Below are 57671 nucleotides of genomic sequence, written 5' to 3'. Positions count from 1 at the left end.
GCGTGCGGAGGAAATCGGACTTGAACCTGGACATAACCTTTTTCTTTCTGGGATTAGTCGTGACCTTCACTGCATTTCAGTGAATGGCAGCGGCTTTATCATTGTTTTTTGGAAATTACACCCGTTTCGGCCATGAATGTTCGCTTCGATGGCCGCTTAGTCGCTACGTGGTGGGCGATAGCGGTACGGCAATGGAAAGGTAGGAAAAATGCGCGAGCAAGTCATAGTCGAGACTGAGAGGCTGAAAGTGACAATGTGGGCGCCCGGTGACGTCACGCTTGTCCATCAACTGCATTCAACAATCGAGACGACTCGCTATCTCACAGGATCGGCACCCTAGAGCAACGAGAAATGCGAAGAACGATTGTCGCGTTGGATCGATGATCACCACAGTTATGGCACCACGAAATACAAGCTCCTGTCACGTGACGACGATCGTTTTCTAGGAAGGGCAGGTTTCTCCTTCTTTGGAGGCGAGAGACCCGATTTCGAGTTGGGTTATTCGCTTTGCCAGACGGAGTGGGGCAGGGGCTATGCGACAGAGATCGGCATGGCATTGCGAAACTGGTTCTTCGACCGAAAGATCGCCGACAAGTTCATCGCCTTCACCCACCCGGACAATATCGCCTCTCAGAAAGTGCTGACCAAGATCGGCATGCGACCGTGCCAGCCGATGACTGTCGAGGGGATCGTGTGTCCGACATTTGAATATACTGCTGCCATGCATGACCAGATCGCAGCGCGATTGAGTTGATGTGAGTCCGGGCCGGTCAGAGCATCAGGCTTGAAATCCAGCACTGTTCCAACAAAAAACCGCCGGAGTGACCGGCGGCTCTGAAGGTTCTTTGGATCTTTTAGCGGATGCGCTTGGCCGCGGGCTCCGGCACTAATTCGCCATTCAGGCGGCGATCGAGATAGTCGCCGCATTCGCTCATCAACTCGTCCACCTTGCCGCTGAAGAAGTGGTTTGCGCCAGGCACTGTGCGGTGGGTGATAAGAATACCCTTCTGGGTTTTCAGCTTTTCCACCAGGCCGTTGACATCCTTTTCCGGTGCAACCTTGTCCGCATCGCCATTGATTATCAGGCCGGACGACGGGCAGGGGGCGAGGAATGAGAAGTCGTAGGTGTTGGGCTGCGGTGCAATCGACATAAAGCCTTCGATTTCAGGACGGCGCATCAGGAGCTGCATGCCGATCCATGAACCGAAGGAGTAGCCGGCGACCCAACAGCTCTTGGAATCAGGATGCAGGCTCTGCACCCAGTCGAGCGCGGACGCAGCGTCCGACAATTCGCCAGCGCCGTGGTCGAACTCACCCTGGCTGCGGCCGATGGAGCGGAAGTTGAAACGCAACGTCGTGAAACCGCGCTTCTGGAACATGTAGAAGAGCTGGTAGACGATCTGATTGTTCATCGTGCCGCCAAACTGCGGATGCGGATGAAGAATGATGGCGATCGGTGCGCTTTTTTCCTTGGAGGGCTGGTAGCGGCCTTCGAGACGACCTGCGGGGCCGTTGAAAATAACTTCAGGCATAGGTACTCCGGTCGGTTTTTATGTTTCTGACTCTTTCCCCGCGCAAGAAGACTTGACGTGGATGGTCAGCTTTTCTAAAACCTAGTTTAGAACTGTTCGAAACTTGCGTTCCGTGGCGCTGTTGGTGGTGTCATAAGGCAAGGGTGACGGAAATTTCAAGGAAAATGCGCTCTGAGGCGCGAATGATCGGGATAAAGGCACGATTTGCGCCATGGGCACAGCGGAGCGCACATATCTGGACTGGAATGCGACAGCACCTTTGCTGCCGTCCGTCCGTGACGCGCTTGTTTCTGCTCTCGATCTATCCGGCAATCCCTCGTCTGTTCACAAGGAAGGACGTGCCGTTCGCGCCGCCGTTGAGGCTGCGCGTCGGGATGTGGCTGCGTTGGTCGGCGCTGATGCATCGCACGTCGTTTTCACCAGTGGCGCGACGGAAGCTGCAAATCTTGTGCTGTGCCCGCACTTTAAAATGGGCCGTTCGCCCTTAAATATAAGCCATCTCTATGCATCCGCCATCGAGCATCCGGCAGTTCGCGAGGGCGGACGGTTCAGCAGGTCCGCAGTCACGGAAGTTCCGGTGACGGGGAAGGGGCTGCTCGATATCGAAGCATTGGAAAGCCTGCTTTCGCTACACGACCGGGCATTGGGCCTGCCGATGTTGGCGTTGATGCTGGTCAACAATGAGACAGGCATCATACAGCCAGTGAAAGATGCGGCGCGGCTCGTTCATGCTGCCGGTGGCTTGCTCGTGGTCGATGCCGTCCAGGCGGTAGGGCGCATCCCGGTGGAGATCGAAGCGCTGGACGCAGACTTCCTGATCGTGTCGTCACACAAGATCGGTGGCCCGAAGGGCGTTGGCGCCCTGATCTCCCGCGGTGAAGTGATGATGCCTTTGCCGCTGATCCATGGTGGCGGGCAGGAAAAGGGTCATCGGTCTGGTACCGAGAACACGCACGCTATTCTCGGTTTTGGTGTGGCCGCAAAAGAAGCGGCACGGATGCAAAAGGCGGAAAGCGCGCGTTTGGCCTCGTTAAGGAAGCGGCTGGAAGACGGAATGCGCGTCTCCGCGCCGGATGTCATCATCCACGGTGCGGATGTCACGCGCGTCGGCAACACGACCTTCTTCACGCTTCCCGGCTTGAAGTCGGAAACGGGGCAGATCGCCTTCGATATCGAAGGTGTCGCTCTCTCAGCCGGGTCGGCCTGCTCTTCGGGTAAAGTCGGAGAGAGCCATGTGCTGACGGCCATGGGGCAGGATCCGAAGCTCGGTGCTCTGCGCATTTCACTCGGGCACGCGACAACGGTAGATGATGTAGAGAAGGCGGTCCGCGCCTTTGGCAAGATTGCAGGACGGCGCAAGCTTTCCGGTCAGGCAGCCTGAGGGCTGGGATAAACTGCGAAATGTCAAAATTTCGCTTGCGGTGCGGTGGGAAAAACGCCAACCCGCTCTTAAATAAACGCATGAAAGCGCTGGCCTCAGATGGCTCCCGCATTTATGTGAAGCGCGAATGAAGGCGGGGGTTCCGTCTTGATACGTTGACAAGCCACCGGACCTTGTATCCGGCGAGATTGGAGAACGACAATGGCAGCGGTTCAGGAAACGATCGATCAGGTTCGCCAGATCGATGTGGACCAGTACAAATACGGTTTCGAAACCGAGATCGAAGTCGATAAGGCGCCTAAGGGTCTGTCGGAAGAGGTCATCCGGTTCATTTCCGCCAAGAAGCAGGAGCCGGAGTGGCTGCTCCAATGGCGTCTTGACGCTTATCAGCGCTGGTTGACGATGGAAGAGCCCACCTGGGCGCGCGTCAATTATCCAAAGATCGACTTTAACGACCTTTATTACTACGCTGCGCCAAAGAGCACGCCAGGTCCCAAGTCGCTTGAAGATGTCGATCCTGAGCTGCTGAAGGTCTATGAGAAGCTCGGCATTCCGCTGAAGGAACAGGAAATCCTGGCCGGCGTCGAGAACCGTCGCGTGGCCGTGGATGCCGTGTTCGACTCGGTTTCCGTTGTTACGACCTTCAAGGAAGAGCTGAAGAAGGCGGGCGTGATCTTCATGTCCATCTCGGAAGCTGTTCGCGAGCATCCCGAACTGGTGAAGAAGTATCTCGGCTCCGTCGTGCCGACGACCGACAACTTCTATGCGACGTTGAACTCGGCGGTCTTTACCGACGGTTCCTTTGTGTTCATTCCGAAGGGTGTGCGTTGCCCAATGGAGCTTTCCACCTATTTCCGCATCAATGAGAAGAACACGGGCCAGTTCGAGCGCACGCTGATCATTGCGGAGGAAGGCGCCTACGTTTCCTATCTGGAAGGCTGCACCGCACCGCAGCGCGACGAGAACCAGCTTCACGCCGCTGTGGTCGAACTCGTGGCACTCGACGATGCCGAGATCAAGTACTCCACCGTCCAGAACTGGTATCCGGGCGACAAGGAAGGCAAGGGCGGCATCTACAACTTCGTGACCAAGCGCGGCGATTGCCGCGGTCATCGCTCGAAAATCTCCTGGACGCAGGTCGAAACCGGTTCTGCCATCACCTGGAAGTACCCATCCTGCATTCTGCGCGGTGATGACAGCCGCGGCGAGTTCTACTCGATCGCTGTCTCCAATGGTTACCAGCAGGTCGATTCCGGCACCAAGATGATCCATCTCGGCAAGAACACGTCGAGCCGCATCATTGCTAAGGGCATCGCCGCAGGCTTCTCGGAAAACGTCTATCGCGGGCAGGTCTCGGCTCATCGCAAGGCGACCAATGCGCGCAACTTCACGCAGTGCGACAGCCTTCTGATTGGCGACAAGTGCGGGGCGCATACCGTGCCTTACATCGAAGCAAAGAATGCCTCGGCGCATTTCGAGCATGAAGCAACGACATCCAAGATTTCCGAGGATCAGCTGTTCTACTGCTTGCAGCGTGGCATTCCCGAAGAAGCCGCGATCGCGTTGATCGTCAACGGCTTCGTCAGGGACGTCATTCAGGAGCTGCCGATGGAGTTTGCTGTCGAAGCGCAGAAGCTGATTGGTATCTCGCTGGAAGGTAGCGTCGGCTAATGAACGAGCCCCGCCTGACGACAAGCTCACGCCTCCTGGTGTTGGGTATTTTCGTCTCGATGGTCGGGGTCTTCATTGGACTTGCCGGGCTGATGGCGGGCTATGAGTTCGCCAAGCCAATTTTAATCGCAAGCGCGGTCGGGATGATTGCCGTCCTTTGGCTCTCCGACGTGTTTGGACCATTTGACCGTTTCTCTTCTCGCAAGAGAAAACAAGATTGAGAGATAACAACATGCTTGAAATCATCGACCTGCACGCAAAGATCGCCGATACCGAAACCGAGATCATCAAGGGTCTGAACCTGAAGGTTGCCGCTGGCGAAGTGGCGGCCATCATGGGTCCTAACGGCTCCGGCAAGTCCACGCTGTCCTACATCCTTTCGGGCCGCGAAGACTATGAAGTGACCTCTGGCGACATTCTCTACAATGGCGAGAGCATTCTGGAGCTGGACGCGGCAGAACGCGCTGCCAAGGGTATCTTCCTCGCCTTCCAGTACCCGGTCGAAATACCAGGCGTTGCGACCATGCAGTTCCTGAAGGTTGCGATGAACGAGCAGCGCAAAGCACGTGGCGAAGCTGAACTTACAACGCCTGACTTCATCAAGAAGGTGAAGGAAGCGGCTGGCGATCTGAAGATCAACATGGACATGCTGAAGCGCCCGCTCAATGTCGGCTTCTCCGGCGGTGAGAAGAAGCGCGCGGAAATCCTGCAGATGGCGCTGCTCGAGCCGAAGCTCTGCGTGCTGGACGAGACAGACTCCGGTCTCGACATCGACGCGCTGAAGATCGTTGCCGATGGCGTCAACGCATTGAAGTCGCCGGATCGTGCGACCGTCGTCATCACCCACTATCAGCGCCTTCTCGATTACATCGTGCCGGACAGCGTCCATGTTCTTTATAAGGGCAAGATCATCCGTTCGGGCGACAAGGCACTGGCGCTGGAACTGGAAAACAATGGTTACGCTGACATCATCGGTGAAGCGGCCTAATTAATGGGCCAGGAGACCATGTCCATGAATATTCAGACGACAAACAGGCTGACACCTGCGGAAACCGCACTGGTGGAAGCCTTCACAGCTAAGTTCACCGAACTTCCCGGCAATGGCGATGTCGTTGCTGCGCGCGACGTGCTGTTCGACGACCTGAAGACCGCCGGTCTTCCGACGCGTCGCATCGAGGCCTGGCACTATACCGATATGAAAACCCTGCTGCGCAGCATCCCCGAGGATGCCTCTGCGCCGGTGATCGAGAAGCGTGATTCAGCTGTTGCCGGATCGCAGGTTGCCTATCTACGCCACGGGAAGTCGGCAGATACCGAGATCGTTGATTTCGAAGTCGCAAGCTTTGCCGAAAGCCTGCTGGATGGCACGGCTGCCGGCTCGCTTGTGGCGGCTGACAAGGACGACATGATCGGCCGCCTGAATGGCAGCTTCGTGCGCGATGGTTACTCGGTGACCGTGCCGGATGAGGCCCAGATCGAGCGTCCGCTCGAGCTTCAGGTGATCCATGGCGCCGGGCAGGTTCACACCCGTTCGCCAGTTCGCTTCGGCAAGGGCTCAAAGGCCACGATCATCGAGCGTCATCTGTCGGTTGCGGCGGAAGCAGCACTCGTCACGCATGTCACCGATCTCGAGGTTCAGGACGGGGCGGAAGCCACCTATATCCTTTTGCAGCAGCAGGGTGCAGCCGATACGCATCTGGCTCAATTGCGCATCAAGCTTGGCGCGGACGCCAATCTTCGCCTCTTCATCATCAATGCAGGCGGCAAGCTCGTGCGCCAGGAACTGCGCATTGATGTGGAAGGTGAGGGCACCGATCTCTCCGTGCGCGGCGTCAACCTGCTGGGTGGCGAAACCCATACGGATGTGACGATGGTTCTCGGCCACAACGTGCCGAACACGACCTCGACGGAAATCTTCCGCAACGTCGTGTTCGATCGTGCCAAGGGCATCTTTCAGGGTATGATCCGGGTCGCGCCCGATGCCCAGAAGACAGACGCCAAGATGTCCTGCAACACCCTGCTGATGTCCGACGATGGCGAGTTTTCGGCAAAGCCTGAACTTGAAATCTTCGCAGACGACGTTCAGTGCGGCCATGGCGCAACGGTTGCCGATATTAGCGACGAACACCTTTATTACCTGATGGCGCGTGGCGTGCCGCGGGCGAAGGCGCGTGCCATGCTGGTGAACGCATTCGTCGCGGCAATCGTCGAAGAGTTGGAAGACGACAATCTGGTAGAGGCGCTGGAAGGTATCATCTCCAGCTGGCTGGAAGATCATGCCTGATAACAGCGAACGCGCCGTCAGAGCGGCTCCCTACGATGTCGAGGCCGTGCGCAAGGATTTTCCAATCCTTTCGCGTGAGGTCTATGGCCAGCCGCTTGTCTACCTGGACAATGGCGCGTCCGCGCAGAAGCCGCAGGTGGTCATCGATGCGGTGTCGCATGCCTATTCCAACGAATATGCCAATGTGCATCGCGGCCTGCATTTTCTCTCCAATGCGGCAACAGATGCCTATGAAGCATCGCGCGAAAAGGTGCGGCGCTTTTTGAATGCCGGTTCGGTGGATGAAATCGTCTTCACCAAGTCCTCCACCGAGGCGATCAACACGGTCGCCTATGGCTACGGCATGCCGAAGATCGGCGAGGGCGATGAGATCGTTCTCTCGATCATGGAGCACCATTCCAATATCGTGCCTTGGCATTTAATCCGCGAGCGGCAGGGCGCCAAGCTCGTCTGGGTGCCTGTGGATGACGAAGGCGCGTTTCATATCGAGGCTTTCGAAAAAAGCCTGACGGAGCGCACCAAGCTCGTCGCCATCACCCATATGTCCAACGCGCTCGGCACCATCGTGCCCGTCAAGGAAATTTGCCGCATTGCCCACGAGCGCGGGATTCCCGTGCTGATTGATGGCAGCCAGGGCGCGGTTCACATGCCGGTCGATGTCCGCGATATCGATTGCGACTGGTACGTGATGACGGGCCATAAGCTCTATGGCCCATCGGGTATCGGCGTTCTCTACGGCAAGGCCGACCGGTTGAAAGAGATGCGTCCCTTCCAGGGCGGCGGGGAAATGATCCTCGACGTCTCTGAGGACGAGATCACCTATAACGAGCCGCCGCACCGTTTCGAGGCGGGCACGCCGCCGATCGTTCAGGCGATAGGTCTCGGCTACGCACTGGACTATATGGATAATCTCGGACGCGCGGCGATCGCTGCACATGAGGCGGATCTTGCCGCCTATGCCACCGAACGTCTGCGAGACATCAACTCTCTGCGCATCATCGGCAATGCGCCGGGGAAGGGTGGCATCTTCTCCTTTGAGCTTGAAGGCATCCATGCCCATGATGTCTCGATGGTCATCGACCGCCGCGGCGTCGCCGTGCGCGCTGGTACACATTGCGCCATGCCACTCTTGAAACGCTTCGGCGTGACCTCCACATGCCGAGCATCATTCGGGCTTTACAATACCCGCGCGGAAGTGGATGCGCTGGCCGAAGCACTCGATTACGCCCGCAAATTTTTCGCCTGACATCGGAATTGAGGATCAGGACCATGAGCACCGATACGACCGAACAGCTGCAGGATCTGGCACAATCGCCTGCAGAAGAGGCTGTGCAAGCCCCTGCCAAGACCTCCAGCATCTCCCCGGATGAGCTGGCGCGGCTCAGCGACGACGTCGTCGCCGCGCTGAAGACCGTCTACGATCCGGAAATTCCCGCCGATATTTTCGAACTTGGTCTCATCTACAAGATCGACATCGAAGACGACCGGATGGTCAAGATCGTCATGACGCTGACTGCACCCGGTTGCCCCGTTGCCGGAGAAATGCCGGGCTGGGTGGAAAACGCGGTTGGCGCCGTCGAGGGCGTATCCGGCGTGACGGTTGAAATGACCTTCGATCCGCCCTGGACGCCGGATCGCATGTCGGAAGAAGCGCAGGTTGCGGTGGGTTGGTACTGAGCGCCGTCGATTGCACAATCGACAACACTTGATACGTCTCGACGCAAGACTAGATTTAAGTCCATAAACATCGGGCCTTGAACCCGACTGTCGAAGGAGTGATGAGCCCATGGGCTTTGCAGTGATGACAATGACGGAGGCTGCGGCCGCTCGCGTCAAGGCGATCGTCGATAATTCCGGCGCTGAGGCCAAGGGCGTGCGCGTCGGGATCAAAAAGGGCGGCTGCGCCGGGATGGAATATACGATCGATCTCGTGACCGAGCCTGATGCCAAGGATGACCTGATAGAGCATGATGGTGCAAAGGTCTGGATTCAGCCATCCGCCGTGCTCTACCTGCTCGGCACGCAGATGGATTTCGAAGTCACCAAGATGCGCTCCGGCTTTACCTTCAACAATCCGAACCAGACATCGGCATGCGGCTGCGGCGAGTCCGTCGAACTGAAGGCCGCAGACCTTGCCATGCTCGCCAAGCAGCGTGAGGCTGAGGCTAGCGTCTGAGAAATGCCTGTTGGCATTGCGGTGCTTGTTCCCAAGCACCGCAACACTTCATTTTCCAAAGACGGTACTTAAGCGGATTGCCCCTCTAACAGGGCTTCCTGTGTCGCAATTTCGGCCATCGTCATTGCGGCTTCTCGCGTCTTTGCAGCTGCAATAAAGCGACCATTATGACAGAAGGTTGCCCCTTCAACGCCGCTTGCCTGCTCCAGATCGCCGTTGGTCAAGCCAGCCCAGGAGACCGGCAAATCGGCGCGAAGCTCAAAGCCTTCTTCCGCGCGGCGGATGCCTGTGACGCACCAGTCCTTGTCACGCGGATGAACGACGAAGAGCAGATGATCGGCACCGGCCTTGACGATCGCTGGTCTGAAAGGCATGCCGATCGGCAATTCCAGGATACGGCTTTCGCCGGTGCGCTCTATGGCTTTGAGAACGAGCGTTTCTGCTCGCAGCTTTGCGGCCTTCTTCTCGATGCCGGCTTCGACAAATGCGCGAGCAATCGCAAGCGCGCTCTGGAAGGCTGCGTCGTCAGCACCTGGTTCACGGTTGTCGAATGAAGGTTTCAAGGTTTCCAAAAGAGACGGCAAGGTGAGACCGGCAAGCTCGCCGGCAATCGCCGGGCTCAGCGCCCCGTTGTCGGTAAGGTCGATCGGTAGCACAAAGCTCTTGTCGAAAGACGCGTGGACGTTTTCGATATCGGCGCCAGCAACGCCAAGCGCGGTGAGATAATCACGACCGTAATGTTTCCACACAAGGCCAAATGAGCTGTATGGCTGACCATCGTCACGCAGCGGCGCGCCGCGCTGGTGGTGATCGAAGATCTGCGCCTCGGCATCATAGGCGCCGCCGACATCATAGATGACCCGGTCTTGCGCAGGGGTGATCCACTCCGGCGCGCGGCTGCGAACGATCTTGGCCGTCGGATAAAGCCGGGTGAGAATGACGCTGGAGAGCAATTCATCGGCATGGAAGCCGCCGGAATGAGTGACGAGGAATTCCACCGCCATGGCGCAGTAAACCTTTTGCTGAAAGTCAAGTAATCGGGGAGTTACCCGTTATTTCGACCTGCTGCAACTGGCGGCTTATTGAATGGCCGTAATTTCCAACTCTTGCTCGCCGACAGTGACAATATCACCAACGGCCTTGCCGTTGAGAGCGCGAGCGACGGGGGAAACATAGGAAATGGACCCGGCCTTCGGGTCGGCCTCATCTTCGCCGACGATACGGTAGGATTGCACGCGGCCATCTTCACGCGTGAAAGTGACGGTACTTCCGAAGGAGACACTATCGTTTGCCTCGGGTGCGGGCATAATCTGGGCGGTGCGCAGCCGCTCCGCCAGATAGCGGATATCGCGCAAATGTGGCGCGATCTGGCGCCGGCGTTCGTTCACGTCCTCCACCGCATTGGCAATCTCATGCGCGGCGCGGGCAGCTTTCATCTGTTCTTCAAGGAGCTTGAGACCTGCTTCGGTGACGAGGTTGGGATGTTGCGAGACAGGGCGATCCGGCAGCTGGGTTTCTGCTGCAGTTTCCGCACTCTCTTCTTTTACAAACGCAACGCTCACGGTCCAACTCCCTCAATTCTCGCTCGTTTTCATATGGGGAGCGCAGGGCGCTTCAGCAAGCTCGACTGACCCGTTACTCGTGGCGCAATGCCTCGATAGGGCTGAGGCTTGCGGCACGGCGAGCCGGAAAATAGCCGAACACCACGCCAATGGCGGCCGAGAAGGCGAAGGCGACCGCGATGATCACCGGGCTGGTGACGAAGGGCACGCCAAGGAAGCTGACGACCGCATAGGCCAGGCCAAGGCCCGTCAAAATCCCCGCGGTCCCGCCGAAGGCCGAAAGCATGACGGCCTCGACGAGGAACTGTGTCAGAACCTGCTTTTCCAGAGCGCCGATCGCAAGCCGGATGCCGATCTCGCGCGTTCGTTCCGTCACCGACACCAGCATGATGTTCATGATGCCGATCCCGCCCACCAGAAGACTGACGGCGGCGACAGCGCCGAGCAACCCGGTCAGCAGGGTGGTGGTACCGGTCATGGCGGACGCGATCTGCGCCATGTCGTTGACAGTGAAATCGTCCTGGCGGCCAAGCCCGATGCGCCGGAGCTCGCGCAGCAGATTTTCCAGGTCGGACTGCACTTTTGCAGTCGAGACTCCATCCTGGGCAGAGACCATTATGGAGGAAATCGTCGTCGTGCCGCCAATGCGGCGCTGATGAATTTTCAGCGGCATGATCACGGTGTCATCCTGATCATCGCCAAGACCTGATTGCCCCTTGCGCCCCAGAACAGCGATGACCGGGCAGGAGATGTTGCTGACGCGGATCGTCTGTCCCACCGGATCGGACGATCCGAACAGTTCCTGTCGAACGGTTTCACCGATGATACAGCCGATCTGTCCGCCACGGTCTTCAGCGGGCAGAAACTCGCGGCCAAGCGCTATCGTCCAGTCCTGCGCGATCAGATAGTCGTTGGTGGTGCCAACGACGCTTGTCTGGTGGTTCTTGCCGCCATAAATCACCGTTGCCGCTGATGAGCGGTTCAATGGCGCGACAGCCCGCACACCGCTGATCTGGTCGCGGATGGCCTGTACGTCGCTATCAGTGAAGCGTTTGGCATCGACACTGGCGCGACCGGGGCCGAATTGTCCGGGCCTGACGAAAAGCATATTGGTGCCGAGGCGAGAAAGCTCAGACTTTACCTGCTCCGTCGTGCCGTTGCCGATGGTGACCATGGCGATGACCGCTGCCACACCGATAACGACGCCGAGCACGGTGAGGAAGGAGCGCAGCATGTTGCGGCTGATGGCGCGCATGGCGAGCCTGACGGTCTCAAAGAACATTGGTGGCCTCCATTCCATGCTTGACGGCGCTGTCCGAACCCAGGCGGCCATCGACAAAGCGCAGCAGGCGCTTGGCATGGGCGGCGATATCTTCTTCATGGGTCACCATCACGACGGTGATGCCGCGATCGCGATTGAGCGAGGTGATCAGGTCCATGATCTCGATGCTGGTTTTGGTATCGAGATTGCCTGTCGGCTCGTCGGCAAGAAGCAAGGCCGGCTTGGTGACGATGGCACGGGCAATTGCCACGCGCTGCTGCTGCCCGCCGGACAGCTCCTGCGTGGTGTGGTGTTCACGCCCCTTCAGCCCGACCTGCGCCAAGGCCTCCATGGCAAGCGCCCGCCGCTCTGCGGATTTCATGCCGCGATAGATCAAAGGCAACTCGACATTCTCGACAGCCGAGGTGCGCGACAGCAGGTTGAAGCCTTGAAAGACAAAACCCAGCATGTGGCGGCGAAGCAGCGTCAGGTGCTCATTGTCAAAGCCGCTGGTGGGCACGCCCTGAAACAGATATTCTCCCGATGTGGGCGTATCCAGGCAGCCGATGATGTTCATTGAAGTGGACTTGCCGGAGCCGGATGGTCCCATGATGGCAACGAAGTCGTGTTCATTGATAGACAGGCTGACGCCGTCCAGCGCCCGAATGGCCGCTTCGCCTTTGCCATATTGCTTCACGACATCGCGGAATTCGATCAGGGGCGGTGCGCTCATGCTTCCATTCCCGCCTAGCTGCTGCGTTGGGTTGCGTCGGTGATCACCTGGTCGCCGGGCTTCAACTCGTCCGAGGTCACGGCGGTGAACTGGCCGTCGGTGGAGCCCGTCTGGACCGATACGCTGACAGGCGTGCCGTTGCGCAGAACCCAAACCTGACGCTTGCCCGCCGCTGCCTGCTCGGCGCCGCTGCCGCGCGAGCGGTTCATGCGCGGAGGGCGGAAAAGGCCCATCAGCCCGCCGCTGCGCGAAGCGTTCTCCCGCGGTGGGGTGTAGCGCAAGGCGGCATTAGGAACGAGCAGCGCATCTTTGACATGTTCGACCACGATATTTGCGGTCGCCGTCATGCCGGGGCGCAGCAGGAGTTCGGCATTATCCACCGTCAGAATACCCTTGTAGGTCACGACGTTGGAGACGGTTTCTGAAGCAAAACGAACGGTTTCGATTTTCGCCGGGAAACGGCGCTCGGGATAGGCATCCACATTGAAGGTGGCCTCCTGACCAGCCTCCACCTTGCCGACATCCGCCTCATCGATCGAGACCTGAAGCTCCATGCGGCGCAGATCCCCGGCGATGGTAAAAAGCACCGGAGCGTTCAGGGACGATGCCACCGTTGCACCTGGATCGACATCGCGCGTCAGGATCACGCCATCGATCGGAGACACAATCTTCGCCTTGCTGAGATTGACTTCCGCAAGCCGCAGATCCGCCTCGGATGAAAGCACCGTCGCTTCATTGACCTCCAGCGTTGCCGCAGCCGCATCGCGGTTGAACTGCGCCGCATCGAGATCCTGCTGACTGGAGACGCGGTTCTGCACCAGCGATCTCAGCCGCTCCAGCGATGTGTTGGCCGAGCCGAGATCGGCTTTCGCTTTTGCGACATTGGCTCTGGCGGAAGCAAGCTTGGCGCGCGCGCTCTGCACATCGGCCTCAAGTTTGTTGGTGTCGAGTTCAGCCAGAATGTCGCCCGCTTTCACCGGACTGTTAAAGGTGACGTTGACCTTGCGGATCGTGCCGGAGAGCTCGCTCGATATATCCACCTGGTCGGTGGGCTGCACCGAACCGGTGGAGGTAACAATGACGGAGAGATCGCCGCGCTTTGCTTCCTGCGTCGTGTAGGTGTAGGCGACGCGCGCACCGGCAAAGGCAAAATAGTATGTCGCCGCGCCAGCAACCATCAGCAGCGCGAGAATGATATAGAGCGAACGCCTGGATTTCTTTCTTCCGGTTTTCGAAGACACCAGAATGTCGCGAAGATCGGGCTTCGCTTCCTGGCTGTTCGGTTTTTCGCTACTGGCGTCCAAGTGGTTCATTCCCGTTGTCTGAGAGATTGCAGAAGTTGTGCCTTGATAGGTGGCTATCTGAGGAAGCTACTGCAACTGCTAAAATACGTCTGCTGGATCGCACGGCTGGAAGGGTGGGTGAAGTGAAAACTTCGTAATCTTCCCGCCAGGTGCATCCCGTCCCACAATCAGGGACGCCTGAGCCGATTGAGAAAAAACAAACGGAAAGGTGATTTTAGCTGTTGCAGGGTGTGCGGTAACCGTGTATCTCCCGCTCACGACATCGGCGGAGTGTAGCGCAGTCTGGTAGCGCATCTGGTTTGGGACCAGAGGGTCGGGAGTTCGAATCTCTCCACTCCGACCATTCGACAAATCACTGATTTGTCTGGATTTGTAATTTCCCTTACATTGTTGAAATTGCTCTGGTGAGCGTATGTGAACGTTAAGCGTGTTCTGCTGGGCTTGCTGTTTTCAATACGATCGACGTCTCGCAATGTGATGTCGAGGCGCCGATGGATTGCGTTTTGATTTGTGGTCTCAAGCCTTGGTATTGTCGGGCGCCTCTGAAGGCTGTCCTGCAGGAAGATGGATGGACTCCTGCCGCGCGCCGTGAGGCCTCCAGCCTCATACTCCGTATTGGAAGTGCACCCAGATCAAAGCGCAGAGCGCAATGCCGCCAATAATGACGGCGAGCAGCTTGCTCTGGCCGGGACGGGGCTTCTTCGGCGGTTGTGGCTTGCGAAACTTGATGACGTTATCGCTCATGATGCGTGTCTCCTCTTAGGTGTCGCGATAGAATATGCTTCGAGCGTCCCATTCAAGCGTGGCTCTCGCTTTTTCTGTTGGTGAAGGCTCTCATGTTTCGGAGAACGCCGGCTTCCTTACGCAGCTATAACGGTCGCTCTATCGTCTTTGAATTGAGGCACCGTGCTTTCGGAAAATCGGTTAGGATTTTCGGGCCGATGCTGTAGCATCTACAAAGCAAGCGGCTTGACTTCGCGCATGAGTCAGTCCAAGTGAAATTCTGATGCAGACCGTAATAAAATGGTTACGGGAAGCCGCGTAAAAAGAGCGTCATCGCGCTTGATCGCAAGACTGGAGCAGTTGAAATGTCTGCAAAAATTTATCGTCCGGCAAAGACCGCCATGCAGTCCGGCAAGGCCAAGACGAATATCTGGGTGCTGGAATTCGACGCCGAAGTTCCGCGCAAGATCGATCCGATCATGGGCTACACGTCCTCGTCGGACATGAAGCAGCAGGTCAAGCTCAATTTCGACACACAGGAACAGGCTGAAGCCTATGCACAACGCAAGGGCATCGAGTATCGCGTGATCCAGCCAAAGGAAGCAGAGCGCCAGACGGTTTCCTACACGGACAACTTCCGCTATACGCGCACGCAGCCTTGGACACACTAACCGTTTTCGGCGCCTCCACGGCGCCGCGAGTGGCCCCTTAGCTCAACTGGATAGAGCAACTGCCTTCTAAGCAGTAGGTCGCAGGTTCGAGTCCTGCAGGGGTCGCCATTTTCCAAATTGTCCGAACCGAAGACGTAGGTAACAGTTTTGATTTCGCTCAAAAGGTTTGTCCCTGCGCTTTCTGATGTGGGCATATCGGGTTATTTGATTTTGGGCATTTTAATCCCTATCTGTTTTCCTCGAGCAGCATTTTAGCCTGATGCAACATACCCACCCGATATAAGTGTTTGAATCAGAAGGGTTTATGTGCACCCGCCGTCGATTGCTGCTACATAATAGTGCGATGTAGTGGTCTGCCGACTAAGCCGTTTGAGTTTCCTATCGGAGAATGGTGACCAAGGGCTTGCGATTTTGTGGCAAGACGACTTTCCTCAGTGGAAATTCACGCTCGTTTAAGCCCGCTCAGGTGAGCAGCCAATGGCGCGATCATCGCGCCATTTCCTAAGTTTTGACGCGCGTTGTGGGTCGCGTCGAAGATGAGTTCGACACCGTAGGAAGTTTCGAAGAATGCGGCGTAGGGGATGGCCACCTTTGAAGGAGGCAGTGTTTCCAGCTAGGAGACAAGCTCGGGTCTTGGCCTAGGCTTCTGTGCCTCGGAAAGGATGTTGGTATCGAGGATGATGTAGTCGGATCCCATTGCTGTCACTCCTGTGAACCGTCCGACCTGATTGATCGGAACCGATTGTAACGTTACGTTGGAGTGGCTGGTAAATCCCTTCCCGATTCCCGGCGCAATTAAGGAGCTAGGATCTATGGAAGATGTTCACGCATGGACGTCCGCGCGGGCGAAAGCCAACTTCGACCAGCTTCTCGAAGCCGCGAAAACTCAAGGGCCTCAATCCATTAGGGACGAGAGTGGAAGTTTCACTCTCCGCTATTCAGGCACAAAGTCCCACGAACGCGTCACGGATTTCCTAATCAAGGGTCTTCCGGAAGACTGACTTCGGTAAGGACTCGTTAAATATGGCCTGGGACTTTAATCCTAGGCGCCAAAATTAGCACACCAACGCTTCCATACCTGGCCTCGCGAGGTCTCAGTTGTCAGGGGAGAAACATCTGCGATCCAGACCCATCCTCGGGCTATCCCTCTTCATGGAAAAGAACCTGCCGTTGTCTGGATGATTCGATCGTCCCTGCCGCCCAATCTCGAGTTGGCGTCGCAGCTCGAACATAACGAAGGAAACCTATCTCCGTGAAATCCCCGACGGCATTCGAGGAGGCGCTGGCGCAGCTCAACGATGGGCATCAGGAAGGAGACTTCAACGGTCGCCGCTGGGGCGCGACCGTCCACAGATCGAAAGATGGACGACGAGTATGGCTGTTCGCCGAAGAACTTGGTGGACGTGAGATCGTGTCATTCAATCTATATCGTACCAATGATTCCGGCTCTGTTCTTAAGCCGTGCGAGATGTCTTCGGAAAAAGTCGTGGAGTTCGTTGTCCATTTTCGGCCCGACGCATAGAACGTGAACGAAAGCCGTTCGATCGACGCTTCGTCGCGAAGAAGTGAGGCCTTGGTGGGATAGGATAGGTATTCTGAAGCAGTCTCGTTTGCGTTTGATCACACGGCGGTCGCGCGCTTACGGAAGACTTTACCGAATGCTCGATGGAGCAATGCCTTGTTGGCATCGACGGTGAGCGTTCCCTGTGAGGTCGTTGCGCTCGACTGACACGGGATTGCATAGGAGACCATCCGCCAAAGCGAGGCCACGACCAAATCACTGAGGAACAATGACGCGCCTTAACCCGTTGTTTTAGCGATCGAGCAATCAAGCTCAAGAAGGAGAATGATGATGGGTAGCACCATGGACAAGGTAAAAGGCAAGGCCAACGAAGTTGCTGGTGAGGCGCGCCAGTCCCTAGGCGATGCCACTGACAACCGCGAAATGGAAGCCAAAGGCGCGGCCCAGGAAGCTAAGGGCCATGCACAGCAGGCTAAAGGCGACGCGAAGGAAAAAGTGAAAGACGCCGTCGACCGCGCGTAATTGATCACAATCCGCCAAAAGCCCCGAATTGAGTTCGGGGCTTTTTTTGATCCACGCAGATTAAGATCGAAGTCAGGCATCGCTTTTCCGTGGTATTGGGAAGCTTGACTGAAGGTGACTTCTCTGTTTGGAACCAATCCTCCGTCGTACGCCATCCAGCGCTGTCGACCGCCTTCCCGCCTCCATCCTTCCTCTCAGTGGCGTGTGCCATGTTTAGTTAACTTTAAGATGCGGGGAGCGTGACGGCCGCGGAATGCTGGGTGAGAAGGGGCGCCGGCAGGCACCCCAAAGCAAGTGCGTAGCCATCTTAGCGCCGCAAGAGCAAGTCTTCCTCCTCGTCGCGTTGCCGACCGCCCAAGGCTGCGGCTACAGATGCGATAAATGCTCCGACTAGAAGAGAAACCGCACCCACAAGAGCAGTCGTCGCCGCCGCCTTACGCGCGGTATCGGCAGCTTCCTGAGCCTTCACCTTCGCGGCTTCAATCTGCCCAAGCACTATGTCAACACGAGCGCGCGCGTCCTGCTCGTTCAAACCTGTTCGGGCGGCTACGATACTTGCGACATAGGTGCGGTCGGGTTCGGCCACTTCGCCTGCGGCCGCACCTTGCAGCAGAATACGTGACACCTCGGACGCCGCTGCGGCGTTATCGGTGCGTGCTTCCGCCGTTACTCGTTCAGGCCGCAGGAGCATGTCGGTGAAATACGACGTCGACAGGTCAGATTCACCAGATGAACCGGCGGACGACGCAGCTCCGGCGATTGTCGCCGTCGAAGCGGCAGATCCAACAGCGGATGCTCCGGCTCCAGCAAGGGACGTTAGCGACGAGGCAAGGAAACCCATGACCAATATGGTGGCGAGAGCCCAGCTTAGAAAGCCGTGTGCGGTGTCCCTGAAAAACACTTCGTCAGTGTGAACCGCGGCCCACTTTGTCCGCAGTCGCCCAGTGAGGTATCCGCCGAGTGCCGATGACAACCATTGAACAACGATTAGCCAGATCGCAGCAGTAACGCCGACTGTGGCAGCCGAGCTACTCTCGCCAGACCATGGAGAAACCATGGTGAGACCGAACCCGGAGCCTAGGAGCAGCAGAATGAGAGTGATGCCGGTTGCCGCCACCGCGCCACCGATGATCGGACCCCAGGCCATTGCAGTTTGTGAGGATTCAACGGGTGTCACGCCCGTGTTGCTGGTTAAGGACATCACCATTCCTATCGTAAAAAGATAGCGAGGAGGATGATGATTGGAAGCGGAACACCCAGCATCCAGAGTAATATGCCACGGCCCATCGGAAGTCTCCTTTTGAGATTATTGAGTAGAGACCTTCAAACTATCGCTATGTTCATTAGTTCCTCCGAAAATTCCAAGAAGCCTTTGGTCCTACTGCGGTTTTATACCGGCAATTCGTCGCGAGGCGGGCGAGAGGTGCGGACCTGGGCATTTGGGTCAGAGCAAAAGCCCTACCGCCCGGATTTCAGGCTTTTCATCCCGTGGCATAACGACCAGCATGTTGCCGGACAGTGGCCTTTGAATGTGACGCGCCTTTTTCCAGGGAGCCGCCATCCAGCAGGACGGCGTGAATCGGTTACCTATGCCTTCCGAATGAACAATTGTGCGATTGGTGTCCACGAGAGGATTCGAACCTCCGACCCCAGGATTCATACCACTTCGGCTTTCGCCGCCGCTTCCGCGTTCGTGGTCTGGACTGTCCCTTCACCATGAGCCGAAGCTGTTAGGTGCCGCCCGTCCAGTCTCTACACACTTCCCCAGATTTCTCCGGAGCTTGGCTCGGGATTGGCATGCTGGAAGTTCCAGCGAAGCGTCCCCCGACTTTGAGCGGTTCGATTGTATAAGTTTCCAAATACAACCCCCAATTGAGGAATCCTGTGCTCTATCCGACTGAGCTACGTGGACAAAACTCTCTTCAACGACCCCGGTGATACCGGAACCATCCGAAATTAGCAATTCGCATTGACCGGTAAACTTACCGATCAACTATCTCTCTGTGTCCCATAAGTTTTGTGGCAATCGGTAAGATATTCGCCCCTAAAGTTGCTCTATCCTGCTGAGCTACGTGGACACACAGTGGCGCTTTTAAACCACTGGTCTTTCGGGATCAACCGCGTTCTGAGGCACATTTGTGATGTGCCCAGAAATTTTGAGACATCACCCCTGCAGCCGCTGTTCCGCAAGCTTCACCCAGTAGGAAATGCCATAGGCAAGCGCCTCGTCGTTGAAGTCGTAGCTTGGGTTATGCAGTCCTGCGGTGTCGCCATTGCCGATGAAGATGAAGGCGCCGGGGCGCTCCTTCAGCATGTAGGAGAAATCCTCGCCCGCCATGGAAGGATCGACATCGGCATCGACATTATTGGCGCCGACCACGTCGCGGGCAACTTCCGCTGCATAGTCGGTCTCTGCCGGATGGTTGACGGTTACAGGACAGTAGCGGTGATACTCCGCTTCCGCTTCAGCGCCGTTGGCAAGAGCGATGCCTTCGGCAATCTGGCGGATCCGCGCTTCCGCCATATCGCGCACGTCTTCGTCGAGTGTCCGCACCGTGCCGGCGATCAGCGCCTCGTTGGGAATGATGTTGTGGCTGGTGCCGGCCTGGAAGCGGGTGACCGAAACGACGATCGAGCGCAGGGGATCGGCATTGCGGGAGGCGATCAATTGTAGATTGGTGACGATCTGCGCGCCGATGGCGATGGGATCTGCGGTGCGGTGAGGCTGAGCGGCATGGCCGCCACGGCCTTTCACGGTGATGGTGAACTTGTCAGGTGCGGCCATGATGCCGCCTTTGCGAATGGCGAACTGGCCAAGCGGAATGCCCGGCATGTTGTGCATGCCATAGACCTCGTCCACCCCGAAACGATCCATCAACCGGTCTTCCACCATGGCGCGCGCGCCGGCACCACCTTCTTCGGCAGGCTGGAAGATGACCACAACCGAGCCGTCGAAGTTGCGTGTCTCGCAAAGATATTTGGCGGCACCCAGCAGCATGGCCATATGTCCATCATGGCCGCAGGCGTGCATGTTGCCGGGCGTGAGAGAGGCCCAGGGCTTTCCGGTTTCCTCAAGGATCGGCAGGGCATCCATATCGGAGCGGAGGCCGATCGTTCGGCCGTTCCTGCTGCGGCCGTGGATGACGCCAACAACGCCGGTGCGGCCGATGCCATTGACGATTTCGTCGACCCCGAACGCGGTCAGCTTCTCGGTGACGAAGCGCGCGGTCTCCTCCACATCATAGAGAATTTCCGGGTTCTGATGAAGATGGCGGCGCCATTGCGTCGCTTCTTCCTGCAACTCGGCGGCTCTATTCAAGATGGGCATTCTCTTGGGTCCTGACTTTAGAAAAACAGCATGCGTGAATCGTGCTTCGGCTTGCCCTGATATTGCGCCGCATAATTGACGCAATCAATCTAGTTTGCCATTGCTAGGCCATATATGGTGACTATTGCCAATCCCGCAAAGAAGACGGGAATTTGAGGACAGGCCTTGCAAGACGATCGCAGAACACGCCGCGCCGCCGGACGACTTTCGAAAACTGTTGCCGCTGTGGCCGCCAGCATAATGGCGCTGACATCGGTTGCTGCGGCCAATCCCAAGATGGTGGTCGATGTCAAGACAGGCAGGGTGATCGCGCATCAGGAGGCCTTCCGCAAATGGTATCCGGCATCGCTGACAAAATTGATGACGGCCTATATTGCCTTCAGCGCCATGAAGTCTGGAAAGCTCAGTCCCGATACGCCTGTCGTCTTCAGCAAACACGCCTCCGATCAGCCAGCCAGCAAGATGTATTTCAAGCCGGGCTCGAAGCTGACGCTCGATAGCGCGCTGAAGCTGCTGTTGATCAAGTCGGCCAACGATGTGGCTGTGGCAATTGCCGAAACCATCGGCGGCACCGAAGGCAATTTTGTCGCGCAAATGAACGCTCAAGCCGCGCGTCTGGGTATGTCGTCGACGCATTTCATCAATCCGAACGGCCTTCCCGGCGCTGGGCAATACACGACCGCGCGCGATCTGGCGCTGCTCGCGCTCATCATCAAGCGTGAGTTCCCGGACTATGCGAGCTACTTCTCTCTCGAGGGTGTGACCACGGGCAAGAAGAACTACGCCAATTACAACATGCTGGTCGGCCGCTTCGAGGGTGCCGATGGCATGAAGACCGGTTTCATCTGTGCCTCCGGTTTTAACCAGGTGTCCTCTGCAAAACGGGACGGACGGCAGGTTATTTCCGTGGTTCTCGGCTCCGACAGTCTTGCCGGGCGCACAGATGAATCCGCCGAATTGTTGCAGCTCGGGCTGACGTCGCCAGCCGGCCAGGGGGTATCGCTTGCCTCTCTGGCACCCTATGGCGATACGCTTGCGGTGAATGACATCAGCAAGGAAATCTGCAACCCGAAGGCCGCTAAGGTGCGCAGCGAAAGCCGTGACGAGGCGGGCCGCATGATCATCAAGTCGCCCTATGTTCGCGAGATGACGCGTCCGCCGGTCTACTCCTTCGCAGGGCTGATCCCCGGCACGGAACCCGTGGCGGTGGCGGAGACCAAGGGCAAGGGCGGAAGCGAAATGGCCAATGTGCCGATCCCCATCCCGCGTCCGGCTTTCTGACGCTTTGCATCTCTGGAGAGGTGGCAAATCCGTGGAGCCACCTCGCGGCTTTCCCAACCCGCGTTTGATGCTATAAGCGTCAAATTGTAACATTATAACGAAAAGGTGCCTTATGGCATTTGAACGGATTCCCGTGTCCATTCTCACCGGCTTTCTCGGTGCCGGCAAATCGACCCTGCTCAATCGGCTGTTGAAAGACCCGGACATGGCCGATGCGGCGATCATCATCAACGAGTTCGGTGATGTCAGTATCGATCACCTGCTCGTGGAGCGTTCGGGTGATGGCATCATCGAGCTTGCCGAAGGCTGCCTATGCTGCACGGTGCGCGGCGAATTGGTGGATACGCTGGCCGAGCTGATGGATGGCATCCAGACCGGACGTTTGAAGCCGGTAAAGCGCGTGGTGATCGAGACCACCGGGCTTGCCGATCCTGCACCGGTTATGCAGTCGATCATGGGCAATCCTGTCATTGCGCAGAACTTCATGTTGAACGGCGTGATCACGGTTGTCGACGCGGTCAACGGCGCCTCGACGCTTGATCATCATGAGGAAGCCTTAAAGCAGGTGGCCGTTGCCGACCGGCTGCTGCTGACGAAGCGGAAGCTTGCCTCTGCGGACGCCGTCGCCGCACTTGCTTCCCGCCTCGGTCATCTCAATCCCCGTGCTGCGGTTGAGGATGGCGATCAGGAGACCTGGAGCGCCGCCGTTCTTCTGGACAACGGTCTTTATGATTTTGCCAGCAAAAGCGCGGACGTCAGCCGTTGGCTGGGTGAAGAAGCCGCGCATGACAAAGATCATCACAATGGCGATCATCATCACCACGACCACGACCACCATGATCATCATCACGACCACCATCATCACCATCACGATGTGAACCGGCACAACGCATCGATCCGGTCTTTCTCCATCATGCATGATCGCCCCATCGATCCGATGGCGATTGAGATGTTTGTGGATTTGCTGCGCTCGGCTCATGGGGAAAAGCTTTTGCGCATGAAGGCGATCGTTGCGCTCTCAGACAATTTAGATCGACCGCTCGTTCTGCATGGCGTGCAGTCCATCTTCCATCCGCCACAGCGCTTGCAAGCGTGGCCCGACCCTCAAGATCGCCGCACCCGCATGGTTCTCATCACCAAGGATTTGAGCGAGGATTTCGTCAAGGATTTGTTCGCGGCCTTTACCGGGACAGCGACGATCGACAGGCCGGATCGGCAGGCGATGACGGACAATCCTCTCGCTGTGCCGGGTCTGACGTTCTAGCGCAACAAGCGGCATTCCAACGAAGATGCCGCGCGCTGCGCGTCGTTAAGTCGTTCGTCCCAGGAATGCGATGAGACTAGACCATGATTTCTTGTGCTTGAATCAATTACATTCGTGCCTACTAATTAATAGGCAGTGTACTTGGTTTTAGGAGAAGATTTTGCATAGAGGAGCGCAGTGGCTGAGAGAAAATGCGCAAGCCCGCTTAGCGCTTTTTGACTTTGCTTTCGAACATGCCCCTGTCGGCATCGTGTTCCACGATGTCGCCGGTCGCATTCGCCGGGCGAACCAGGCCTTCTCCAGACTTGTCGGAATTCCCCTCGATACGCTTCAGGGCATGTCATTCAAGAAGTTTGCCCATCCTGACGATCTCGACAGAGACGAGACGCTCTTCAATGCCGTTATTGAGGGTACACGCGATGGCTACTCCATCGAGAAGCGGTATATCAATCACCAGGGCGCTATCGTTCATGTGGTGATCCATCTGACAGCAATGCGGGATGCGGTGGGAAATATCGTGCAGTTGCTGTCACAAGTGCAGGATATCTCCGCGCAGAAGGAGAGCGAGCGCCAACTCGCGGAGAAGGCGGCGCAACTCGAGCTCGCCATGGAAGCCGTGCGTGGAGGGTTCTGGCACATGGATGTGGCGGCCGGCCGCTTCGAGACCTCCGAACGGCTGGCGCAATTTATTGGTGGACCGGGCGCTGGGCGGCTCGATCTCGAACTCTATCTGGCGCGGGTCAATCCCAGCGACATGGCCTCGGCTGATCTCACGCCTCTGCTTTTGGGCGAAGTCGATCACTCCTGTGCCGAGTATCGGCTGAACACCGTGTTCGGCGAGAGATGGATGCGCTGCGACCGTCGTCTCCTTCGCAACCCGGATGGAACTCCGCGCCGGATCGTCGGGGTCGCTATCGATTTCACGGACGAGCATATGCGTCTCAAGGAATTCGAGCGTCGCTCGGAAACCGACGCTCTGACCGGCCTTCTCAACCGGCGTGGTCTTGCCATGCGCTATCCGCTGCTGCCATCATCTTCCGGATGGACGGTGTTGCTGATGGACCTCGATGGCTTCAAGACCGTGAATGATGTTCATGGTCACTCCGCTGGCGACAAGGTGCTGCTGGAGACAGCCAGACGTCTGGAGCAGGACGTCCGCGCCGAAGACCTGGTCTGTCGAACGGGCGGCGACGAGTTCGTGATCGTCGTTGCGGGCGATCTCACTGTTGCAGATCAGGTCGCAGCCCGCATCGTTGAAGGCATGCGCGCACCTATCGCTGTTGGCGCAACAACTGTCGAGGTTCGTGCCACGATCGGGGGGGTCTGGATACCTGCCAAGACATCGCTCGACGAGCTTCTGGCCGATGCCGATGCCTTGCTTTACAAGGCGAAAGCTGCTGGCAAGGATCGGTGGCAGCTGCAAGCCAAAAATGTCCCAGCCGCCGCTCAGTGATATGCCTGGTTGACAACTGGCCATGGCTCGATTGACCAAGTTCTGCTTGTCTTGCGAAGCCCACTGGTAAGGCTTGTGCATCAAGCGCGCGCCGCTGCCGACGCGCGCTTGATGTTCGTTACTCAGCCGCAGCCTGAATATCGACCTTGTCGAGGAGAATGAGCGGATCCTGCGATGCGGCCGCGAGATCGAATATCCCAAGTCCGTTCGGGTTCTTCGCCTTGACGGTGACGGTGAGGGTGCCTGGCTTGAGGACGAAGGCGGCAAGTGCGTCGGTCGCGCCTCTCAACTGTGGCCGCTCGGCGGCGAGTTGCTGCATCAGGAAGCTTGCGCCCAGCGTCAACGTCGTGCGCGCTTGTGCTTCGCTGATGTTGTTCTGCAAAGCGTAGAGCTTGGTCAGGAGTGCTACCCCACCTTCATCCTTCCAGGTGAACTTGATCTCCCGACCCATCACGCTGAAAAGCGCTGCGTAAGCATTGGCGACGTCGAACGAGAAGAACTCTTTTGTGATCCCGCTCAAGAGGCCTGAGAGTTCGATTCGGCCAAAATCCTTGCCGCTGACAGAGATTTGGCGAATTGCCAGGCTACTGTTTTTTTCATCCCATGCGCTTGAGAGTGCGTAAGAGAGTGTCAATTCCTTCAAGCCGAGAGCGCGCGCCTCGGCAAATTCAGAGGAATCCTCCGGGATCGGGATAACGAGATCTTCCATCTTGTTTTCGAAATCGGTCGGAATGCCGTTAACAGGATTCTTCAGCACCGTTTCAAAGTTCTTGAGCGCGAACTTGATGCGCTCGGGTTTGCCGGTGGCGGGTTCGTCGGTTTTTTCCGGCGCCGAGGTGTCGAAGTCTAGGCCGCTGATGCGGAAGCGTTCGAAGCTCGGCAGGAACTGTCTGTAGGGGAAAGTCGCCAGTTCGTCTACTTCCAGAGCGGCGGCCTGGGTGAGACCCTTGGCGGGCAAGGTCCAATCAAATCCCACGATGCTTGCTTCCGCCATCGACACCCTGTCTTGACCCTTGAGGATGGATAGGCCGTGAAAGCCAAAATCGGTCTTGTAGCCTTCAATCCGCATGTCAGTCCGGTCGATGGTGATCGTCGTCCGCCCTTCCGTCGAATCTTGACCCTTGTCCAGGTCTTCCATCTTGAGGCCGAGGAACTGGATATCGCTCTCGCCGATGATGTCGAAAATCGAAAGCACCCTCTTGAAGTATGCCTGACGTTGTTCGGTTGTCAGGTCGTCTATATCTGCGACCTCAGTGATGGACGCCAGCGTCTGGGCCAGCGGTTCAGCGGGCATTCGTGCGCTCAAGCCACTGCTGCGCAATTCGTCGTAGGTCACTTGCCCGTCGTGGTCGGTGGTGGAAACCTTACTGATAGAAAGAGGACCAAAGACCTGTTTTGGTTCCTTGTCGTCCGGCCCCGCGGTTTCGGTGTTAAGCCTTACAATATATGCAACATCGACATCCTTGCCTTTGATCTCGCCAGTCGACGTGAGCAGACGCTTGGTTCGAGCAGCCCCAGTGTGGTCTTTTACTTCTCTGGTGGCGTCGGCGTTCACCTTGTCGATCGAGTAATCAGCGATCTTGCCATGCGCAACGTTTGAAAGAATCGCATTCGTATAAACGACTTTCTGCTGTCTTGTGCGCATCGCATACGACACCGTCATTTCCGGAATGGAAATTCGCTTCGCCGAAAGGCGTTCGATGCGTTTGGCAAGCGGATCGTCCGCGCCTGTTCCGGTTGCTTCCAATGAAGCGGGTCGTTCGATTTCGGCGTTCTCAATCCGGGCATTGGGAATAACGAACTTGGTTCTCGCATCCTCCATGGAGATGTTGCTGAGTTCCAATACCCCGTCGGCAAAAGGGAGTTTCGGGCGTCCGTCAACCGAGGCAACGCTGATTTTCTCACCTGTCTCCAGAGGCAACGTCAGGTCTTTGATGTGAACCTGTCCCAGAAAGTCGACATCGACCGAAGCCACGGTCGCGCCTCTTTCGGCAATGAGTTTTTCGACCTGTTTCTGGTAGTACACTTTCGCGCCGACCGCGCCTGCGCCGATGATGACGATTATCGCCGTTGCGGCCAAAAGGGCTTTTTTCGCTCCGCTGCCGGTCTTGGTGTTTGCTTCTTCCACGATGCCTGTCCTCTCCGGCGCAAATTAAGATCCAGGACTTCTTAAGGCACGGCAAAGTAGCGAGGCAAGGGGCGGATCCCCGACCGGCACAAGATATTGCAGGGTTCTTCGCGTCCTTGGCGAAGCCGCAAATCAAAACGTCGAATTACCGCCTTGCTCATCGCGAAGGGTTGGAAATGTCAGCGCCACGCGAACACCTTGCTCAGGCCTTGACGTGATCTTTGCACCGCCGCCGCTCTGGCGCATGAAGCCATAAACCATGGCAAGGCCAAGGCCCGTGCCGCCCTGCTGGGCGCGCGTGGTGAAGTAAGGTTCGAAAGCGCGGTCTATCGCGTCCTGATCCATGCCGCGACCGTTGTCCTCAACCGACACTTCCACCTCTTGCTCCAGTAGCCGTGCCGAAATGAGGATCGAGCCGCCAGTCGGTAAAGCGGCTGCGGCGTTGAGGCAGAGGTTGAGAATGGATTGTTCGAACAGGGCGGCATCCAGTGCGAGCCTGGGCAAACCGTCTTCAATTTCAAGCGTGATCTCGTTGTTAGGCCCAACCGCAATCTCAAGCACATCCATCATTGCGCGCAAAAGCGCGCCGATGTCGACGGAGGCTGGACGAATGGGTTGCTGACTGCCGATTGAGAGCATGCTGCTGGCAAGTTCGCGCCCGCGATTGGCTGCCTTGCGAATCCGATTGATGTTGCGCTGCTGGCGCTCGCTAAAGCCCGTCTCGCGCTCCAGAAGTCCAAGACTTCCCGTGATGATGCCGATCATGTTGCCGACCTCGTGGCTCAGTTGATGGGTCATGCGCATGATACCATCGAGCCGCTGAGCTTTCGCCGCTTCTGCCTCCTGTCGATCAAACGCTGTGACATCGCGCGCCAGGATGACAATGCCGCCATCTGGCTGGCGTGAAATGGCAATTTCCGTGACCTGCTGATCATCGGTGCGATGGCGCAGGGTGATCCGATTTGCAAGCGTTCCAAGAGCTCCGTCACGAGGTAGTAACTCGGGGTCTATCTCGGGGATCGTGTCGATGAACTTGCGAAGGGGCAGCTTTCTTGACGATCCACCCCGTCTGCCGACAAGCTCGATGACCCGCCTGTTCATGGTGATGGGATGGCCCGTCGCGTCGAAGAGTGCGATTCCCTCGTTCATGGTACGGAATGTCGAGCGGATCGTTCTCGCAGCCGCTTCGGCCGTGCGGCGCAGACGCGAGACTCGATCGACGCTGTCCTTGAAAGCGTGGAATGCATCCGACAGACGCACAAGCTCGGTTTCCGAGCCTCTATAGGCGGGAAGGGTGACATCCTGCTCACCCTTGGCAAGCGAGTTCATGCCGGTGGACAGTGCCGTAATGCCTCTCGATACCCGCATGACGGAACGGATCGACAGGGTGGAGAGAATGACGACGATGAAAAAAGCAATCGCCACCATGACGATCAGTCGCGTCAGCGCGGCCGATGCCGAATCAAGTCCTTTGGTCAGCCTCTCGGCGACCGCTCCGCTTTGCGTTTCAGTCGTGCGAGACAGGGTGCGGGACACAGTGTGGAGTTTCGACACCGACGACTGGATGGCGAACATTTCCAGAAGATACTGCGTCTGCGCGTCGAACACGCTCTTGTAAAGCGCAAGCCCTTCTTTGCCGACCTGCGGAGCCGCTGCCGGGTCATTCAAGAAATAGCCGGTCTCTGCGGTGAAGCGGCGCTGTAGTTCGCCCAGTTGGAATAGGCTTGCAGAATTGGCGGCGGCCTGGACAAGGGCATTGAGACGCTGGCGAAGCGCATCTTGGTTTACCGTCTGCTGGGTCGCAATCTGGCCAAGCGCTGCAGCTGCCTCCGCCTTGTGTTGCTGTGCCGCGTCTGCATCCGCTGCAAGCGATATGGTTTGCTGACGAATGGTCTGCAGAAGGCTGACGATATCGTCATTGGGAAGAGCGTTCTGGTTGTCTGCGTGCTTGTACTGCGCGATCGTCTGTAGAAGCCCATCGACCTGCGCCACGACCGCTCGGCTCTCGCTGGAGACGCGGTATGGGGACGTGGCGTTCATCAGCAGAGGCGCGCTGGAAACCAGATCGGCAACCTGGCGGGAAACCAGCGAGGCGCGAGCAAGGCTGGAAAAGGCCTGCAGGCTATAGGCCGCCATCTCCGTCTTGGCCTTATGCAAACCGTAGATCGCGACCGACGAGAGAATGAAGACCGATGAACAGATGAACACGATGGCGAAGGGCAGCCGAAACGCGATGGACTGGAGGAAGCGCCGGTCGATCACAATGGCGGCTCTGCGGTTTCGGTGTGCAGGACATATCCCTTGCCCCTGCGTGTCTGGATGTGCTGCGGCAGGTCTGGATTGCGCTCGATCTTGCGGCGCAGGCGTAAGACCAGCACATCGACATTGCGATCAATGAAGCGATCACTCTCCGCACCGAGGCGATCGAGGATCTGGGACCGGCTGACAGGTTTGTTCGGTGTCTGCGCCAGTATTTCCAGGAGAGCGAACTCGGCGCTGGTCAGCGTCTTGCTGCGATCGGCAAGGCAGAGCGCGCGTCGCGCGGACAGATCGACCGCCCAGTCACCAAGCCGCAAAGAACTCGCTTCATGCTCGCGCTCCGGCTCCTTCTCTACCTTGAGCGATGGCGCGATACGGCGAAGGACCGCCTTGATGCGAGCCGTCAGTTCGATCGGCTCGAAGGGTTTTACGACATAGTCGTCGGCCGCTGTTTCCAGCCCGAGAACACGTTCGGTAGCACTGCCGGCGGCCGTGACCATCAGGATGCCGACATTGAGCCCAAGGTTCGTGCGGATGCGTTGAGCAAATGTCCGTCCGGAGATCCCGGGCAAATTGTGGTCGAGCAGAAGGATATGGAACTGCTCGCGCCCCAAAATTAAGGTTGCGTCTTCGGCAGAATGGACGACCGTCGGTGACCAGCCCTCGGCTTCGACAAGATCCGCAATCAATTCAGCCATATCCGGATCGTCCTCGACGATCAGAATCTTGATCCTCTGGTTTTGCAAAATTAAGTCCTCCCGGCGTCGATCATAGGCAAGAGCGCGGGATTATTCAAAAGGTCGATGATGACCGGCCCTGTCAGATTTGTAACATTCGTAACGGAATGTCATTGCATGATCCAATCGTTGAAAAATCGGTAACCATTCAGCGATTGCGCAAGCGGTCGGTTCTGGCATTCTCTGCGGCAAGAATGGAACGGGGAGGTTCCAGGGAGGATCGATTGAAATCACTGCTTGCGGCATTGAGCGCCGGGCTGATCCTGTGGGTTGGCGGCGCGGCCTTTGCACAGGACGGCGGGAAGCTAAGCGTGCTCTGCGCGGCGGACGAAGCCTGGTGTGGGGCAATGCAACGCGCCTACGAGCTGAAAAGTGGCGTCCAGACCGTGATGGTGCGCAAGAGCACGGGTGAAGTTCTCGATCAGATCAGACGAGAAAAGAATGCACCAACCGTTGATGTCTGGTGGGGCGGCACCGGCGACACGCATCTGCAGGCGGCGTCCGAAGATTTGCTTGAGGCCTACGCTTCCGTACATGAAGCCGAGGTTCTTCCCTGGGCTCAGAATTTCTTTGCCATGTCGGGTGGGCAGGCGGCGGGGATTTACGCCGGTGCGCTCGGCTTTGCCTACAATAGCGAGCTTCTGCAGAAGCAAGGCCTTCCGGCGCCAACGTGCTGGAAGGATCTGATCAGCGAGGCCTATCGCGGTAAAATCGTCACGCCCAATCCCAACTATTCGGGTACGGCCTTCACGATGCTCGCGACGCTCGTGCAACTCTTCGGTGAGGACGAGGCATTCAGCTACATGACGGCGCTTAATCGCAATGTCACCGATTATACCAGAGCAGGTTCCGCACCGGTAAAGGCTGCCGCTCGTGGAGAAGCCCTGATCGGGATATCCTTCATGCATGATGCGGTAACGCAGAAGGAGGCGGGCGCGCCGCTTGTCATCGTCGCCCCTTGCGAGGGCACAGGATACGAGATCGGCGCGGTCAGCATCATTCGTGGCGCGAAGAACAGGGACGAGGCAAGGCATTTCGTGGATTTTGCACTGAGCCCAGAAGGGCAGGCGACAGGTGCTGCTGCCGGGCAGAACCAGGTCCCTTCCAACGCTAAGGCCGTCCTGCCACCGGGAGCACCCGACCTCCCGCTTATCAAGATGGTAGATTATGATTTTGCGACATTTGGCAATCCAGAGGAACGAGGCAGACTTCTTCTAAGGTTCGATACGGAAGTCCATCCGCCCAGCCAATAAGCGAGCAACTTTAACCGGGAGAGACGGCAGCGAGAGCATGCCGAATGGCGAAGCCATGTCCTGAGATCAGCATTCAGACGCACATCATGGAGGAAAACATGCGACTGACCCTTATTTCCAGCCTGCTTCTGGCAGGAACAACTTTGATGAGCTTACCCGCACATGCGGCCGGTGACCTCAACCTCATCTGCGCTGCAGATGTGGTGATCTGCGAACAGATGAAGGGCGACTTCGAAAAGAGCCACGACATCAAGGTCAACATGGTGCGCATGTCGTCCGGCGAGGCATACGCCAAGATCCGCGCAGAAGCGCGCAACCCGAAGACCGATGTCTGGTGGGCTGGTACCGGCGATCCGCACCTGCAGGCAGCATCTGAAAACCTGACGCTCGAATACAAATCCAAGATGTTGGACCAGCTGCAGGATTGGGCAAAGAACCAGGCAGAGAGCGCCGGGTACAAAACGGTTGGCGTCTATGCCGGTGCTCTCGGCTGGGGCTACAATACCGACATCTTCAAAAGGAAGGGTTTCAAGGAGCCGAAGTGCTGGGCCGACCTGCTTGATCCAGAGTTGAAGGGCGAAATCCAGATCGCCAATCCGAACTCGTCGGGAACGGCTTACACGGCGCTCGCTTCGCTTGCTCAGATCATGGGAGAAGATCAGGCCTTCGATTATCTGAAGAAGCTGAACGCCAACATCTCCCAATATACCAAGTCAGGTTCGGCGCCCGTAAAGGCTGCTGCCCGCGGGGAGACGGCACTCGGGATCGTCTTCATGCACGATGCCGTCGCTCAGACGGCAGAAGGCTTCCCTGTGAAGTCGGTCGCCCCTTGCGAAGGCACGGGTTACGAGATCGGCTCCATGTCGATCGTCAAGGGCGCACGCAATATGGAAAACGCCAAGATCTGGTACGACTGGGCGCTGCAGGCCGATGTGCAGTCGCGGATGAAGGATGCCAAGTCGTTCCAGCTTCCATCCAACAAGAATGCTGAAATCCCGAAAGAAGCTCCACGCTTTGAAGATATCAAGCTGATCAACTACGACTTTAAGACCTATGGCGACCCCGCAAAGCGCAAGGCCTTGCTGGAACGTTGGGACAAGGACGTCGGCGCAGCCGCCAACTGATAGCTCCCTTCTGCCGCCTTCATTTTCAAGTCTTTGACTGGTTGAGGGATGAAGGCGGCCCCTTTCCGATACACTCAAATTTGTGAGGTTGACCATGACACATGGCAATCGCCGGCTGGACATTGTTCTGGCCGTGGGACTGGCGGCCCTTGTGCTTGTTCCCTGGTACCGCATTGAAGGCGGTTTCTACGGCCTCGGCTGGCTGGCGGAATTCCCGCTGTCCAAGGCGGTCGCTCCCGGCATTCTTCAGATGGTGTCGGAAGGTCGCGTCTGGTTGTTCGGCGTTCTTGGGTTTTTCCTCCTGGGGGTGACAGCACGGATCGTACCGGACACCGAAAAGCGCGGCGCCTTGCTGGTGATAGCGGGCAGCCTCGGTCTTGGGTTCCTCGTCCTTCAGGGATTGGCAATCGGATTTTCCGGCTGGACTTGGCAGGCGACCGAAGGTCTCTTTGGCGCCTTGGCGGATGGTCAGCCTTCCATGGGTGCAGGCGCGGTGACGATGGCCTTCGTCTTTGTCCTTTTCATCTCCTTCGGGCTTGCCGAGCGAGGCTTCATGAAGGGCGATGCCTTTATCGTCTCATGCATCTCGCTGCTGATTTTTCTTGTAAGCGTTTTCGTCTTTTATCCGATCGGCAGCATGATGGTCGGCGCGCTTCAGGACTTCGACGGTTCCTTCAATCCTGACGGCTTCATCCGCAACATACGCGATCCAGGCATCTGGAGCCTTGACTGTGTCATGAGCGGTGGTCGTTGCGGCGTGGCATGGAGAACCCTGTTTCTGGCGATCATGACGGCAGCAGGGTCCACCATTCTCGGTCTTGCCTTCGCACTGGTTGCGACAAGAACACGCTTTCCTTTCAAGAAGGGTTTGCGTCTGTTGACGGTGCTGCCGATTATCACGCCTCCATTCGTGATCGGCCTCGCACTCACGCTGCTTTTCGGGCGCGCGGGCGTCGTAACCGAATTCATGTCTGGCGTCTTTGGCGTCGAACCGGGTCGCTGGCTCTATGGTCTGCCGGGCATCTGGATCGCCCAGGTTCTCTCGTTCACGCCCATCTCCTTCCTTGTCCTCATCGGCGTTGTCGAAGGGGTGAGCCCTTCCATGGAAGAGGCATCTCAGACGCTTCGTGCCGACCGCTGGCGGACCTTCTGGCGCGTATCCCTGCCGCTGATGAAGCCTGGCCTCGCAAACGCGTTCCTGATCGGCTTCATCGAAAGTATGGCCGATTTCGGCAACCCGCTGGTGCTGGGTGGGAGCCATGGTGTTCTCTCAACCGAAATCTTCTTTGCAGTGGTTGGTTCTCAGAACGACCCTTCGCGAGCGGCCGTGCTTGCTATCGTCCTGCTTTGCTTCACGCTCTCTGCCTTTATTGCGCAGCGCTTCTGGCTGGCGGGAAAGAACTTTGCCACGGTGACGGGCAAAGGAGACAGCGGCGCGCATATCGCGCTGCCGAAGTCGATGTCCATTGCAGTCCACGCGCTGGTGGTTCCGTGGATGATCTTTACCGTCGTCGTCTATGGCATGATCCTTGTCGGTGGGTTTGTGAAGACCTGGGGCTTGGACAACACGCTGACGATCGATCACTACGTTCGCGCCTTCTCCGTCAGCATCAGCAACGGCTCCATCGCCTGGACCGGCGTTGCCTGGAACTCCTTCTGGACGACGATGGAAATCGCGCTCATTGCTGCACCACTGACGGCGGCCGTCGGCTTGCTCACTGCCTACATCATCGTCAGGCAGAAATTTGCCGGGCGTAATCTCTTCGAATTCGCGTTGATGATGAGCTTTGCCATTCCGGGCACGGTCATCGGCGTCAGCTACATCATGGCATTCAACCTGCCACCGCTTGAAATGACGGGCTCGGCCCTCATCCTGATCCTGTGCTTCGTGTTCCGCAACATGCCGGTTGGCGTACGCGGCGGCATCGCTGCCATGAGCCAGCTGGACAAGAGCCTGGATGAAGCTTCCATGACGCTGCGCGCAAACAGCTTCCGCACCATACGGCTGGTGGTGCTGCCGCTGCTTCGTCCCGCGATCCGCGCGGCACTCGTCTATTCCTTCGTGCGCGCCATCACGTCCATCAGTGCTGTGATCTTTCTCGTCAGCGCCCAGTACAACATGGCGACATCCTACATTGTCGGTCTCGTTGAAAATGGGGAATACGGGGTGGCGATCGCCTACTCGTCCATGCTGATCGTCGTCATGATCACCGTCATTGCCGGCTTCCAACTCGCGGTTGGAGAAAGACGCCTTCGCCGTGAAAACCGGGTTGCCGGCGTTTCCCTAGCTACATCCCCATCCAATCCTCAGGAGAAAGCCGCATGATTACCGTCAAACCCGGCTCAGTCGTTTTCCAGAATGTTCGCAAGACCTTCGGCGCGTTTACTGCCATACCGGATCTCTCCTTGACGATCGAACCGGGCACGCTCGTGACGCTCCTCGGTCCATCCGGTTGCGGAAAGACGACGACCCTTCGAATGCTTGCTGGCCTCGAGCATCCGAACTCCGGCCGTATCCTGATCGGCGACAAGGATGTCACCATGCTACCCGCCAATGAGCGCGACGTGTCGATGGTGTTCCAGTCCTATGCGCTGTTTCCGCATATGAGTGCGCTGGACAATGTGGCCTATGGCCTTCGATCCTCCGGGCTAAAGAAGAACGAGGCGCGTGACAAGGCGGAGGAAGGGCTGCGCCTCGTCGGTCTCGCCGGCATGGGCCATCGTCTACCTGCCGAACTTTCCGGCGGGCAGCAGCAGCGCGTGGCAGTTGCGCGAGCCCTTGTGCTGGAGCCGCAGGTGCTCCTGCTCGACGAGCCCTTGTCGAACCTCGACGCACGTCTACGTCGAAGGGTCCGCACGGACATTCGTGAACTGCAACAGCGCATCGGCTTTACGGCTGTCTACGTCACGCACGACCAGGATGAGGCGCTGGCGGTCTCCGACCGCATCATCGTCATGAAGGAGGGTGAGATTGCACAATCGGGAGCACCGCGCGAGCTCTACGAAGCCCCGGCATCGTCCTTCATTGCGGACTTCATGGGCGAAGCGAATGTCGTGCCTTGCGAGGTCATCTCACAGTCAGGCGAGGAAGCGATCGTCCGGATCGGCAAGACGGAACATCGCATTCCAAGCAGGCATCCGCGCGCTGGCGCAGCAAAACTTGCCGTTCGTCCAGGGTCGATCCGGATCGGCGCGCCGGGCGAGGCTGGAATGCCGGGACGCGTGCTGCACACCGCCTATCTCGGCGGGCACCTGGAATACGAAGTCGAGACAGAAGTCGGCACGCTGTTCATCGTTGATCACGACATGAACCAGACTGTGAATGCGACCAGCGATGTCACACTCAGTTTTAAAAATCGTGGCATAGCGCTCATCGACGCGTGAGATCAGCGAATTCAATCAAGGACATTGGAAATGACAGAACGGAATGACGGCCTCGAACAGCGCTTTGCGCTTGCACAGGAATTGGCGGCCGAGGCTGGGGCCATGGCGCTCGACTATTTCAACAAGCGCGACAGCCTGGTGATCGAAACGAAGAGAGATCTTCAGGACGTAGTCTCGATCGCCGATCGCAACGTCGAAACAATGCTGCGGGAGCGCGTCGCTGCGACCTTCTCCGGCGACGGCTTTCTTGGCGAGGAGCATGGCTACGACGACGGTGTCTCCGGCTACACCTGGGTGGTAGACCCGATCGATGGGACCGCGCCTTTCGTCAACGGCATGCCAAGCTGGTGCGTCTCGATCGCCGTGGTCCGGGAAGGAAAGCCAGTCATCGGCGTGATCCGCGTGCCATGTGCCGACGAGACTTACGCATCTGCTGAAGGACATGGCGCGACCCTGAACGGCAGGCGTTTGACGCTTGATCCTTCCAGAAATATTCAGAACGCCCTGACCGGGATCGGTTCCAACAATTACGTCACGCCGGAACGAGTCGGTCGGATCATCAGTGATGTCATGACGCGTGGCGGCAATTTCATCCGCAACGGCTCCGGCGCGCTGATGCTGGCCTATGTGGCTGCAGGCCGGCTGGTCGGTTACTATGAACCCCATATGCGAGCCTGGGACTGCATGGCCGGTTTCTGCCTGGTGAAAGAAGCGGGCGGGCAGGTCATGCCGTTCTCGCTGGAGGGGGATAAGCTCTTCGAGGGTCAGCCGGTGCTCGCAGGAAATACCTCATGCTATCAGGAGCTTGTGGAAATTCATCAAACCGGTTTGGCAGCTTGAGATTGCTTTAATTTAAAAATCATCTTGGTGCTTTTAGAAAGCAGCGGTCCGCACCATGACCGCTGCTTTTTCCATATATCTCAGGCAAGCATATTCGCTGGATGGTGCCTTTCCTGCATAAAATTTCTGCGTGGATAAAATTTGAGCTTGACGAATGGGCTCGTTCCGCATTCATTGAACCAATGTGAAATTGGTACGCACCAATGAATGAAAAATCCAACATCTCTGGTCTCGACAATGCGAACTACGCGCTTGAACGTCTGCGCGAACTTATCGCTGTAAGTGCTTTTGGCCGCGATGGAAAATTGCCAACTGAGCGCACGTTAAGTGAGCGCCTTGGTGCGGGCCGCCGTGAAATTCGGCGGGCACTGGAAGTGCTTGAAGCGGAAGGCTTGATCTGGCGTCGCCAAGGGGCAGGCACGTTCCTTGGTCAGAAGCCCGATAGCTGGGGCGACCATGCGGCGAGCCTCGTCCCCGGTACCAACTTCATGGAAATTATGGAGGTGCGTCTTCGCATCGAACCGCAACTGGCGCAGCTTGCGGCCATGCGCGCCAAACCCTCCGACGTTCTGCGCATGCGCGAAACCTGCGCCAAGATCTATGAGCGCACAGACGCGGATTGGCGGGAGCTTTGGGATGGTTCGCTCCATCGTCTGATCGCGCAGAGCGCGGGCAATCAGCTTTTTCTGTCTCTCTTCGACGTCGTCAATCGCGTGCGCCAAGACCCGTCCTGGCAGGCGGTTCGCGAACGTGCACGCCGGCTCGATGACACGCTGAAGGAATCGCGCGACCAGCATGCCGAAATCATCGACGCGATTGCGGCACGCGATCCGTCCAAGGCAGGTGAAGCCATGCGCAATCACCTCCTGACATTGCAGGAACGCCTTATCCGCCAGACATCGATGGATCATCTCGATCACGGATCGAAGGGAGAGATCTGACAGCCATCACCGCGGCAAGAACCGGAACACCGGCTGCCTGAACAACATCCAGAGGAAGAACGACATGAGACAGATCACCAAATTTTCCGCCACTCTGCTGACCGCAGCATTGCTCTCCACCTCGGCCTTTGCCGCGGATATTCGCATCGGCTTGCAGGACGACGCCGACGTGCTCGATCCTGCCCAATCACGAACCTTCGTGGGACGCCTCGTCTATACCAGCATGTGCGACAAGCTGGTGGACCTCGACAACAATCTGTCCGTCGTTCCGCAACTGGCCACCAAATGGGCCTGGGGCGACAATGGCAACACGCTGACGATGGACCTGCGTGAAGGCGTCGTCTTTCATGATGGCACGCCGTTCAATGCCGAGGCGGCCGTCTATACGATCGAGCGCAATATGACGATGCCGGAATCGCGCCGCAAGAGCGAGCTCGCCTCCGTGGCGAAGGTGGAAGCGACTGGTGAGTATCAGATCAAGTTCACGTTGAAGAAGCCTGATGCCAGCCTGCTGGCCCAGCTCTCTGACCGCGCCGGCATGATGATTTCGCCGAAGGCCGGCAAGGAACTCGGTGCGAACTTCGGTTCCAAGCCGGTTTGCGCCGGACCCTTCAAGTTTGTCGAGCGCATTCAGCAGGACCGTATCGTGCTGGAAAAGTTTGCCGATTATTGGAACAAGGACAACATCTTCCTCGACAAAGTGACCTTCCTGCCCATTCCGGACACCACCGTACGTCTGGCCAATCTGCGCGCCGGTGATCTCGACATGGCGGAACGCATCTCTGCTTCGGATGCGGCATCGGTCAAAGACGATCCTAAGCTGACCTATGGCGAAGTCGTGGGGCCCGGCTACATGGCCATGTATGTCAATATCGGCAACGGTCCGAAGGCCGACAATCCTTTCGGCAAGGACAAGCGCCTGCGTCAGGCTTTCTCGCTTGCCATCGATCGCGAGGCGATCAACCAGGTCGTCTTCGAAGGAACGGCAATGGCCGGTAATCAGGCGTGGCCACCGACCAGCCCCTGGTACAACAAGGACGTCCCCGTGCCAGCGCGCGACGTGGAAAAAGCCAAGGCGCTGATGAAGGAAGCTGGCTTCGACCGCTACGAAATCGAGTTGCAGCATGCCAACAACACCACCCAGACGCAGATGATGCAGGTCATCCAGGCCATGGTGGCGGAGGCTGGCTTCGATGTGAAACTGAAGGCAACCGAATTTGCGACACTGCTTTCCGAGCAGACGGCGGGCAACTACGTGCTTTCACGCTCAGACTGGTCTGGTCGTTCCGATCCCGACGGCAATATCCACCAGTTCGTCACCTGCAAGGGTGGCATCAACGACACCAAATATTGCAATCCGGAAGTGGACAAGCTGCTCGACGAGGCGCGTGCCTCGACTGACGATGCGGTTCGCAAGGAGAAGTATGACGCGGCGACCAAAATCCTCGATGACGATCTGCCGCTGATCTATCTGGGCCATCAAGCCTATCTCTACGCGACCTCCAAAGCGGTGACCGGCTTCACCCCTTCATCCGATGGCATGATCCGCCTGACCGGTGTGAAGAAAGGCTCATAAGCACTTGATGTTCCGTCGCAGGCGCTGGCAACAGCGCCTGCGCCAATCTCCGGCACACCGGTGTTTCAAGGATCGATCCAATGCACATCTATATCGGCAAGCGGCTTTTGGTTGCCATACCGACGCTGCTTATCATTTCCATTTTTGTTTTCTCGCTGCAAAAGCTTCTGCCGGGCGATCCCATTCTCGCCATGGCGGGCGAGGAGCGCGATCCTGCCGTCATCGAACTCCTGCGCGAGCGGTATCGATTGAACGACCCGGTCGTGTACCAGTATTTCTACTGGCTCGGATCGGTGCTTCAGGGGGATTTCGGCATATCGCTGAGGACCAATCAGCCCGTTCTTGAATTGATCTGCCAGAAGCTGCCGGTCACCATCCAGCTTGCCGTGATGTCGATGTTCTTCGCGCTGATCATCGGTGTGCCGATCGGCATTCTTGCTGCCGTCAAACAGAATACGTGGATCGATTATCTCTCGAACATCGTGGCGCTGTCCGGTCTCTCTATCCCGAATTTCTGGCTTGGTATCATGCTGATCCTGCTGGTGTCGGTGCATCTCGGATGGCTTCCGGCATCAGGCTACGAATCTATTTTCGTTGATCCCGTGCGCTCGATCCAGACCATGATCATGCCGTCCTTCGTTCTGGGTAATGCGCTGGCCGCGACGCTGATGCGTCACACGCGATCTGCCATGCTCTCGGTGATGAAGTCCGACTATATCCGTACCGCGAGAGCCAAGGGACTATCCAGCTGGCAGGTGGTGCTCAGCCACTCCTTCAGAAACGCTCTCCTGCCAATCATCACTTTGTCGGCGCTGCTCTTCGGAGAATTGCTGGCCGGTGCTGTTTTGACCGAGCAGATTTTCACCATTCCAGGCTTTGGGAAGCTCATCGTCGATGCAGTCTTCACGCGTGATTATGCCGTCGTCCAAGGTGTGGTGCTCTGCACCGCGATAGGCTTCATCCTGATGAACCTGCTGGCGGATGTCGTTACGGTTCTCCTCAATCCACGCATGAGGGCTGCCATATGAGCGCGACCGTTCAGATAGCCGCCCCGGTCGCCAAGCGCTCGCAAAATCGCGCATGGAAAAAGATGAAGCGCAACAAGAGCGCCATCGCCGGTCTCATCATCATCGTGTTCTTTGCAGTTGTCGCTCTGCTCGCACCCGTTTTGCCGATCGCCGATCCCTATGCCACAAGCTGGAGCGCTATTCGCAAGGCGCCGTCGGCGGCACATTGGCTTGGTACGGATGATATTGGCCGTGACATCCTCTCGCGTATGATCTGGGGCGCGCAGGCCTCACTGATGGCGGGCGTCGTCTCCGTGTTCATCGCGGTTATCACCGGTGTGCCGCTCGGTCTTATCTCCGGCTATTTCGGCGGCTGGCTCGACCAGGTGATCTCGCGCATCACGGAAGCCTTTCTGGCAATGCCGTTCCTGATCATGGCAATCGCGCTTGCCGCCTTTCTTGGCCCAAGCCTCACCAATGCGATGATTGCAATCGGTCTTTCTGCCATGCCGATCTTCATCCGGCTGACACGTGCGCAGGTGCTCGCGGTCAAGACGGAGGACTATATCGAAGGGGCGCGTTCGATCGGGCTCGGTCATCACGATATCATGCTTCGCTATATCCTTCCCAACATCGTGCCGCCTATCATCGTTCAGGCGACATTGACGGTGGCAACCGCAATCATTGCCGAGGCCAGCCTCTCCTTCCTCGGCCTTGGACAGCAGGCGCCGGCGGCAAGCTGGGGCTCGATGCTCAATGTCGCGAAGAACTATCTTTCTCAGGCGCCCTGGATGGCCATCTGGCCGGGTGCAGCCATCTTCCTCGTGGTGATCGGTTTCAATCTCCTGGGCGATGGCCTGCGGGATGCGCTCGATCCACGTGAACACTGATAATCCCGAAGGACTGATCCTATGACTGCATTCACAACTCGTCCTGAAATCCTCGGTACCTTCGGTGTCGTGACCTCCACGCACTGGATCGCATCCTCGGTCGGCATGAGCATTCTCGAAAAGGGCGGAAACGCTTTCGATGCTGCCGTGGCAACAGGCTTCGTCCTCCAGGTTCTCGAACCGCATCTGAATGGTCCAGGCGGCGACATGCCCGCGGTGATCTATTCGAAGAAGAAGGACAAGGTTGAGGTCATTTGCGCGCAGGGTCCGGCCCCTGCTGGCGCAACCATCGAGCACTACAGAGGCGAAGGCATCGACATCATCCCCGGCGACGGTCTGCTGGCAACCGTTATTCCGGGCGCCTTTGACGGCTGGATGCTGATGCTGCGCGATTACGGTACGATGAGTGTCCGGGACGTGCTGGAGCCCGCCATCCATTATCTCGAAAACGGCCATCCGCTGCTGGCGCGCGTTTCCGCCTCGATTGCGGGACTTGCGCATTTCTTCGAGACGGAATGGCCGACATCCTACGAGACGTGGGTGCCCGGCGGTCACGTTCCGCAACCACTGTCAAACTTCAAGAACCCAGTTCTTGCCGAAACCTGGAAGCGGATCGTCAAGGAGTCTGAATCCAAGCCTGGTCGTGAAGCTGGCATTGAAGCGGCACGCGATGCTTTCTACCGCGGCTTTGTCGCTGAGAAGATTGCCGACTATCTGGCTGGAGCTGAGGTGATGGATGCCAGCGGTTCGCGCCACAAGGGTGTTCTGACAGCCGATGACATGGCGGGCTATCAGGCCACCATCGATGCACCGACCACCTATGATTATCACGGCTGGACGGTTGCCAAGACAGGTCCGTGGGGGCAGGGGCCGGTACTCTTGCAATCGCTTGCGCTGTTGAAAGGCCTCGATATCGGCAAGATGGATCCGGCTGGCCCGGATTTCGTCCACACCGTCGTTGAGGCGATGAAGCTCGCCTATGCTGACCGCGAGGTTTACTACGGAGACCCGGACTTTGCGCAGGTGCCGGTGCAGACCTTGCTGTCGGACGCTTACAATGACGAGCGCCGCAAGCTTATCTCGGACCAAGCATCGATGGACCTGCGGCCGGGACTTGTGCATGGCTTCGAAAACCAGCGCGATCTGACACTCTCCATGCTGGACTCGATGCAAGGCACCGGGGCGGTTTACGAGCCGACCATGTCGCATCTGACCGAAAAGCGCGGTGACACCGTCCATATCGATGTCATCGACCGGGAAGGCAACATGGTCTCGGTCACGCCGTCCGGTGGCTGGCTGCAAAGCTCGCCCATCGTTCCTGGCCTCGGCTTCTGCCTGAATTCCCGCGCGCAGATGTTTTGGCTAAAGCCCGGTCTTCCGACCTCTCTTGCGCCAGGCAAGCGTCCCCGCACGACATTGACGCCGTCGCTGGCACTTTTCGAGGGTCGCCCGACATTGGCGTTCGGGACGCCTGGTGGCGACCAGCAGGACCAGTGGCAACTGTCCTTCTTCCTGCGCTATGCCCATTTTGGACTGAACTTGCAGGAAGCAATTGATCTGCCGCTCTTCCATACGTCGCACTTCCCGGGGTCTTTCTATCCACGGACCCGCCAGCCCGGCAATGTCATGATCGAGACGAGCGTCGGTGACGACACTCTGCGCGAATTGCGCAGCCGTGGTCATGACGTCACGGCCGCCGAACCTTGGACCGTCGGCCGCCTGACGGCAGCGCGACGCGATCACGATGGTCTGCTGCGCGCAGCGGCAACACCACGCCTGATGCAGGCCTATGCTGTGGGGAGATGAGCCATGACCGCCAATGGGCAGACGTCTAGCGAAACAGTTCTGCGTGTCAAAAACCTAACGACCTCGTTCAAGGTCGACGACGAATGGAAGACGGTGGTCCGCGGACTTTCCTTCGAGGTGAAAGCCGGTGAGACGGTCGCGATTGTGGGTGAAAGTGGTTCGGGCAAAAGTGTTACCTCGCTATCGCTGATGCGGCTTCTCGATCCCCTGGTCAGCCGGATCGAAGGTGAGGTGGAACTCAACGGCAAGGCCATTCTCTCGCTTTCCGAGCAGGAGATGCGCCACGTGCGCGGCAATGATGTTGCGATGATCTTTCAGGAGCCGATGACATCGCTCAATCCGGTCTTTACCATCGGGCGGCAGATTTCTGAGGTGCTGATCCGGCATAAGGGGATGACCAAGGGTCAAGCCAGGGACGAAACGATACGGCTGCTGGAAAAGGTACGCATTCCCAATGCTGCTGGTCGTTTCGACGAGTATCCGCATCAATTTTCCGGCGGCATGCGCCAGCGTGTCATGATCGCCATGGCGCTGGCTTCGAAGCCGAAGCTTCTGATCGCCGACGAACCGACCACCGCGCTCGACGTGACGATCCAGGGGCAAATCCTCGACCTGATCAAAACCTTGCAGGAAGAGGAGGGCATGGCCGTCCTCTTCATCACCCATGATATGGGTGTCGTCGCCGAAATTGCCGATCGCACCATCGTGATGTTCCGCGGCGACCAGGTCGAGACCGGTGACACCGCGGATATCTTTCACCGTGGAAAGCATCCCTACACACGCGCGCTTCTGGCAGCAGTGCCGAAACTTGGTTCGATGGATGGACATGGCAGACCTTTGCGCTTCCCCAAGGTCGATATGCAAACGGGAGAGGTGGGCGAGAGCGTCGAGGTCGCGGACACCGTTGAGGGCGGCCTGACGCCGGTCCTTTCGGTCAAGAACCTCGTCACGCGCTTTGCCATCCGCTCCGGTCTCTTCGGCCGGGTGACGGGTGCGGTGCATGCTGTCGAGAATATCAGCTTCGATCTCTTTCAAGGTGAGACGCTTTCCCTGGTGGGCGAGTCCGGCTGCGGGAAGTCCACAACGGGCCGGTCGATCACTAGGCTCGTGGAGCCGGAGTCCGGTGAAGTCTCTCTCGACGGTTACGATGTGCTGAAGCTCGGCCCAACGGACCTGCGTTCGTTACGGCGAAGCGTGCAGATGATCTTCCAGGATCCGTTCTCAAGTCTCAATCCGCGCATGACTGTGGGTTCGGCTGTGGCCGAGCCGATGATCAAGCACCGCATCGCATCACCATCGGATGCGCGTCGAAAAGCGGCTGATCTGCTGGAGCGGGTCGGATTGTCCTCCACGATGATGGATCGCTACCCGCACGAGTTTTCCGGCGGTCAGCGTCAACGCGTGGCGATTGCTCGCGCTCTAGCGCTCAATCCGAAAGTCATCGTTGCCGATGAGAGCGTCTCCGCCCTTGATGTGTCGATCAAGGCGCAGGTCTGCAATCTGCTGATGGATTTGCAGGAACAGTTCAAAATCGCATTCCTTTTCATCAGCCATGATATGGCGGTTGTCGAGCGCGTCAGCCACCGGGTGGCGGTCATGTATCTTGGAGAGATCGTCGAAATCGGCCCGCGTACGCAGATCTTTGCCAATCCACAGCACGCCTACACAAAAAAGCTGATGGCAGCGGTGCCCGTGCCAGACCCAGCCCGCCGCGGCATTCGCCGCAATGCCGGTATCGAAGAGCTGAAAAGCCCTGTCCGTAATGTTGGCTATGTCGCGCCCAAGAGGGAGTATCGTGAAGTTTCGCCGGGACATCTTGTGCTGGCCTGATCGGGCTACGACGAATGTGGTCAACAGCGTGACCTGACATCGGGTCACGTTGGGGTTACTCGGTGCCTCGCAAACGTACCGCACCGATATCCATCCATGCCGAGAACTATCCTTGGCTCCGTCCGTTGTGGCATGATGATGCTCAATCCTGGAGGAGTCATGAGGATGGGTGATCGATCGCTGCCGGATGTTCCAAGATACAGTGTCGCTTCGAGGGTGCTGCACTGGATCGTTGCCATCCTGGTTTTTCTGACATGGCCGCTCGGGCTGATGATTGGCTTCGTCAAAGATGAAGTGAAGCTCGACTTCTACCTCGTCCATGAAAGCCTTGGCTTTCTCATTCTTTGGGTCATGTTGCTGAGGGTTGGAGTCAGGCTGTATAGACGGGCGCCGCCAATAGAGGGACCGGCGCTGGAGCGGATTGCCGCCCACTCAGTTCACGGTCTGCTCTACCTCTTCCTCATCATCATGCCGGTGTCGGGTTTTCTTGCCACGAATGCGCATGGCTTTCCCCTTCAGTGGTTCGGGCTGGTGCCCATCTGGAGCCCTATCGGAAAATCTCCAGACATCGCGCCGACATTTTCAGCGATCCATGAATGGAGCGCGTGGATCATTTTGGCGTTGGTCGCGTTACACATGCTGGCTGTGATCTTCCACCATTTGATCCGCCGGGACGCCACACTCTACCGCATTCTTTAAAGGGACGTCGATGCGCAACCTTCACATGACCGATAGGCTCTGGACAAAGCTTCTTTCCATTCGCGATGGGAAGGACACGCTCCGCCGTAAGGAAGCCGACCCGGCGCTGATGCTCTATGGTCCAATTGCAGCAGGAAGGGACGGTTTCGTCATCGCGCAGGTCGGTCAGTCGCTCGATGGGCGCGTCGCAACGCCGACAGGCGATGCCCGCGACATTTCCGGACCCGATGGTCTGGCGCATCTGCATCGGTGCCGCGCGCTCGTGGACGCGGTCATCGTCGGTGTCGGCACGGTCCAGAACGACAATCCCCGCCTCTCCGTGCGCGAAGTCAAGGGACCAAGCCCGACGCGTGTCATCATCGACTGCAAAGGTGAACTGACGGGGACGGAAGGACTGTTCAATGATGACGGTGCGCCGGTGATCGTCATTCAAGGACATGACGCCCCCGCGCCTTCTTATCGCGCCGAGGTGGTAAAGCTTCAGCGCAGCGGCCGCGGTCTTGATCCGCGCGACATTCTTGATTGTCTCGCAGAGCGCGGCCTCAAGCGCATTCTTGTCGAAGGCGGAGCGCGCACAATTGCCCGCTTCATCGACGCGGGACTGGTCGACCGGCTGCATGTCGCGATTGCGCCCCTTATCATTGGTTCAGGCCCGTGCGGTATTTCGCTTCCGCCGATCGCACAGCTTTGCAACGCTCATCGCCCTCAGGCCGATATTTATGGCCTCGGGAGCGATGTGCTTTTCGACTGCTGTCTGAAGCCGCAGGCAGATTCAAGCGTTTGGAAGGGCCAGGAAATCCGTGTGGCCGACGATGCACCGGCTTCCATCTACGCCAACGCGTGACAGGCGAAAGTCGAGCCACTGCTTGAACTCTGTGGGGTCGATGTTTCCGATTTCCTGGATCGGCGTGGAAAGCCCCGCAAGAAACTCGATCTGAAGCGCCTCGGATTCCGGTCCAAGCTCCCATGGGCTGGAGGCTGTCTCAATGGTGAATCCTGCGTCCTCGCACAAGCCCGATAGATAATCGGAGGCGTCTGGTCCCAGAGCGGGTCCGAAACCCTTGTCCGTGCGCTGATGCACGTTGAAATCGGCCACAACGACTTTATCCAAAGGGTGCTTGATCGACCATTCCATGACGCCGTCGTAGTTGAGTGCGGCATAAAGCCCGATCTTTTTGCGTGCCAATCGCTCGACAAATCGGCGGCAAAAATCCTCCGAGCAGAGGTCGAACAAAGCAGAAGCGGTAACGACCGCGACATGATCGAGCAAACTCTCGTCCAGCGTGTTCAGGTCGGCGCAATGAAACGACACATCGTCCCGCGGTCCGATCTGGCGTTTTGCTTCGTCAAGCAACACCGCCTCGTAATCCAGTAACTTCCAGTCCACATCGGCCAGAAGCGGTGAAAGTGTACGGAAGGTCGATCCGGTGCCACAACCGATATCCATGACGACATGCTGAGAGTGGGATTCTATGTAGGTTTTCACCGTCTCAACAAGAGAGGACGATCGTGCCGCGCGATCGGCCGGTTCCCGAAGGCGAAGCCATTCCTTGTCAAAGCCGCTCATATCAAATCTTTCAATCTGTTGGAAATGATGGTGGACGTATCGGTCCAGGTCGGAAGCTCTGCGCCCGCGAATGCGGCAGCCTCGGCCCGGCGAGCTCGCTCGTCGGGATCGATCAAGAGGCGTCTCAGCGCAAAGGCCATAGCCTCGACATCATCCACCGGGACCAGGAAACCGGCATCGCTTGGGACGACATCCGGCACGGCGCCCGTATGGCATGCAACGATCGGCAGGCCGTACGAGAGTGCTTCCGCAAACACCATGCCGTAGCCTTCATACCGGCTGGCAAGGGCAAAAATATCGGCACCGGCATAGGCAGCCGAAAGATCTTCACATTCGCCCGCAAGCGTGATGCGGTCATTGAGGCCAAGAGTTCTGATCTGCTCCTCCAGAGCCGATGCGACAGAAGGGTCGAGATTTGGGCTGCCGATGATCGTGGCCTGCCACGAAAGATCGACGATCGTCGCAAGCGATGCGATCAGAACATCGTGACCCTTTCGTCTCGTGAGGGAGCCGACGGAGAGGATCTGCTGGATCTTGTTGTGTGTCTTATTACCTAGCAGCGGTTTTGCTGTGCCGGGCACCGCGACGCTAACCTTGGATTCTGGAACAACAAAATTCTCGATCAATTCGCGCGCCGTCATCGGTGAGGTGACGAAAATATGCTGCGTGGCGGCAAGCGCGTTTGTTTCGGTGTGCCGCAATCGCATTTGATCGCTCTCGCTGACGCCGGTCTCAAGCGCCAAGGGATGATGAACGAGCGCCACGATATTGAGACGCGTTTCCTCCCGCTTTGCCCACTCGTCCATCACGCCAAAAGCAAGCCCGTCGATCATCACGAGCACGCCGTCAGGTAGCGCAGAAAGTCGCCTTTCAGCCTCTCTCAGAACGTTTGAAGACGGGGAGGGGAAACCCTCCCCGAGGGGAATGAGATCGATCGCCCATCCAAGCCGCTCGAGCCCTGCTATGATTTCGCGATCATAGCCGTATCCCCCGGTTTTCAGCTCGAGATCACCGGGGTAAGCAAAGGCCAGCCTTGATATCAAAGGTCGGCCTCATACCAGCCGCGCGCGGCATGCGATTCATGCAACAGCACCCGAATGCGGCAAATCCGATGGCTGCCCGGGCCAAGACGCTTGACGGCAACGGCTTCAGCCAACTGATCGAAAATATGTTTTGCGATGACTTCAGTGGTGCTGACCTTGCCCTTGAAGATATCGAGCTCATCAAGGTTCTGGTAATTCAAGGGTTTAAGGGTTTCGGAGAGAACGGTCGTCGCTGCCCCGATGTCGACTGCAAGACCGTCTTCGTCCACGTCTTTCGTGAAGAAAGCTGCATCGACGACGAAGGTGGCGCCATGCATGCCCTGTGCCGGTCCGAATACCGGACGCGGAAGGCTGTGGGCGATCATGATGTGGTCTCGGACTTCGACTGCGAACATGGTCTCTCTTTCGTTAGTAGCGGATGCGGTGGCAGAGCGTCGTCTGCGATGAAAGGATACGGGGATAGTCGTCGGCCAGATCAGCAAAGTCTGTCTCGCCGGATATGAGGTGATCTAGGCTATCGTCCGCCAACAGTTCCAAAGCTTTCGCCATGCGTCGGCCAAAACTCCAGCGCGCTCGCCGTGAGGGAGGAACGGCCCCGACCTGCGAACTTATCAACTGCAGGCGCTTTGAGTGGAACGCGCCGCCGAGCGGAATGGAAATGATCTTGTCGCCATACCAGCTTGCCTCGATGATACGCGCCTCGGTGCCAGCATGTTCAATGGCCTCGGAAAGCGCAGCTCCGGCCGCCGATGCGTTGATCAGTACGTCAAATTCGCCCTTGAGCGTGCCAGCCTCTGCAAATGAGATGCCCATGGCCTCAGCATGCGCGCGGCGATCGGTATTGGTGTCCACCAATACCGTATCGGTGCCCGCAATTCGGCGAGACAGGTTGGCGATCAAGGTTCCTACGACGCCGGCGCCAAAGACAGCGACGCGGTCACCGGGTTGGATCATGGCATCCCAGACGATATTGAGTGCCGTCTCCATATTTGCTGCGAGAACGCCACGCTTTGGGGGGAGAGCTTCCGGCAATACAGCGATCATGTCCTTCGAGGTGACGAAACGATCCTGATGCGGATGGAGGCAGAATACCGTCTTGCCGATCAGATCAGCCGGGCCGGCTTCAATCCTCCCGACTGTGGAATAGCCGTACTTTACCGGAAATGAGAAGCTGCCTTCCATGTGAGGGCCGCGCATTCTGTCAAACTCGCTCTGCGGCACCTCGCCAGCAAGCACCAGAGATTCGGTACCACGGCTGATACCACTGTAGAGTGTGCGGACAAGAACCTGATCTGCCTGAAGAGGTTCGATACTCTCTTGCCTGATGGCGCAACGGTTGGCCGTCTCGATCCACAGCGCCCGGCATAGTGTGGTCTTGTTACTCAAAGCTTCGGCCGATGCTGATGCCAAAATGGTGATCCTAATAAATGCGAATTCCAATGGAGCGTATTGCCGAGACACGCGTTTTGTTCCGTACGGATTGCTAAAATAAATTCCGTGTCTGCGAGAAATCCAACCATGATCTTCTCCGTAGAAAACAAAAACCGTCTAGGGAGAGTATGTCACATGTCGTCTGCCACCCATGCTGCTTTTCAGTTTTCCACCCCAGAGATTGAAGTCGAGCGCGCCGTTTCAGAACTCCGCTACGGTCGCCCAATCCTCTTCTCTTCGAACGAGCGACGGCTCGCTGTTCTTGCACTGGATGCCGTTGCGCCTTCGATTTACCACCAGTTTGCGATGGCGACCGAAAACAACCATTCTCTCCTTCTCACTGCACCGCGCGCAACGCGCCTGGGCATTGTGGGTGGTGGAGACGTGCTCACGCCGCTCTCAGGTGTCAGCTTCGAGGAGGCGTCGCGGCTATCCTACGTTCTTGGCGCAGACCGTCCTCAGAATTGGACGACAGCCGACGAACTTGCATCGCAGACGGCAGAGTTGGCGCGTGTCGCGCTTCTCCTGCCTGCTATGGTCATGGCCGATGTTTCTTCCTCGCCTGAGCATTTTGCCGGATGCTGCGAACTCTCTGCGTCACGCCTGCTGAATACAGAAATGGCGCTCCAGCGCTTCGAGAAGGTGGTAAGAACGCGCGTTCCACTGAAAGACCTCGGCGATTCCGAATTTGTCGTGTTCCGCGGCGGTCTAGCGCAAAAAGATCAGGTTGCGATCGTCGTTGGCAATCCGGATGTGTCGCGCACTGTTCCGATCCGCATCCATTCGTCCTGCATTACGGGTGATCTCTGCAACTCGCTGAAATGCGACTGTGGGGATCAGTTGCGCAATGGTCTCGCACTGTTGAAGCAGGCGGGTGGCGGCGTGCTGCTTTATCTTGACCAGGAAGGTCGTGGCACTGGCATCGGCGCGAAAATGCGTGCCTATGGCTACCAGCATCTCGGCCTTGACACGATCGACGCTGACGCCGAACTTGGCCTTTCCGAGGACCACCGTCGTTATGAAGCGGCGGTTGCGATGTTGGGTCATATGAACATCAAGAAGGTCGCCGTCTACACAAACAATCCAACCAAGATCAACGGCCTTCGTGCCGGAGGTATCGAGGTGGAGGCGCGCGCTCCGGTAACGGGCACCGTCACCGCCGAGAACCAGAACTACCTCCGCACCAAGACCGTCCGTGCCGGGCATCTGATGGACCTTGAAACGCTCGTTGCAGCCGAATAAGTCCATGATCCCGGGAGGATAAAAATGGCACTAATACAGGGCGAGTCGCTCGCGACCTTGAGAGACCGGAGGCCTCTCGTGCGAAACACGTTGGCAAATCTCGCCTGCCTGCTGCTCGGCACCATCGCCGTCGCGGTTTTGGTGCGTGTGGAAATGTCGCTGGGGTGGGATTTTGTTGTTGCCGCAACGCTGTCCCTTTCGGCAATATTTGCCTTCGTGCTCTACCTGCTTCCGCAATATCCGCATCGGCGGTTCGGCTATGCCAATACGGTGACGGCCATTCGAGCCTCGCTCGTGAGTTTGACTGCAGCAACTGTGCTCTGTTTCGAAAGTCTGCAGCAGGCGGACACGGTCTTATGGATCCTCGTTGGTGTCGTTGTGGTGGCGCTGGCGCTTGATGGAATAGATGGGTATCTCGCACGGCGGTATCGTCAAGAATCCGAGCTTGGCGCTCGCTTCGATATGGAAGTCGATGCCTTCCTGATCCTTATCCTCTCGGTCGCTGCCGCTCTTCTGGACAAGGCGGGTGCCTGGGTGCTGCTGATCGGACTAATGCGGTATTTCTTCGTCGCGGCTGGTTGGCTTCTTCCGGCGCTCGCCGCTGATCTTCCGTCATCGATCAGGCGCAAGTTCGTCTGTGTGGTGCAGGTGTCGATCCTGTGCCTCATCCTCGTTCCAGCCGTGGTCGCTCCAGTCTCAAACTATCTGGCGGCGGCGGCACTCCTAGCGCTCGTCTACTCATTTACTGCAGACATCGTGTATCTCATGCGCAACCGGGTGAGCGCATGACGATGGCCAAGACACTATCGTCATCGCTCGGTCTTGCTCGCTCTCTCGTCGTTTATTACGGTCAGCCGTGGCGGCGCTTTGGATTGAAGCGCTTCTACCGCTCCCTCGTCTCCCCCGGACAGCTTGTCTTCGACATCGGCGCTCACGTAGGAAGCCGCAGCCGAACGCTGAGCGAGATCGGAGCGAGGGTTGTCGCAATCGAGCCTCAGCCTCTCTTTGCGGACTTCGTCGAAAAGCATCTTGGCAAAGAGCTTGAGGGCTTCGAACGTGTCGCTGTGGGTGCAACGCAAGGAAGCGTCGATCTGCTGATCTCCAGCCGTCACCCAACGGTCACCAGCGTTTCGTCCAGCTTTGTCGAGGCGGTCAAGAAAAATGCAGGGTTCTCCCACGTCAAGTGGGATGGGAAGGTCACCGTGCCCATGGTGCGACTGGATGATCTCATCGAAAAATACGGGGTGCCCGCCTTCATCAAGATCGATGTGGAAGGCGCCGAAGCCGCGGTTCTGGCAGGCCTGAGCCAGCCCATCGACCTGATTGCGTTTGAGTATATTCCCGCCATGCCGTCGGTTGCCAACGACGCGATCGCAAAGCTTGCCTCGATCGGCGACTATCGTTTCAATCGCGTCGAGGGCGAGACGCATCGCTTCGTTTCGCAAGTGTGGAAAACGGGAAGCCAGATGCTGACGGAACTTGCTGCGATGCCGGCCGATGCCAAATCGGGCGACATCTATGCGCGCATTGATCGTCGGTGAGCCAGTGGTCAGGCGTGGCTCGGTCGTCTCTTCAAGGCGCTCGCGGCAAGAAAGATCACGCCGGGCGCCGTGCCGAGGAGCGACAGCCAGCCATAGGTGATGCTCGCCGCCAGTCCATCGAGCGGTGCGGCTCCCAACAACGGCCAGAGCGCCATTGCCGCAGCCTCACGCGTGCCCCAGCCGCCAAAGCCTGTCGGAATGAGCATTGCCACGAGACAGAAGGGAATAATGGTCAGACAGGCGACCCAGGGCAGTTGCGCGCCCGTCGCGCCAGCGGCAATAAAGAATATGATCACATAGGTCGAAAGCACGCCCGCACTTGTAGTGGATTGCACGATCCAGGCTTGCCGCCGCACGAAGGCTTCGGCTAGGCCTTCACGCAGCGCGTTTTGCGTGGCCCATTTGGGCTTGGCGACATAAAGAGCGACGATCGCGGCCAAAAGCAATGCGCCGGCGAACAAGAGGTAGTGCCGCAGCTGTTGGCCGAAATCCGTTTGCGTCACCAACGGCCAGACGCTGAGGCCGACGATCGCAAGAATGAAGAATGCGATCTGTCCGGACAGTCTCTCAAATATGACTGCCTTGGCAGGTTGCCGCCAGCCGCCGGGTTCGTCACCCCGCATGCGCCACGCTCTGATCGCATCTCCACCCACGCCGCCAGGGAGCGTCTGGTTGAGAAAACTTGCGACATAATATTCGCGTATTGCCTTCAGCGGGGCGATGTCCTGCCCAAGACGGCGGGAGGTGAAACGCCAGCGAAGTGCAGAGAGAACGATTTGCAGCTGGACGAGCGCAAGGCACACTGCGACAACGATCCACGAGGTGCGGGAGAGCGATTGTCCAAGAGCATTCAAATCTGTTCTCAGGACGATCGCCGCCAGAAAAGCAAGCGTGATGAAAGAGACGACTATTCGCAGTTTGTTCAAGCGGAAGACCTTTGCATTTTGGCTGCTTTTCCAGCTCAGTGATACGCACTGCATTGAGAGTGGATTGAAGTGAACGGGAAAATCGGGTTCAGCCGCAAACACATTAACTTGAAAGCCGCGATCGGCGCATTGCTTTTCTCTTTTGCTGCATTGCTCGCTTTCAACCTGCCTGATCACCCCGACGCGTTCGGTGTGGGAGCGTTCACGAGGCTACCGCTCGAATGGGCGCTGATCGGCCTGCTCACGCTTTTGACCAGGGGCTGGCTGCGGCGCATCGTGATTTTCTTATGCGGCTTTATTGTCTTTCTCGTCCTTTTCCTGAAGCTGGCTGACATAGGCGTCCAGTCCGCCTTCCAGCGCCCATTCAATCCCTATCTCGATCTGAAGATGCTGAAGGATGGCTGGAACCTGATTTCAGGTACGATCGGCACACCGGCAGCGCTCGCAGCGCTGATCGGCGGCGGTCTGCTTTTCCTTCTTGTCGTAACCATCTTTCTGAGGTCGCTCAAATGGACGGCCAGCGCAACGGGATCGACGCGGCGGATTTTGACTGCGGCGTTTGCGGCAATCCTTGTGAGCGGGGCAGGGCTTATGTGGCTCGGCTTGCCTTGGGTCGATCTTCGCACGCCTGTCTATTTGTCGAACAGACTTAGCCTCGTCGTCCGCTCCGCGGAGGATATGCAAGCTTTCGAAAAGGAGCTGGCGACCGGGCTCGGTCCGACGGATGGACGCGATCTTTTCCGAAGGGTCAAGGGCAAGGATGTCATTCTGGTCTTCGTGGAATCCTACGGGCGGTCCGCAGTCGAAGATCCTCTTTACGCCGATGTCACAGGTCGGCGGCTTGGTGCCATCGATCAGCAGCTCAAAGCCGCGGGCTTACACGCGGCCAGTGGCTGGGTCACGTCTCCAACGGTTGGAGGTCTGAGTTGGCTTGCTCACGGCACCTTGCTGTCCGGGCTGTGGGTCGATAGTCAGGCACGCTACGATCGGCTGATGATCAGTCACCAGCCGAGCTTGAACCGGCTGTTTTCTCAAGCCGGATGGCACAGCGTGGCGGTCATGCCGGCGATCACCATGGCTTGGCCGGAAGCGGACTATTTTGGCTACAACCAGATCCTGTCGGCATCCGGCCTTCAATATCGTGGCAAGCCATTCAACTGGGTCACGATGCCGGATCAATACACCATGTCTGCCTTCGATCGGTTGGCGCTGAAGCCTGCCCATGAGCGCGGACAACGGCTCATGGCCGAGATTGCGCTCATATCCAGCCACGCGCCCTGGACGCCGGTGCCGACGCTCATCGATTGGGGCAAGGTCGGCGATGGCTCCGCCTTCAATGACCAGGCTGTCAGCGGCGACCCGCCGTCCGTCGTCTGGGCCGTTCCAGACCGGGTGCGTCGCCAATATATACAGACCATCGATTATTCGCTGGCGACGCTTGGGGAGTTCATGAAAAGGCAGCGCCGAGATGTGGTCTACGTCATCCTCGGTGATCACCAGCCGGCGTCGATCATCACGGGGCAGGGTGCGTCACGCGCGGTGCCGGTGCATATTGTCAGCGATGATGCAGACCTTGTTGCGCGCTTCGAAGCCGAGGGATTTGCCAGCGGTATGATGCCCGCTGACACGACGAAGGAGCAACCGATGAGCACGCTTCGCCAAACTCTGATCGATACCTTCAGTGGCGCGCCCTGAGAAAGGCGCGCCTGCCTGCATCAGGCAGATGCGCGTTCGCGCATGATGTCCTGCCAGGCATCATAGGCCGAGAGAACCGTTTCCATCTGCGCCGTATGGCCGGTGATAAAATCGTCGCCATAGATCGTTTCGTCCGGGTACTCCGTGATCAGGGTCATCGGGACGGTATGCCGATCATCGACGGATGAGAGGCAGGGGAAGCCGTTGATGATCCGAAAACCGGTTTCGCCAGCGTGGATTTCATAGAGCGCGATCTGGCGGTTGTTGTAATCGAGAAGCCCAGGGATAGCACCGAGATGACGGGTCACCCTGTCCAGTAACGCTTCGGCCTGACGTTCCCAGTCCGGGTGATGGCGGATGATGAGGAAGAAGCCCTTCGGCAATGTCCACATGGCGAAGTTGCGGGGCACATAGCCGGAAAGCGGTCGCGTCCATTCATGCGAGGGATAGCCATGCAGATTCACATGCAGCTTGGCATCGCTCCTTTTCTCAGCCTTGAAACGGATTTCCTTCTCGAACAGGTTAGTGCCCGCGTTCTCGGAGGTCCGATATTCGAGATCGTCGCCCAGCGCGGTGTAACGCGCGGCATGGTGCATGTGGCGCGGGTTGTCGAGGCGAAGACGCTGGTGCACGGCATATCCGTCGGGGTTCTCCAGCGGCGATATCGTAAAGTGGGCCTGCTTCCTCTGGCCGAGCTTCCGGGCCGCGCGAAGAGCGCCGACAATGCCCGTCGTTTCGTTCGGATGTTGCCCGCCGCTGATCATCACCGCGGCATCGTCGCCGGATTTGTAGCGGGCAGAAAGGATGCGTCCGGAACGGGACCGTGCTTCGAAAGCGTCTCCGCCGACTTTGGCCAGGAGCTTCCTCACCTGGCTTTCCGCAATCGGCTCTTGAGCGGTGTCGAGCGGCTGCTCATTCCCGTCGGAGAAACCTGTGGTAAGCGCCCGCGTCTCAATGACGACAGAAATTTCGCCATTGCTCTTGGCGATTTCAGGCACGATCTGTCCCGGTCTCAGACCTCGATCACCCAATGGGCGGCCCGACTTCTTCTGGAAAAATTCGAGAAGCGAAAAATAGAAATCCTCGTGCAGCGCCTCGCGAAGGCTGACGACCTCATCGCCCACCGGCAACGAGATGTCTTTCGCGGGGTGAACAACGCGGATGTTCAGCTCTTCGAAATAGGGCTCCTGATCGCCCCAGGCATGATCGGCTATGGCTTTGATGCCTGCTTCGAAGAGCTCCTCGTAATCCGTTGCCAGTCGCTCGCCCGGCTGCCCGCCAAGCTTCAACCAACCTGTGGGCGAGACATTGATTTCGCCGACGATATCCGTATGCACCCGGTTCGGCGCGAGGACGGTCACGCTCTCGATCTGCTCCCCGCGCTTCAGCGAGACATCATAGTGAAAGTCATCGTCGTTACGGGCAATGAAGTCAATCTTCGCCTCACCACCCAGAGCCGCGAGCGGATAGGCCTCCAGGCGGAAGCGGTTTGCCGGGGCGTTGGCATGGACCGGATAGTGCACTTCGATCGCCTCGACACCATCGAGGTCGATCTCTTCCAAGAAGGCAAAGAGAAGAGGTTTGTAAGCGCTGCGAATGCGGGCAGTCACGCCCTTCTCCTGCAACTGTCTTTCCGCCTCTCTCCGGCTTTCCGTGTCGTCGAAGGTCCAGGCTTCCAGCGGTTGGCCAGGAATGGCGAGCTCGACAATAGCGTCCAGCGTTCGAGTGAAAGTCTGGTTTAAAAGCGGGCTCATGGCGATTACCTCGAGGTTCTGCCGGTCGGATCGAGGCTATCGCGCAGCCAGTCGCCGAGGAGGTTGAGACCGAGAACGGTCAGAAGGATCGCCAAGCCTGGAAAGACGCTGACCCACCACGCGGTCTGAAGATAGGTACGCCCGTCCGCCAGCATGCCGCCCCAGCTTGGGATAGTGGGATCGACGCCGAGGCCGAGGAAGGTGAGGCTGCTTTCGAGCAGGATGTTGTTGGCGACATTCAGTGTCATCAGCACGATGACAGGACCGATCAGGTTTGGCAGCAAATGCTGGAGGATTATGCGCCAGTCCTTCACGCCGATAGCACGGGCCGACAGAATGAATTCGCGCTCCCTGAGTGTTAGCACCGAGCCGCGCACGAGGCGGGCATATTGCACCCACTGAGAAACGATCAGCAGGATGATGGTATTGGTGAGGCTGCCCCCAACAATCGCGATAAAGGTGATCGCGAGCAGGATAAAGGGCATGGCGAGCTGAATGTCTGCAAAGCGCATCACCAGCATGTCCCAGAAGCCGCGGTAGTAACCCGCCACAAGCCCGACCGCCACGCCGAAGATCACCGCGCCGATGACAGAGGTGAAGCCAACGAGGAGTGAGATTTTGCCGCCGGCGACGACGCGGGCCAGCACGTCACGGCCAAGCGGGTCGGTGCCGAATGGATGGGCGGCATTCGCAAACGGCTTTGCGAGCCGCGCCATCAGATCGATTTTCTCCGCGCCACCTGGAAAGAGGACATCAGAGAAAACGACGGCAAGGCAGATCACGACCGTCAGCGTTGCGCCAAGGATGAATTCAAGACTGTTGAAGCGCGAGAGGCGCGAGGTGTTGGCAGCCATCGTCTCTTACTCCGTGCGGATGCGCGGATCGACAAGCCCATAGGCAATATCGACCAGAAGGTTGATGCCGACGATCATCAGCGACAGGACAGTGATGACGGCCTGGAGAACCGGATAATCACGAGCGCCGACCGCATCGAAGGCAAGCGTACCGAGCCCGGGCCAGTTGAAGACGCGCTCGATGACGACGATGCCGCCGAGCAGACCACCGAACTGAAGGCCAAAATAGGTGATGAGCGGAATGGCGCAGTTGCGCAGCGCGTGCTTGTAGAGCACCTTGTTTTCGCTCAAGCCCTTGGCGCGTGCCACCATCACATATTGCGAGCGCAACGTGTCGAGCATCGCCGTGCGCACAAGCCGGACATTGGTCGCTGTCAGGATGACGCCCATTGTCACGGCCGGCATGATATAGCTTGCAAATCCCCCCATGCCGCTCGGCGGCAACCAGCCGAGCGTGATCGAGAAGAGCAGAACCA

The 57671-nt window shown here is 57.9% G+C and carries 52 protein-coding genes, 2 tRNA genes and 1 pseudogene (2 of these 55 running past the window's edge); 34 read left to right on the top strand and 21 right to left on the bottom strand.

Annotation, left to right across the window (positions count from 1 at the left end; translation table 11 throughout):
* Window positions 1-34, bottom strand: the 5' portion of a protein-coding gene (gene tyrS / locus ACTJK5_RS13800; RefSeq protein WP_113225862.1) for a tyrosine--tRNA ligase. The gene continues 1220 nt to the left of window position 1, outside the view; 34 of the gene's 1254 nt are visible here — the first part of the coding sequence; its start codon is at window positions 32-34; its stop codon lies beyond the left edge, outside the window.
* A 174-nt stretch (window positions 35-208) separates the two neighbouring features.
* Here tyrS and ACTJK5_RS13795 point away from each other — a divergent pair.
* Window positions 209-754 (top strand): annotated as a pseudogene (locus tag ACTJK5_RS13795) (GNAT family N-acetyltransferase).
* A 100-nt stretch (window positions 755-854) separates the two neighbouring features.
* On the opposite strand, the gene ACTJK5_RS13790 reads toward ACTJK5_RS13795, so the two are convergent.
* Window positions 855-1532, bottom strand: coding sequence for an alpha/beta hydrolase (locus tag ACTJK5_RS13790; protein ID WP_062441481.1), 678 nt, complete (start codon window positions 1530-1532; stop codon window positions 855-857).
* A gap of 211 nt (window positions 1533-1743) precedes the next feature.
* Here ACTJK5_RS13790 and ACTJK5_RS13785 point away from each other — a divergent pair, with 211 nt between their 5' ends.
* From ACTJK5_RS13785 to sufA, 8 genes are all read left to right on the top strand, one after another.
* A complete protein-coding gene (locus tag ACTJK5_RS13785; protein WP_440612702.1) occupies window positions 1744-2913 on the top strand; it encodes a cysteine desulfurase family protein in 1170 nt (389 codons plus the stop codon).
* A gap of 201 nt (window positions 2914-3114) precedes the next feature.
* Complete coding sequence (sufB, locus tag ACTJK5_RS13780) at window positions 3115-4584, top strand: Fe-S cluster assembly protein SufB (protein ID WP_062441476.1); 1470 nt, start codon at window positions 3115-3117, stop codon at window positions 4582-4584.
* Window positions 4584-4805, top strand: coding sequence for a hypothetical protein (locus ACTJK5_RS13775; RefSeq protein WP_113180290.1), 222 nt, complete (start codon window positions 4584-4586; stop codon window positions 4803-4805). The genes sufB and ACTJK5_RS13775 overlap by 1 nt, the downstream gene beginning before the upstream one ends.
* Window positions 4806-4816: 11 nt before the next feature.
* Complete coding sequence (sufC, locus tag ACTJK5_RS13770; protein WP_440612701.1) at window positions 4817-5572, top strand: Fe-S cluster assembly ATPase SufC; 756 nt, start codon at window positions 4817-4819, stop codon at window positions 5570-5572.
* A 24-nt stretch (window positions 5573-5596) separates the two neighbouring features.
* Window positions 5597-6868, top strand: coding sequence for a Fe-S cluster assembly protein SufD (sufD, locus tag ACTJK5_RS13765; RefSeq protein WP_062441470.1), 1272 nt, complete (start codon window positions 5597-5599; stop codon window positions 6866-6868).
* Window positions 6861-8114: a cysteine desulfurase gene (locus tag ACTJK5_RS13760; RefSeq protein WP_440612700.1), complete on the top strand. Its 1254-nt coding sequence runs from the start codon at window positions 6861-6863 to the stop codon at window positions 8112-8114. The genes sufD and ACTJK5_RS13760 overlap by 8 nt, the downstream gene beginning before the upstream one ends.
* Window positions 8115-8137: 23 nt before the next feature.
* Window positions 8138-8545 (top strand): SUF system Fe-S cluster assembly protein, encoded by a 408-nt coding sequence (locus ACTJK5_RS13755; RefSeq protein WP_112519658.1) that lies wholly within the window; start codon window positions 8138-8140, stop codon window positions 8543-8545.
* Window positions 8546-8654: 109 nt separating this feature from the next.
* Window positions 8655-9044, top strand: coding sequence for a Fe-S cluster assembly scaffold SufA (gene sufA, locus ACTJK5_RS13750; RefSeq protein WP_440612699.1), 390 nt, complete (start codon window positions 8655-8657; stop codon window positions 9042-9044).
* Between the two features lie 68 nt (window positions 9045-9112).
* On the opposite strand, the gene ACTJK5_RS13745 is transcribed toward sufA, so the two are convergent.
* From ACTJK5_RS13745 to ACTJK5_RS13725, 5 genes are all read right to left on the bottom strand, one after another.
* Entirely contained in the window at window positions 9113-10048 is a 936-nt protein-coding gene (locus ACTJK5_RS13745; protein ID WP_112953869.1) for an MYG1 family protein, read from the bottom strand.
* A 75-nt stretch (window positions 10049-10123) separates the two neighbouring features.
* The gene (greA, locus tag ACTJK5_RS13740) at window positions 10124-10606 is read right to left on the bottom strand and encodes a transcription elongation factor GreA (RefSeq protein WP_335323787.1); all 483 of its coding nucleotides are present in this window, start codon (window positions 10604-10606) and stop codon (window positions 10124-10126) included.
* A gap of 73 nt (window positions 10607-10679) precedes the next feature.
* Entirely contained in the window at window positions 10680-11888 is a 1209-nt protein-coding gene (locus tag ACTJK5_RS13735) for an ABC transporter permease (RefSeq protein ID WP_440612698.1), read from the bottom strand.
* The gene (locus tag ACTJK5_RS13730) at window positions 11878-12600 is read right to left on the bottom strand and encodes an ABC transporter ATP-binding protein (protein ID WP_343108480.1); all 723 of its coding nucleotides are present in this window, start codon (window positions 12598-12600) and stop codon (window positions 11878-11880) included. Before ACTJK5_RS13730 ends, ACTJK5_RS13735 begins: the two co-directional genes overlap by 11 nt.
* A 14-nt stretch (window positions 12601-12614) precedes the next feature.
* Window positions 12615-13913 carry an efflux RND transporter periplasmic adaptor subunit gene (locus ACTJK5_RS13725; protein ID WP_113180294.1) on the bottom strand — a complete coding sequence of 433 codons (1299 nt, stop codon included), beginning with the start codon at window positions 13911-13913 and terminating at the stop codon, window positions 12615-12617.
* Between the two features lie 257 nt (window positions 13914-14170).
* Between ACTJK5_RS13725 and ACTJK5_RS13720 the strand changes: the two genes are divergently transcribed.
* Window positions 14171-14247 (top strand) — tRNA-Pro (locus tag ACTJK5_RS13720).
* 260 nt (window positions 14248-14507) lie between these two features.
* Here ACTJK5_RS13720 and ACTJK5_RS13715 read toward each other — a convergent pair.
* Complete coding sequence (locus ACTJK5_RS13715) at window positions 14508-14648, bottom strand: hypothetical protein (RefSeq protein WP_165457054.1); 141 nt, start codon at window positions 14646-14648, stop codon at window positions 14508-14510.
* Window positions 14649-14992: 344 nt separating this feature from the next.
* Between ACTJK5_RS13715 and ACTJK5_RS13710 the strand changes: the two genes are divergently transcribed.
* From ACTJK5_RS13710 to ACTJK5_RS13695, 4 genes are all read left to right on the top strand, one after another.
* Window positions 14993-15298: an ETC complex I subunit gene (locus tag ACTJK5_RS13710; protein ID WP_062424309.1), complete on the top strand. Its 306-nt coding sequence runs from the start codon at window positions 14993-14995 to the stop codon at window positions 15296-15298.
* A 31-nt stretch (window positions 15299-15329) separates the two neighbouring features.
* Window positions 15330-15406, top strand: a tRNA-Arg gene (locus tag ACTJK5_RS13705).
* A 1144-nt stretch (window positions 15407-16550) separates the two neighbouring features.
* Window positions 16551-16820 (top strand): hypothetical protein, encoded by a 270-nt coding sequence (locus ACTJK5_RS13700; RefSeq protein ID WP_440612697.1) that lies wholly within the window; start codon window positions 16551-16553, stop codon window positions 16818-16820.
* A 330-nt stretch (window positions 16821-17150) separates the two neighbouring features.
* Entirely contained in the window at window positions 17151-17342 is a 192-nt protein-coding gene (locus ACTJK5_RS13695; protein ID WP_113267364.1) for a CsbD family protein, read from the top strand.
* 307 nt (window positions 17343-17649) lie between these two features.
* Here ACTJK5_RS13695 and ACTJK5_RS13690 read toward each other — a convergent pair whose 3' ends face one another.
* Together ACTJK5_RS13690 and ACTJK5_RS13685 are read right to left on the bottom strand one after the other, a co-directional pair.
* Window positions 17650-18549 (bottom strand): hypothetical protein, encoded by a 900-nt coding sequence (locus tag ACTJK5_RS13690; RefSeq protein ID WP_153310499.1) that lies wholly within the window; start codon window positions 18547-18549, stop codon window positions 17650-17652.
* 957 nt (window positions 18550-19506) lie between these two features.
* Window positions 19507-20670: a M20 aminoacylase family protein gene (locus tag ACTJK5_RS13685; protein WP_440612696.1), complete on the bottom strand. Its 1164-nt coding sequence runs from the start codon at window positions 20668-20670 to the stop codon at window positions 19507-19509.
* A 240-nt stretch (window positions 20671-20910) separates the two neighbouring features.
* On the opposite strand from ACTJK5_RS13685, the gene ACTJK5_RS13680 reads away from it, so the two are divergent.
* The 3 genes from ACTJK5_RS13680 (at window position 20911) to ACTJK5_RS13670 (ending at window position 24668) form a co-directional block, all read left to right on the top strand.
* Entirely contained in the window at window positions 20911-21951 is a 1041-nt protein-coding gene (locus ACTJK5_RS13680) for a D-alanyl-D-alanine carboxypeptidase family protein (RefSeq protein ID WP_425532530.1), read from the top strand.
* A 112-nt stretch (window positions 21952-22063) separates the two neighbouring features.
* The gene (locus ACTJK5_RS13675; protein WP_440612695.1) at window positions 22064-23215 is read left to right on the top strand and encodes a CobW family GTP-binding protein; all 1152 of its coding nucleotides are present in this window, start codon (window positions 22064-22066) and stop codon (window positions 23213-23215) included.
* A gap of 160 nt (window positions 23216-23375) precedes the next feature.
* A complete protein-coding gene (locus tag ACTJK5_RS13670) occupies window positions 23376-24668 on the top strand; it encodes a sensor domain-containing diguanylate cyclase (RefSeq protein WP_111846679.1) in 1293 nt (430 codons plus the stop codon).
* Window positions 24669-24786: 118 nt separating this feature from the next.
* Here ACTJK5_RS13670 and ACTJK5_RS13665 read toward each other — a convergent pair whose 3' ends face one another.
* The 3 genes from ACTJK5_RS13665 to ACTJK5_RS13655 all read right to left on the bottom strand — a co-directional run bounded on the left by ACTJK5_RS13665 (window position 24787) and on the right by ACTJK5_RS13655 (window position 29801).
* Window positions 24787-26796: a hypothetical protein gene (locus tag ACTJK5_RS13665; RefSeq protein WP_440612694.1), complete on the bottom strand. Its 2010-nt coding sequence runs from the start codon at window positions 26794-26796 to the stop codon at window positions 24787-24789.
* A gap of 132 nt (window positions 26797-26928) precedes the next feature.
* Window positions 26929-29058 (bottom strand): sensor histidine kinase, encoded by a 2130-nt coding sequence (locus ACTJK5_RS13660; RefSeq protein WP_440612693.1) that lies wholly within the window; start codon window positions 29056-29058, stop codon window positions 26929-26931.
* Window positions 29055-29801 (bottom strand): response regulator transcription factor, encoded by a 747-nt coding sequence (locus ACTJK5_RS13655; RefSeq protein WP_440612692.1) that lies wholly within the window; start codon window positions 29799-29801, stop codon window positions 29055-29057. Before ACTJK5_RS13655 ends, ACTJK5_RS13660 begins: the two co-directional genes overlap by 4 nt.
* 215 nt (window positions 29802-30016) lie before the next feature.
* On the opposite strand from ACTJK5_RS13655, the gene ACTJK5_RS13650 reads away from it, so the two are divergent.
* From ACTJK5_RS13650 to ACTJK5_RS13590, 13 genes are all read left to right on the top strand, one after another.
* Complete coding sequence (locus tag ACTJK5_RS13650; RefSeq protein ID WP_440612691.1) at window positions 30017-31045, top strand: ABC transporter substrate-binding protein; 1029 nt, start codon at window positions 30017-30019, stop codon at window positions 31043-31045.
* A 98-nt stretch (window positions 31046-31143) separates the two neighbouring features.
* Window positions 31144-32169 (top strand): ABC transporter substrate-binding protein, encoded by a 1026-nt coding sequence (locus ACTJK5_RS13645; RefSeq protein ID WP_111846798.1) that lies wholly within the window; start codon window positions 31144-31146, stop codon window positions 32167-32169.
* Between the two features lie 94 nt (window positions 32170-32263).
* Complete coding sequence (locus ACTJK5_RS13640) at window positions 32264-34495, top strand: ABC transporter permease (protein ID WP_440612690.1); 2232 nt, start codon at window positions 32264-32266, stop codon at window positions 34493-34495.
* Window positions 34492-35553: an ABC transporter ATP-binding protein gene (locus ACTJK5_RS13635; protein ID WP_440612689.1), complete on the top strand. Its 1062-nt coding sequence runs from the start codon at window positions 34492-34494 to the stop codon at window positions 35551-35553. Before ACTJK5_RS13640 ends, ACTJK5_RS13635 begins: the two co-directional genes overlap by 4 nt.
* A 30-nt stretch (window positions 35554-35583) precedes the next feature.
* Complete coding sequence (locus tag ACTJK5_RS13630; RefSeq protein ID WP_440612688.1) at window positions 35584-36393, top strand: inositol monophosphatase family protein; 810 nt, start codon at window positions 35584-35586, stop codon at window positions 36391-36393.
* A gap of 203 nt (window positions 36394-36596) precedes the next feature.
* Entirely contained in the window at window positions 36597-37334 is a 738-nt protein-coding gene (locus ACTJK5_RS13625; RefSeq protein WP_440612687.1) for a FadR/GntR family transcriptional regulator, read from the top strand.
* A 64-nt stretch (window positions 37335-37398) separates the two neighbouring features.
* Window positions 37399-38910 (top strand): ABC transporter substrate-binding protein, encoded by a 1512-nt coding sequence (locus tag ACTJK5_RS13620; protein ID WP_113272748.1) that lies wholly within the window; start codon window positions 37399-37401, stop codon window positions 38908-38910.
* Between the two features lie 80 nt (window positions 38911-38990).
* Window positions 38991-39938 (top strand): ABC transporter permease, encoded by a 948-nt coding sequence (locus tag ACTJK5_RS13615; protein ID WP_440612686.1) that lies wholly within the window; start codon window positions 38991-38993, stop codon window positions 39936-39938.
* On the top strand, window positions 39935-40807 hold the full coding sequence (locus ACTJK5_RS13610) for an ABC transporter permease (RefSeq protein WP_113180329.1): 873 nt from the start codon (window positions 39935-39937) through the stop codon (window positions 40805-40807). Before ACTJK5_RS13615 ends, ACTJK5_RS13610 begins: the two co-directional genes overlap by 4 nt.
* A gap of 21 nt (window positions 40808-40828) precedes the next feature.
* A complete protein-coding gene (locus tag ACTJK5_RS13605; RefSeq protein ID WP_440612685.1) occupies window positions 40829-42613 on the top strand; it encodes a gamma-glutamyltransferase family protein in 1785 nt (594 codons plus the stop codon).
* Between the two features lie 3 nt (window positions 42614-42616).
* Window positions 42617-44443 (top strand): ABC transporter ATP-binding protein, encoded by a 1827-nt coding sequence (locus ACTJK5_RS13600; RefSeq protein WP_312930718.1) that lies wholly within the window; start codon window positions 42617-42619, stop codon window positions 44441-44443.
* A 165-nt stretch (window positions 44444-44608) separates the two neighbouring features.
* Window positions 44609-45142, top strand: a complete 534-nt coding sequence (locus ACTJK5_RS13595) for a cytochrome b (protein WP_113225897.1) — start codon at window positions 44609-44611, stop codon at window positions 45140-45142.
* A 10-nt stretch (window positions 45143-45152) separates the two neighbouring features.
* The gene (locus tag ACTJK5_RS13590; RefSeq protein ID WP_113225883.1) at window positions 45153-45986 is read left to right on the top strand and encodes a RibD family protein; all 834 of its coding nucleotides are present in this window, start codon (window positions 45153-45155) and stop codon (window positions 45984-45986) included.
* Here the strand turns inward: ACTJK5_RS13590 and ACTJK5_RS13585 are convergent.
* Genes ACTJK5_RS13585 through ACTJK5_RS13570 form a run of 4 tightly spaced genes read right to left on the bottom strand, consistent with a single transcriptional unit; the run spans window position 45915 to window position 49162 of the window.
* Entirely contained in the window at window positions 45915-46709 is a 795-nt protein-coding gene (locus tag ACTJK5_RS13585; RefSeq protein ID WP_440612684.1) for a class I SAM-dependent methyltransferase, read from the bottom strand. The two genes, ACTJK5_RS13590 and ACTJK5_RS13585, sit on opposite strands and share 72 nt — an antisense overlap.
* Entirely contained in the window at window positions 46706-47752 is a 1047-nt protein-coding gene (locus ACTJK5_RS13580) for a glycosyltransferase family 4 protein (protein ID WP_440612683.1), read from the bottom strand. Before ACTJK5_RS13580 ends, ACTJK5_RS13585 begins: the two co-directional genes overlap by 4 nt.
* On the bottom strand, window positions 47749-48147 hold the full coding sequence (locus ACTJK5_RS13575) for a 6-pyruvoyl trahydropterin synthase family protein (protein ID WP_062424332.1): 399 nt from the start codon (window positions 48145-48147) through the stop codon (window positions 47749-47751). The genes ACTJK5_RS13580 and ACTJK5_RS13575 overlap by 4 nt, the downstream gene beginning before the upstream one ends.
* 13 nt (window positions 48148-48160) lie before the next feature.
* On the bottom strand, window positions 48161-49162 hold the full coding sequence (locus tag ACTJK5_RS13570) for a zinc-dependent alcohol dehydrogenase (protein WP_440612682.1): 1002 nt from the start codon (window positions 49160-49162) through the stop codon (window positions 48161-48163).
* A 156-nt stretch (window positions 49163-49318) separates the two neighbouring features.
* Between ACTJK5_RS13570 and ribA the strand changes: the two genes are divergently transcribed.
* Genes ribA through ACTJK5_RS13555 form a run of 3 tightly spaced genes read left to right on the top strand, consistent with a single transcriptional unit; the run spans window position 49319 to window position 51966 of the window.
* Window positions 49319-50425 carry a GTP cyclohydrolase II RibA gene (ribA, locus tag ACTJK5_RS13565; RefSeq protein ID WP_440612681.1) on the top strand — a complete coding sequence of 369 codons (1107 nt, stop codon included), beginning with the start codon at window positions 49319-49321 and terminating at the stop codon, window positions 50423-50425.
* Between the two features lie 24 nt (window positions 50426-50449).
* Window positions 50450-51214: a CDP-alcohol phosphatidyltransferase family protein gene (locus ACTJK5_RS13560; RefSeq protein ID WP_440612680.1), complete on the top strand. Its 765-nt coding sequence runs from the start codon at window positions 50450-50452 to the stop codon at window positions 51212-51214.
* A complete protein-coding gene (locus tag ACTJK5_RS13555) occupies window positions 51211-51966 on the top strand; it encodes an FkbM family methyltransferase (RefSeq protein ID WP_440612679.1) in 756 nt (251 codons plus the stop codon). Before ACTJK5_RS13560 ends, ACTJK5_RS13555 begins: the two co-directional genes overlap by 4 nt.
* Window positions 51967-51974: 8 nt before the next feature.
* On the opposite strand, the gene ACTJK5_RS13550 is transcribed toward ACTJK5_RS13555, so the two are convergent.
* Window positions 51975-52892 (bottom strand): lysylphosphatidylglycerol synthase transmembrane domain-containing protein, encoded by a 918-nt coding sequence (locus tag ACTJK5_RS13550; RefSeq protein ID WP_440612678.1) that lies wholly within the window; start codon window positions 52890-52892, stop codon window positions 51975-51977.
* 69 nt (window positions 52893-52961) lie between these two features.
* Here ACTJK5_RS13550 and ACTJK5_RS13545 point away from each other — a divergent pair, with 69 nt between their 5' ends.
* Window positions 52962-54587, top strand: coding sequence for a sulfatase (locus ACTJK5_RS13545; protein ID WP_440612677.1), 1626 nt, complete (start codon window positions 52962-52964; stop codon window positions 54585-54587).
* 20 nt (window positions 54588-54607) lie between these two features.
* Here ACTJK5_RS13545 and ACTJK5_RS13540 read toward each other — a convergent pair whose 3' ends face one another.
* The 3 genes in view from ACTJK5_RS13540 to ACTJK5_RS13530 are tightly spaced (at most 6 nt apart) and all read right to left on the bottom strand, a layout consistent with a single transcriptional unit that may run on beyond the window.
* Window positions 54608-56341 carry a M14 family metallopeptidase gene (locus tag ACTJK5_RS13540; RefSeq protein ID WP_112519690.1) on the bottom strand — a complete coding sequence of 578 codons (1734 nt, stop codon included), beginning with the start codon at window positions 56339-56341 and terminating at the stop codon, window positions 54608-54610.
* A 5-nt stretch (window positions 56342-56346) separates the two neighbouring features.
* Window positions 56347-57195: an ABC transporter permease gene (locus ACTJK5_RS13535; RefSeq protein WP_062441393.1), complete on the bottom strand. Its 849-nt coding sequence runs from the start codon at window positions 57193-57195 to the stop codon at window positions 56347-56349.
* Between the two features lie 6 nt (window positions 57196-57201).
* On the bottom strand, window positions 57202-57671 hold the 3' portion of the coding sequence (locus tag ACTJK5_RS13530; RefSeq protein WP_062424339.1) for an ABC transporter permease. 454 nt of this gene lie beyond the right edge of the window; the window shows 470 of its 924 coding nt (coding positions 455-924); its start codon lies off the right edge, out of view; it ends in the stop codon at window positions 57202-57204.

Origin of the sequence: Agrobacterium sp. 22094 (assembly GCF_052046015.1) — a bacterium.
GTDB lineage: Bacteria > Pseudomonadota > Alphaproteobacteria > Rhizobiales > Rhizobiaceae > Agrobacterium > Agrobacterium cavarae.
Note: the sequence above shows the minus strand (reverse complement) of the source record. Positions and strands in the feature narration are given on the sequence as shown.

Excerpts from the sequence above, each read along its gene's own strand:
- ACTJK5_RS13790 (WP_062441481.1), bottom strand. The coding sequence starts at position 1,532 with ATGCCTGAAGTTATTTTCAACGGCCCCGCAGGTCGTCTCGAAGGCCGC.
- ACTJK5_RS13785 (WP_440612702.1), top strand. The coding sequence starts at position 1,744 with ATGGGCACAGCGGAGCGCACATATCTGGACTGGAATGCGACAGCACCT.
- sufB (WP_062441476.1), top strand. The coding sequence starts at position 3,115 with ATGGCAGCGGTTCAGGAAACGATCGATCAGGTTCGCCAGATCGATGTG.
- ACTJK5_RS13775 (WP_113180290.1), top strand. The coding sequence starts at position 4,584 with ATGAACGAGCCCCGCCTGACGACAAGCTCACGCCTCCTGGTGTTGGGT.
- sufC (WP_440612701.1), top strand. The coding sequence starts at position 4,817 with ATGCTTGAAATCATCGACCTGCACGCAAAGATCGCCGATACCGAAACC.
- sufD (WP_062441470.1), top strand. The coding sequence starts at position 5,597 with ATGAATATTCAGACGACAAACAGGCTGACACCTGCGGAAACCGCACTG.
- ACTJK5_RS13760 (WP_440612700.1), top strand. The coding sequence starts at position 6,861 with ATGCCTGATAACAGCGAACGCGCCGTCAGAGCGGCTCCCTACGATGTC.
- ACTJK5_RS13755 (WP_112519658.1), top strand. The coding sequence starts at position 8,138 with ATGAGCACCGATACGACCGAACAGCTGCAGGATCTGGCACAATCGCCT.
- sufA (WP_440612699.1), top strand. The coding sequence starts at position 8,655 with ATGGGCTTTGCAGTGATGACAATGACGGAGGCTGCGGCCGCTCGCGTC.
- ACTJK5_RS13745 (WP_112953869.1), bottom strand. The coding sequence starts at position 10,048 with ATGGCGGTGGAATTCCTCGTCACTCATTCCGGCGGCTTCCATGCCGAT.
- ACTJK5_RS13735 (WP_440612698.1), bottom strand. The coding sequence starts at position 11,888 with ATGTTCTTTGAGACCGTCAGGCTCGCCATGCGCGCCATCAGCCGCAAC.
- ACTJK5_RS13730 (WP_343108480.1), bottom strand. The coding sequence starts at position 12,600 with ATGAGCGCACCGCCCCTGATCGAATTCCGCGATGTCGTGAAGCAATAT.
- ACTJK5_RS13725 (WP_113180294.1), bottom strand. The coding sequence starts at position 13,913 with ATGAACCACTTGGACGCCAGTAGCGAAAAACCGAACAGCCAGGAAGCG.
- ACTJK5_RS13715 (WP_165457054.1), bottom strand. The coding sequence starts at position 14,648 with ATGAGCGATAACGTCATCAAGTTTCGCAAGCCACAACCGCCGAAGAAG.
- ACTJK5_RS13710 (WP_062424309.1), top strand. The coding sequence starts at position 14,993 with ATGTCTGCAAAAATTTATCGTCCGGCAAAGACCGCCATGCAGTCCGGC.
- ACTJK5_RS13695 (WP_113267364.1), top strand. The coding sequence starts at position 17,151 with ATGGGTAGCACCATGGACAAGGTAAAAGGCAAGGCCAACGAAGTTGCT.
- ACTJK5_RS13690 (WP_153310499.1), bottom strand. The coding sequence starts at position 18,549 with ATGGTGATGTCCTTAACCAGCAACACGGGCGTGACACCCGTTGAATCC.
- ACTJK5_RS13685 (WP_440612696.1), bottom strand. The coding sequence starts at position 20,670 with ATGCCCATCTTGAATAGAGCCGCCGAGTTGCAGGAAGAAGCGACGCAA.
- ACTJK5_RS13680 (WP_425532530.1), top strand. The coding sequence starts at position 20,911 with ATGGCGCTGACATCGGTTGCTGCGGCCAATCCCAAGATGGTGGTCGAT.
- ACTJK5_RS13675 (WP_440612695.1), top strand. The coding sequence starts at position 22,064 with ATGGCATTTGAACGGATTCCCGTGTCCATTCTCACCGGCTTTCTCGGT.
- ACTJK5_RS13645 (WP_111846798.1), top strand. The coding sequence starts at position 31,144 with ATGCGACTGACCCTTATTTCCAGCCTGCTTCTGGCAGGAACAACTTTG.
- ACTJK5_RS13640 (WP_440612690.1), top strand. The coding sequence starts at position 32,264 with ATGACACATGGCAATCGCCGGCTGGACATTGTTCTGGCCGTGGGACTG.
- ACTJK5_RS13635 (WP_440612689.1), top strand. The coding sequence starts at position 34,492 with ATGATTACCGTCAAACCCGGCTCAGTCGTTTTCCAGAATGTTCGCAAG.
- ACTJK5_RS13630 (WP_440612688.1), top strand. The coding sequence starts at position 35,584 with ATGACAGAACGGAATGACGGCCTCGAACAGCGCTTTGCGCTTGCACAG.
- ACTJK5_RS13625 (WP_440612687.1), top strand. The coding sequence starts at position 36,597 with ATGAATGAAAAATCCAACATCTCTGGTCTCGACAATGCGAACTACGCG.
- ACTJK5_RS13620 (WP_113272748.1), top strand. The coding sequence starts at position 37,399 with ATGAGACAGATCACCAAATTTTCCGCCACTCTGCTGACCGCAGCATTG.
- ACTJK5_RS13615 (WP_440612686.1), top strand. The coding sequence starts at position 38,991 with ATGCACATCTATATCGGCAAGCGGCTTTTGGTTGCCATACCGACGCTG.
- ACTJK5_RS13610 (WP_113180329.1), top strand. The coding sequence starts at position 39,935 with ATGAGCGCGACCGTTCAGATAGCCGCCCCGGTCGCCAAGCGCTCGCAA.
- ACTJK5_RS13605 (WP_440612685.1), top strand. The coding sequence starts at position 40,829 with ATGACTGCATTCACAACTCGTCCTGAAATCCTCGGTACCTTCGGTGTC.
- ACTJK5_RS13600 (WP_312930718.1), top strand. The coding sequence starts at position 42,617 with ATGACCGCCAATGGGCAGACGTCTAGCGAAACAGTTCTGCGTGTCAAA.
- ACTJK5_RS13595 (WP_113225897.1), top strand. The coding sequence starts at position 44,609 with ATGGGTGATCGATCGCTGCCGGATGTTCCAAGATACAGTGTCGCTTCG.
- ACTJK5_RS13590 (WP_113225883.1), top strand. The coding sequence starts at position 45,153 with ATGCGCAACCTTCACATGACCGATAGGCTCTGGACAAAGCTTCTTTCC.
- ACTJK5_RS13585 (WP_440612684.1), bottom strand. The coding sequence starts at position 46,709 with ATGAGCGGCTTTGACAAGGAATGGCTTCGCCTTCGGGAACCGGCCGAT.
- ACTJK5_RS13575 (WP_062424332.1), bottom strand. The coding sequence starts at position 48,147 with ATGTTCGCAGTCGAAGTCCGAGACCACATCATGATCGCCCACAGCCTT.
- ribA (WP_440612681.1), top strand. The coding sequence starts at position 49,319 with ATGTCGTCTGCCACCCATGCTGCTTTTCAGTTTTCCACCCCAGAGATT.
- ACTJK5_RS13560 (WP_440612680.1), top strand. The coding sequence starts at position 50,450 with ATGGCACTAATACAGGGCGAGTCGCTCGCGACCTTGAGAGACCGGAGG.
- ACTJK5_RS13555 (WP_440612679.1), top strand. The coding sequence starts at position 51,211 with ATGACGATGGCCAAGACACTATCGTCATCGCTCGGTCTTGCTCGCTCT.
- ACTJK5_RS13540 (WP_112519690.1), bottom strand. The coding sequence starts at position 56,341 with ATGAGCCCGCTTTTAAACCAGACTTTCACTCGAACGCTGGACGCTATT.
- ACTJK5_RS13535 (WP_062441393.1), bottom strand. The coding sequence starts at position 57,195 with ATGGCTGCCAACACCTCGCGCCTCTCGCGCTTCAACAGTCTTGAATTC.